The following is a 57671-nucleotide window of genomic DNA, read 5'->3' as shown; positions in this document are numbered from 1 at the left end:
AAAGAGTAAAGTCCGCATCAAAACCAACCCGACTTGAACTTACTACAAGTGTCAGGGCTGTCAGGCCGGTAAAAAAGAAGCTGGTAGCTATACTTCCGGCAAAAGAGATGAAAACCTTCTCCCCCTTCCCTTCCGCAATGGCCACTTTCCTTGCCACCTGTTTGCTGGCACCCGGATCAAGCAGTTGGCGCACCATCATGGCCACCAGGGCAAAGAGAACAAGTACACCGGCGTGAATACCGTAAACCGTCAAGAGATCGCTCTGCAGTGCGTTGAAAAATCCCTGGCCCAGCTTTGCCGAGGCAAGACGGAGCATGAAGATCGATGTCCAGTAAAACAGGGAACCCCAGAGCAGCGTTACCAAAACCCAGGTTGCCACACCGGGAGGAGCAGGAGTTTTTTTTATCGGTGATGCCATGAGAAAAAAGTGTGATTAATAAAAAAACAATATAACAGCTTTTGCGCCCTCTTTATTGGGCAAGTTTTACAATAGTATAGCCTGCCTCCTTGAGCAAAAGGGGAATATTTTCTGAAACCAGAGCCCGATCCTTATCCTTTACCTCTTTTGAGAGTTGCTCCCAGTCGACAAGCAGTGCATGGAGCTTTTTCTCTTTATTGGTTTCAGGGGCATATTTCCACCCGTCGGCAAGTTTGGATTCCATCCACCGCTCGTGCTCAAGTTTGGCCATCTCTTTCAATTCGGGTATCGGAATTTCAACGGCCTGTTCGTTGTTGCGCATGGGAACAATGGCGTAGCCAAAAGCAGCGAGTTTGTTGGGAATATCCCGGACTGCTGCACGATTCTTCTCCTGATTATGCGCAGATAAAGCAGCAAAGCTGACAAGCAGGCTGTGCGTTTTCGGGTTTGATTTTTCATTGTTCACCTTTCCCCAAACGTATCCCTGGCTTTTCAGGTTGTCATACAACAATTTATGGTTAAGACGCGCCAATTTTTCGAGCAGCTCTTCGCGGAGTTCCAGATGATGCACCAACGCGGTAAATGAGAGCGGATCCACATGCAAACCCAACTGTTCTTCTGGCGGCAGATAGGAACGGTTGAAATGGGTTGCGGTGCCAAGCCTGCTCATGGCGACAATCGCCTCCATCGAGCGCGATCCATGTCGATAGGAGTCGACCCGGAGAAATGCCCGCATGATGCCGATATCAATACGAAGAAAGTGATTTCTGTCGAACAGCTGAGGGGTCAGTCGCTCGAAGAGTGAGCGAAGGAGAATCGCCCGGCGCACAATGAAATAGGGGTCATCGCGTCCCTCGGAGAGTTGCGGATTCGGACCGAGCACATTGAGAAACCCTTTAAGCCGGCTCAGGAAGTCCGGTGTTTTGGCTTCAACAAGCTCTTTCTGTTTTCTGGATTTTGTAAACTCGTTCAGACTCGAAGATGTACCGCCCGCAAAGACAAAAATAGCTTTTCCAATCGGGTGGGTTAACTGTCCCTGCTGAAATTCACCATCCTGCATCGGCGCCAGAAAAAACCGCAGCCAGCCGAGTTTTTTACCATCAAGCGAGGTGTCAAATTCATCCCAGAATGCGAGTGGTATTTTACCGGATAACGCGACATCACGAATCTGATGAAAGGCATCAATCAGATCTGCCGGACTTTTAAACTGGGAGAGATTGAAGGTGAGGGTTTTCTCCGCGATTTTTTTCCCCGGACTGGCCGCCCTGGCGATCTGCTTGACGGCAAACGATTTTCCTGAACCGGGAGGGCCGAAAACAGCTATCGAAACCGGACGCTCTTCCTGCTGACTGCAATACTCTGAAATAAGACTGTGAATGCTCCGGAGCGATTCAATCTCCTGACGGTCCACCGTGACCAGCTCTCCGAATACCCCGATCGGAATATTTTTCAGGGCCGCTGTTGCGCCCTCAAGAACGATCCGCTGACTTAACTCTTCAAGATCATCATAATAACGATCCCTGAGAATTGTCCAGGATAATGGCTGTGCATGCTGTTCATCATCAATAATCGGGCAATCGGCCATGGCCAGCGGCGGCTCATCACTCTTCAGATGTTTAATAACACCATCAATCGGAAAACGCAGGCGGGGTGAAGAGTCAGTCCCTCCATCGTAGCCGGCTTTGTGAAGGTAACGCATCGCGGCGATACCGGACTGGATCCCTTTGGTCAGGTCCGGATTCTCTTTGGCCATCATAATTTCACGAACAATACCGGCGACCAAAACCGATGTTTTGCCGATAATCGTCCCTTTCCCTGCCGGCCATTCGCGCTCCATGTAGAGGGGGTCAAAGAGCAGCTTGGGCGATTCATGTTTTGAAATCCCCGGCAGAAGCAACGCACCGGTCGGGCCGAATGAAACAACCGTATAGGCAGAATGGGTCAGCCTGTTGATCATGGGATTATGGGTGAGTTCCCAGACCAGTTCCAGAGCTGTTTTTTCCCAGGATATCTGGGCGCTGACCTGAATGGCCGACTGGCGCAGATCGTTAATGCTCAGCACAACAATAAGACGATCTGAAAAATGTGCCAGCAAATGCTCCCATAAGGCCCCCTCGGCCATCGGTTGGGACATTTTCACAATAATCCAGGGCATATGTTTACCACTCCCCGGCTCTTTTATGGCAACAGGCCAGTGATCCGGCTGATCTCTGAATCCGAGGTTGCTGTCATCGATGACGATAATGTCGGCATGTTCCGGGCCGGCGGTAACGCCATTGGATTTATGTTGTTCCGGTTCAATTTTTGAGGAGCGGTCAAGACCGAGGAAGCGCTCAACCCGCCACACAATGGTGTCGGGTGCTCCCTTGTCGCGATATGGCGCCCATACCGAATAACAGTGGTAGTAGCAGGTGTCGTAGGGATCGATGGTCGATGCCGGTGTAGTATGAGTACTCGTAACGTCAACGGTATAAGGCAGATACACCTTCAGTTGATTCGTCATCGAAGTAATGAGGTCGGAAAGAAGAACAGCACTGCCGAACTGCCAGCTCATTCTGCAACTCTCGGCACCGGTCCAGGCGGAGGGATCATGTGATTCACGGGAGATATGAGCAATATTCCAGTCAATGGTAACATCACCGGTAACAAAGAGAGAAAGCTTATCTTTTTTTTTCCGCATCAGCAGTGATCTTGGGATTTGATTAACCGGAGTGATTTCCTGCATGTATCCGGGAACCTAAAATGCAGAGAGAAGAGTCCGGATCAGCAGTGAATATGCCGGGGCGAACATCGAGTTAATCCAGCCCGGATAGGCAGCCTTGATATAAAAAGAAGAATGAATCGGCCCTATAAGTTCCCCCGGCTGCCGTGCAGGCAGATCCATTCGATCTGATTTTCGGAGGTAACCGGTAGATGACCAAAACAAATGCAACCCGGTATCAGCCACAGGATCAGACACCAGCCGAAGCCGACGCATCGAAAAATCCGTCAGCATATTCGCATAACACTTCGAACAGAAAGAGAATCGGAACGAGAATACATCAACAGGAACTGATGCAACGATTATTTTCAGTTTTCCGTTTGAATATTGATCTTCATTTGCCATTATTAGGACTCTGAGGTGCTTATCCTAACTTTAACATACTTTTGCTTATGTGTGGAGTTTTCGGCGTTTTTAATTCAAAAACTCCCGCGGAAGACACTTTCTATGGACTGTACTCACTTCAGCACAGAGGACAGGAAGCCGCAGGTATCGTGGTTGCAGACTACAACAAGATCAAAAAGAAAACCCTCTTCAAGCAGCACAAGGGCATGGGTCTTGTTTCCGAAGTTTTCAGGGATGAAACCATCTTCGACAAACTGGGCGGCTATGCCGCTATCGGCCACAACCGATACTCAACCACCGGTTCATCAGCTTCAATCAACAATATTCAGCCGTTTTCACTGACCTACCGCTCGGGAAGCCTTGCTGTAGCTCATAACGGTAATCTGACAAACGCCCGAACCCTTCGGCGTCAACTGACTGAGGACGGCGTGATTTTCCAGGCATCCTCTGATACCGAAATCATTCCCCACCTTGCTGCACGCAGCCGGGAAAAAGAGCCCATACAGCAAATCTATAATGCCTTAAGCCAGGTTGAGGGTGCCTATTCAATGGTCATTCTGGCCAATAACCAGATGATTGCAGCAAGAGATCCCTACGGATTCCGACCCCTTGCTCTCGGCAAAAAGGTGGATCCTCTGACCGGAGAGCTTGCTTATATCGTTGCCAGCGAAACCTGCGCATTCGATATCATCCAGGCCGAGTACATCCGCGATATTGAACCGGGAGAGATACTGCTGATCGACCACCTTGCGGTAACAAACGAGAAGCCTACCTCACTCTTTCTTCCCTCCTCTGATCGTAAAGCGCGCTGCATATTCGAATATGTCTATTTTGCCCGCCCTGACAGCTTTATTTTCAAGCACTCCGTTGACAAGGTCCGCAGGAACCTCGGTAAAAATCTCGCACGGGAGTCGGAAATCGAGCAGCAGCCGGGAGAGAAGGAGCTGACCGTCGTAAGCGTCCCCGACTCATCCAATACCGCAGCACTCGGCTTTGTAAGGGAGAGCAATAAAATGGAAAAGGCTGCACGCTTTGAGCACGGCCTTATCCGTAATCACTATGTAGGAAGAACCTTTATCCAGCCGGGAATTCACAGCCGCGACATCAAGGTCCGTTCCAAATACAACATTGTGCGCGGTGTACTCATGGAGAGACCGATCATCCTCATTGACGACTCGATTGTCCGTGGCACTACCGCCAAAATGCTGATCAAGTTGATCCGTGAAGCCGATCCCAAGGCCATCCATCTCCACATCAGCTCTCCGCCTATAACCAACCCCTGCTTTTACGGGATGGATTTCCCGACCAAACGCCAGCTGTTGACCCATATGTTCGACACGCTGGAGAATGAGGAGGAGGAGATCGAAAAGATCAGGGAGTATATCGGTGTTGATTCATTGAAATACCTCTCCATGCAGGGACTCATGAACAGCGTCCCCTCATTTGAAAATGAAACATGCAGCTACTGCACGGCCTGTTTCAGCGGAGATTATCCCATCGAGGTCAACGAGGCCACCACCGACAAAGAGGAGAACGACTGAAGAGATTCTGAATTCAGAATTTGGGATTAAAAACATAAAAGGGAAAGGGCGCACAAACTGTACGCCCTTTCCCTTTTGTACGTCGATGAAATGAAAACCTGCTGCGGCCTACTTTTTTCCCTGCTTGAACTCGATTCTCACCGAGGTGTGCGGCACAGCCTCAAGCCTTTTTTTCGGGATGGGTTTGCCGGACTTGATACAGATTCCGTAGGTTTTGTTTCTAATGCGGTCAAGAGCCTGATCAATGTAACCGATATATTTCTCGTCACGGGCAATAAACATGAAGCGCTGCTCACGATCCATGGTCTCGGTGCCGTGATCAGCCATATGCATGGAGTAGTTCGAATTTATTGAATCTTCCACGTTTTCATCGGAAAGTGATGAGCGCAGAATATCCAGATCACGAAGCACCTCTTCGCGCCGCTTGAGCAAAAGCTGACGGAAATGCTCCAGCTCTTCATCGGTCAGGTAGGTTTTAGTAAGAACCGGTTCCTCGATAACCTCATTTTCCTTTTTGGAAGCACTGCTGCTTTTTTTCGCCATAATACATCGTATTTGCTGATTCTAACCAAAAGCTGTAAAAACAGAGAGTGAAATAATACGATTAACTAACATATTTTTCAAGTGATAACCGGCAGAATTCACCGTTTACCGGGTCATTCTTCCCTATTGCGGCAGACAACGGATCACCGAGAGTAGCCACAAGAACTGTGGCGAGCGTTTCAGCTTTAATATACGCATCATTTCTCTGCACCGCATCCAGAAGTTTTTCCGACCCTTCGATAGCAAGCGAAATCCTGTCGGTAATATCAAGGCCGCTCTCCTTGCGGAGCGACTGGATTCGGCTGACCAGTTCACGCGAAAGCCCCAGCATTTCAAGCTCCTCGGTCATCTCGGTATCAAGGGCAACCATAATGCCGTGAGCTTCATCGGATGCCACCAGCCACCCTTCGATATCCTCATGCATGATCTCAACATCCTCACGCAAGAGTTCAAAGAGCTTGCCGTCAAGCTCAAAGGAGAGCCGTCCCTCTTTTTCAAGCAGGGCAATCTGCTTGTGGCTCATGATCCTTATCGACTCGGCAAGCGACTTCATCTCCTTGCCGTATCGCGGGCCGAGGGTTTTGAAATTCGGTTTCACCTTCTTGCTGATGACCGAGCCGTCCTCTTCGATATACTCAATCTTCTGAACGTTGACCTCTTCAAGAATGATATCTGCCACAAGGGAGTACTCCTCCCGGTCAGCACCATTGTCAACGGCGAGGAGAATACGTTTCAGCGGCTGGCGAACCTTGAGCGAAGCCTTCTCGCGCATGGTACGCACCAGGGATGTAATAATCTGGGCCTTTTTCATGCGCTGTTCCAGCGGCCGGTCAATAGCCGAAGAGTCGAGCAGGGGGAACGCTGCCAGGTGAACGGATTCAAAGGGTTCAAGCCCGCTGATGGCGTTCAGATTCAGGTAAATCCGGTCGGCAATAAAGGGGGTAAACGGCGCAAGCAGTTTGGCCAGCGTCATAAGTGCCGTATAGAGTGACTGATAGGCAGCAATCTTGTCGGGCCCCATGTCACTTTTCCAGAACCGTTTGCGGGAACGGCGGATATACCAGTTGGAGAGATCATCAACAATAAAATCATTGATAAGGCGGACTGCACCGGTCAGATCATACTGCTCCATACGCATATGGACACCGTCAACCAGGGTGTTCAGTGAGGAGAGCACCCAGCGGTCAAGCTCGGAACGCTCCTGGAGGGGAATGGAAGGTTCCAAGAAGCGGAATCCGTCAACATTGGCGTAGAGCACAAAGAAATTATAGCTGTTGATGAACGCCCTGAAAAACTTGCGCTGCTCCTCTTCAATCTCCTCCGCATTGAACGACTTCGGCCTCCAGGGGGGGCTGGTTACCATCAGGTACCAGCGGAGCGCATCGGCTCCGTAACGGCCCATGGTTTCAAAGGGATCCACCACGTTGCCTTTTGATTTCGACATCTTCTGACCGTTTTTGTCGAGAATATGACCGTTTACAATCAGATTTCTGTACGCAGGCTTGTCGAAAATGAGGGTAGCAATGGCATGAAGGGTGTAGAACCATCCTCTGGTCTGGTCAACCCCCTCGGCAATAAAATCTGCCGGAAAGGTGCGATCAAACTGTTCACGGTTCTCGAACGGGTAGTGGAGCTGGGCGAAGGGCATGGAGCCGCTGTCAAACCAGACGTCAACCAGTTCGGGTGTGCGGTTGAAGCGCTTGCCGTCCCTGATAAAATAGATCCTGTCAACAAAGGGCTTGTGCAGATCGAGCTCAACGAGACCCCTGTCGAGAGCATCCCCGAGGAGATAGCGTTCGGTATCTATATCGATGAAGCCTTCCCGCAGCTCAGCAATGGATCCGACGGCAAAAAGTCTGCCCGAATCGGCACCATCCCCGATAGCGAAATCCTCCGCAACCCAGAGAGGCAGGGGTGAACCCCAGAAGCGTTCGCGTGACAGCGCCCAGTCCTTGTTCTCCTCAAGCCAGTTTCCGAAACGTCCGGCTCCGATCTCGGGAGGGCACCAGTTGATGGTTTTGTTCAGCTCCACCATCCGCTCGGCAATAGCTGTAGTCCGGATATACCAGGACTCCCTTGCATAGTAGATCACCGGCACATCGTAACGCCAGGAGTAGGGGTAGGTGTGGGTGATGGTCTCCTTGCGGTAGAGTTTTCCTTCTTCCTTGAGCTGACGGATAATGAGCGGATCGGTATCCTTGAAAAACATACCGTCATAGTCGCTGACTTCGGCCGTGAAACAGCCGTTACGGGCCACCGGCTGGAGCATCGGGAGATCATATTTTTTGGCAATCTCATAGTCATCGGCACCGAAAGCCGGAGCGATGTGAACAATTCCGGTACCGTCCCCGGTGGAGACAAATGATCCGGCGGTGACATACCAGCACTTTTTCTCGGGCTGGATATAGCTGAAAAGCGGCTCATAATCAAGCCCTTCAAGATCGCGTCCTTTCAGTTCAGCAATAACCTGCCAGAGTGACTCCCCCTCTTCGTTTTTCTCAAGAAGCACCTGAAGACAGGAGTGGGCAAGAATCAATACCTCACCGCTCTCTCTGTTCCGAACTTTCACATAATCAATATCGCTGCCTACACAGAGCGCCACATTTGAAATCAATGTCCAGGGTGTCGTTGTCCAGACCAGAAAAGACTCTTCCGAACCCTTCAGACGAAATCGTACATAGACACTCGGGTCTTTCACCTCCCGGTAACCGAGGGCAAGCTCGTGAGAGCTGAGCACCGTCTCGGATTTCGGGTCCTGCGGGACAATTTTGTAATCCTTGTAGATAAGCCCCTTGTCGAAAATGGTCTTCAAAGCCCACCAGACCGACTCGATATAGTTATTGGTACAGGTAATATAGGGGTGGTCCATATCGACCCAGTAGCCCATCTGCTCGGTCAGCTTTCCCCATCCCTCGCGATTATCGTCGATGTGATGGTAGACAAGCGCCCTTGCTTCAGCATTGAAATCCCCTTCACCATACTCCACAACCTGGGACTTGTTCTTCAGACCCAGCTTTTTCTCTACTGAAATCTCCACCGGCAATCCATGAGTATCCCATCCTGCCATTCTCGGCACCCGGTAACCCTGCATGGTCTTGTACCGGCACACCACATCCTTGATGGTTCGGCTGAACACATGATGTACACCCGGCTTGCCATTGACCGTCGGTGGTCCTTCGTAAAACGAGTAGACCCTCTCCGCCGGTCTCTCCTCAAGACTCTTCTGAAAAATTCCCTTTTCATTCCAGTATGCAAGAACTTCCGCCTCTACTGTACTATAGGGCACATTTGAGGGATACTCCCTGAATTTATCGTCCATAATGCTTATAGGTCATTCAATCAACAGCAGGCAACCGGCCTGCAATTATAAAAAAAGTCAATATACAAGAATCCGGTATGAAACAGCACAGGCAAGCCTTTCATACACAGAAAAGCTTGCCTGAAACCTTGTATGGGCACTGTTTTGTATCTGAAGCGGCAACAGATAACCGGAAAAATTCCGATTCTTACTTTTTACCGCCGAGAGTCGAATTTACGCCGTCAAGAATCTGTTTTGCTACCACCGTCAGGGAATCAAGCGTCTGGGCAACGATCTTGCTCAGGGGGGTCAGCGTACTGTCAAGTAAAGTGCCAACACCGACCAGAATTGTCGAAAAATCACCTTTGACAACATCACCCTGGCGCTGCTGAGCCTGTCCGGAAGATTTGATTTCTTCAGCCATATTAAAGGGATATTTAGATTTAACAGGTTTAACGCCAACTAAACAATAACCTTAAAATGTACTATTTTTAATCATCCCGTCAAAGAAATTCAAAACAAAGGAGCCTGCCCTGTTTTACCGCCGACCGTAACGATCCTCCACACGAACAATATCGTCCTCTCCAAGGTACCCGCCAGTCTGTACCTCAATCAGCTCAAGAGGCACCTGAGCAGGATTCTCAAGACGATGGAAGGAGCCTACAGGAATATAGGTGGACTGATCCTCATGGAGCTCGATTGTTCGATCCTCTACAGTCACCAGAGCTCTTCCTTTGACGACAATCCAGTGTTCGGCACGAAGCTGATGCTTTTGAAGCGAAAGCGCCGCACCGGGGTTCACCGTAATGCGTTTGACCTTGAAGCGGCCCGATACATCGACCGTTTCATAGGAACCCCATGGACGGTAGACCCTGCGGTGCATAACCGCTTCATCACGCTCTTTGCGGTTAAGCTGTTCAACCAGCAACTGAACATCCTGAACCCGATCCTTCGCCGCTACAAGCACCGCATCAGCGGTCTCTATAATTATGTGGTCCTCAAGACCAACTGCGGCAACAAGACGGCTGGTTGCATGAATATAGCTGTTGCGGACATCATGCAGCAGCACATCGCCCTTCTTCACATTGCCCGCTTCGTCCCGCTCATGCACATCCCAGAGCGCTGACCATGCACCGATATCACTCCATCCTGCATCAAGGGGAACGAGTAGTGCCCGTCCGGTTTTTTCCATCACGGCATAGTCAATGGAATCAGAGGGGGAGGATTGAAATGCTTCCGCATCCAGCCTCAAAAAATCGAGATCTTCAACAGCTTGCTCTATAGCCTTGCTGCATGCACCGAGTATCGAAGGGGCATACGCTTCGAGCTCCTGCAGATAGCTTTCGGCCCTGAAGAGAAAAATGCCGCTGTTCCAGAAGTAGTCGCCCGAAGCAAAAAAGCGTTCTGCGGTTTCCTGGCAGGGTTTCTCGACAAATTCAAGAACAGGATAAGCCCCGTTATACGCTTCACCCTTAAGCGATGCACGGATATAGCCGTAACCGGTTTCCGCAGAGAGCGGAACAACACCGAAAGTGACCAGCGCACCCTCCCGGGCGGCAGCACTTCCGGAAAAGATCGCCTCACTGAATGCCTGCGGATCCAGAATGACGTGATCAGCAGGCAAAACAAGCATCAGGGCACCGGGATGCTTCCTTGCAATAAGAAGAGCCGCTGCCGCAGATGCCGGAGCCGTATTGCGCCCCGTCTGTTCAAGAATGATTTCGCCGATTTCAGCCTCTATCTCCCGGAGCTGCTCGGCGACAAGAAATCGATGGCTTTCATTACAGACAGTATAAACAGGTCCCAGGTCATCAAGCAGGGAAAGGCGTAACACGGTATCCTGCAGCATGGTCTTTTCTCCGATGATCGAGAGAAACTGCTTGGGATACAACGCCCTGGAAAGTGGCCAGAGTCTTGTGCCGGAACCGCCGCTGAGAATCACAGGAATAATCATGGATAGAGCGCGAATAGCTTAATGGCGGGCAAATTTCTCATACATTCTCCAGGTCGAGGAGACAAGGGTATCAACATCACTGTACTTCGGCACCCACCCGAGCAGCTCCCCGGCCTTTGCTGCGGATGCCACCAGTTCTGCCGGATCGCCGGCTCTCCTGCCGGCAATCTCTGAAGGAACAGCCTTTCCGGTAATTGCGCGAACCCGCTCCAGCATTTCAAGGACACTGACACCCTTCTGGCTTCCGAGATTGACTGTAATGCTCCGGTCATGCTTCCGGATATATTCAAAAGCCGTGACATGCGCTTCCGCCAGATCACTGACATGAACATAATCCCGTATGCAGCTTCCGTCCCTGGTCGGATAATCGTCACCGTAAACGGAGAGTTTGGGACGGATGCCTGCCGCGGTTTCCATCACGATCGGCAGCAGATTTTCAGGATTCAGCTCAAGCCCCCTGACCCGTCCCTGAACATCATAACCTGCCGCATTGAAATAGCGGATCGCCGCATAGCGCAGACCTTTCAGCCGGTCATACCAGCCAAGCATCCGCTCGATTTCGAGCTTGGTATAGCCGTAAAAATTTTCCGGCTCCTTCGGGTGCTCTTCATCCATAGGCAGATATTGAGGCACGCCATAGACCGCTGCCGAAGAGGAGAAGATAATCGGAGAGAGGGATGCGGCAGTCGCCTCATTAAGGATGTTGATCGTACCGGCAATATTTGCCTCGGCATAGCGTTCCGGATGGAGCATAGACTGACCGGCAGCTTTCAGGGCCGCGAGGTGTATACAGCCGTCAAATCCTCCTCCAGTCATAACCGCGCGCAGCTGCGCGGGATGCATGATGTCTCCATGCACAAACTGAGCCTCTTCAAAGAGATTCTCCCTCAAACCGGTCTGAAGATTATCAAAAACCGTAACACGGTATCCACGATCAAGAAAAGCTCTTGTAACATGACTGCCGATATAACCTGCACCGCCGATAACCAGAATTCGCATAGGAAAAGCTGTTCACTGTTTGTTTTAATTCTGTCACTTTACGCCATACATCTTCTCGTAATAGTGCTGATAACTGCCGGAGGTCACATTGTCAAGCCACTCCTGATTTGCAAGATACCACTCTACGGTCAGCTCAAGCCCTTTTTCAAAGGAGATCGAAGGAATCCAGCCGAGTTCCCGCTGCAGCTTCGACGAGTCAATAGCATAACGAAGGTCATGCCCTGCCCGGTCGGTAACGTAGGTAATGAGTTTTTCTGACTCCCCCGCCCCGCGGCCAAGCTTCCGGTCCATAATCCGGCAGAGCTGCCTGATCAGGTCAATGTTTGTCCACTCATTATGACCGCCGATATTATAGGTCTCGCCGCTCCTTCCCCGATGATAAATAACATCGATTGCCGCGGCATGGTCAACCACCCAGAGCCAGTCCCGCACGTTCTCCCCCTTTCCATAGACCGGAAGCGGCTTGTTGTTGCGAATATTGTTGATAAACAGCGGAATGAGTTTTTCGGGGAACTGGAAGGATCCGTAGTTGTTTGAACAGTTGCTGATCACTACCGGAAGGCCGTAGGTATCATGATAGGCCCTGACAAAGTGATCCGAAGCGGCTTTGGATGCCGAGTAGGGACTGTGGGGGTCGTAAGCGGTTTCTTCCGTAAAGAGTCCCTCAGCTCCAAGGGAGCCGTATACCTCATCGGTTGAAATATGGTAGAATCGTTTTCCCTCCATCTCACTCTGCCACGAGGCCTTTGCGGCATTGAGCAGATTGACCGTGCCAAGAACATTGGTCACCACAAACTCCGTCGGATTGGCAATCGAACGATCAACATGCGACTCGGCCGCCAGATGAATCACTCCGTCAAACCGCTGCTCCTCAAAGAGTTTCAACAGGAAGGCGCCGTCGGTTATATCCCCTTTTATAAAACGGTAGTTCGGCAGAGCATCCACATCCGAAAGGTTGGCAAGATTTCCGGCATAGGTAAGGCTGTCAAGGTTGGTGACCGTGTATGAGGGGTAGCACTTCAGAAAGTGCCTGACGACATGTGAACCTATGAATCCGGCTCCTCCGGTGATCAGTATATGCATTGTTTCCTGGTATAAAGATTACTCGTTCATGTTGCTTCCCGCTGCATCTCCCTGAGCATGGTTGCCAGTGAGCTGCGCCAGTGAGGAATTTCCACTCCCCATGATTTTTTTATAGCCGACTTGTTCAGTACGCTGTAGCCCGGCCTCCTTGCAAGAGTCGGGTACTCGCTGCTCTCTACCGGCAAAACGCGGCAGGAGAGTCCAGCAAGCTCCATAATGGCTTCAGCAAAATCATACCACGAGCATACCCCTTCGTTGGAGTAATGATAGGTCTCGCCGTAGCAATGCGAAAGGTCACAGCGATCCAGAATCGAGGCAATTGCCGAGGCGAGATCAGCTGCACAGGTCGGCGTGCCGATCTGGTCAAACACCACAGTAAGCGAGGACTTTTCTGCACCGAGCCGAAGCATGGTTTTGACAAAGTTACTGCCGTAAGGGGAGTAGAGCCAGGATGTTCTGATAATCAGGTGTGATGAGCCGATCCTGCGAACAGCCTCCTCCCCTTCCCATTTGGAAAGGCCGTAAACACTTGCCGGCGAAACCCGATCACTTTCCCGGTAGGGCGAGTTTGACTCACCGTTAAAGACATAGTCGGTCGAAATATGTACTAACAGGGCATTTCGATCTTTGGCACACCGGGCAAGGACGGCGGGACCATCCCTGTTCACCAGAAAAGCCGATGCGGAATCCGACTCAGCCTTGTCTACGGCCGTATAGGCCGCACAATTGACAATCGCCTGAATCGAGTGAAGCCGGCAGATCTCTTCCACCTGAGCGGCATTCGTAATATCGAGATCGGGAAGATCATAAAAAAAAGAGTGATGGCTGCCGGTCAGCCCCGAAACCCTTTCCAGTTCTGAACCAAGCTGACCTCTGCTGCCGGTAACAAGAATATTCATGCACAAATACAATCAAAAATTACAATCGGACGCAACGGCCCTGAAAAAGTTATTCAGCCAGTTCAGCAATCTCGGTACTCACTCGCATGCATTTGCGGGCAGCTTCGATTGCCGCCACACCTTTCTCTGCATCAAAGATCTTCCAGGGAAGCCGGAACTCCGCCTCATCACCATATTTCGCCAGCATTTTCAGATGTGAATCATATTTCTGCAAATCCGGAAGTATCTCTTCAATCAGTGCTGCTATCTCTTCCGAAACCGTTCCTTCGGAAATAAGCCGGGAGAGATGCAGCCCCGGTTTATGCGTAAGGGCGGAGACACCAAAGAGCATCAGAACGGCAAGCCCGGTATTTTCAATGACCAGTATGGAGTGCGAAACACAGGTACGCCAGCGTTTGAGGGAATAATCCAGTTCAGCCTCTTCAAGAAAACCGCGGGCGAGTTCGAAACGGTATCCTACTTCCTTTCCTGATTCCATGATAACTCCTCCGTTAACTATACCAGCATATTGATAAAAAAAGCCATAAAAATCTCCGGAACACCTACCAACCAGAAACAACCCGATCGAAAATCCCGTCAACAATCTGACCGAGGCAGAAACGGATGGCCTCCTCTCTTGCAACGTAATTACCAACCGGATAATCTGCAAATCCTGTAAAGGATTGATTAAAAAGTGTTTTTTTGTCGATTCGATTGCTCATGCTTACCTGCACGGTTAGCACAAGACGGTTCGTTATCGCCCGCTCCGTCCGGCTGGAGAGCTGACCGGGATAATCGGAAAAAGAGGTAATAACCCCATCAAGCAGAGCATCTGCCCCGGCAATGGATGGAATGACCTGAAAGCTGCTCTGAGCTTCCAGCCTGTCAGCAAGAGCTCTTGAGAGTTCTCCCCTGAACTGCGCAATACCGGCCCCGGACCGATCATCAAACACCGGAACGGCTATGGTTTTCATGTTCGGAGCAAGTGATCCGCCGGTAAAGCTGTAGCAACCCTGCAGGGTAACCATAACAAGAAAGAGCACGATTACCGGGGTACCTCTTTTCAGCATGACAATCCTCTGTTTACCAGGTTCGACAATCTATTCTGTGCAGTATTTTACGGAAGGGATAGGTCAGGAGCAACCATTTTTTTCTGCGCCCGTCAAGAGCCGAGAGATAGATCCCTGTTTTTGAGTCGCTCCACGCTGAAGCAAGCTTCACGGCAAGCTTTGCGGCAACCGACGGCGGCTGGGCAAAAATATCAAGAATGGTTTTGAAGGTCGCAAGCTGCCGCAGAAGTTCAGGCGTAGGATTTTCTGCACTGACCATTCCGGTACGAACCAGGCCCGGATGGAGCAGCATCACCGCAATGCCGGTATGCCGGTACTCTTCTGCCGCGGCATAGGTAAATCGGGCGATGGCAGCTTTTGTTGAGCCGTAGGCACTGATCCAGGGCGTATTGGAGCTCCGGTCGGTACCGGAACCGGCCATATTGATAACCTTTCCTTTCCGGTTCTCCCTGAGAAAATATCCGATTGCCGCACGGGTTCCGTTATAGGTCCCTTTAAGGTTGGTATCAACAACCCTGCCCCACACTTCAGGGTCACTGTCAGTGATACTTCCGAATGGGTCCGAGATGCCTGCATTGTTGATAAAACAGTCTACTCTTCCGAAGCGCTCAACCGCCGCGTTGAGCAGATGCTCCATATCGGAGAGGGAAACAACATTGCAGACACAGCCATAGGCACTATCTTTCGGAAATTCGGCAACAGCAGCATCAATATTGGCTTTTGATGCAGAGGTTATAACCACCTTTGCCCCCTCGCGTACAAACTCATGGGCGATAGCTTTACCGATCCCTCTGGTAGAACCGGTAATAACGGCAACCCTCTCGTCGAGCAGACCCATAAGCAGACCTCCGCCTTTGCTCCTTATTTTTTCCCCTGCGCCCCGTCGATCATGGCCTGAAGCTCAGGATGACCGGCAGCATAACGCTCAAGCGAAATACCCTCCTTTATGGCGCTCCATGCCTGTCGGATACTTGCTGCTCCCGCCTTTGGTCCCATGGGATGGCCGAAAACGCCCCGGCCGGGCACAAAGCCGAAATCAACACTGCCAACCTTGCGGTAAACCGTTTCAAGCGTCAGCGCAGAATCGCTGCCGCCGGGAACAGGAAGGGAACGACGGATATGACCGAAATCCTGAAGACACTCGGCAATATTCTCCTGCACCTCCTCTTCGGGGGTCATCATCCTGCTGCCGAATCCGGGCATAATAATCGAGTCAAGACCGGCAAGACGCTGCAGTTTGGTCATCACCTTTGAGTGAATGCCATATTTTTCCATCCGGCTGAATGCGGCAATAAACGGGAAGTGACCGATAAGAGGGACTTTAGTATGGCGGGCAAGCATTCTGACAGCGCTGAGCCCGACAGGGAGCGCATTGATAAGAAGGGCATTGGCGCCGTTACTGACCGCTATATCATGCTGCTCAATCAGACGGTCAACCTCATCGGTAATATTGGCAAGATATATTTTCGGCTCTCCGGTCTGCTTTTCTGCCCTGCGCCTGGCATCACCAAGCACTCGGGAACGCTCCATGAGTGTTGACCAGTCAACATCAGCAAGCATCTCGTCATCCTTTGCTATATCAAGACCGCCAAGCCAGCTCTGGAAGGCTATTTCAGCAAAATCATCAGGACTGAGACCGATGTTCGGCTTCACCACACCGAAAAAAATCGGACGGTCATAGGCCTGCAGAAGATCACGGATACCCTCGACACCGAATTTCGGCCCGTCAAACGCCTGAAGATAGGAGTCAGGAAAACCGATATCAAGCAGTTTGACGACAGGCACTCCCGGAGTAAAAAAGACCCCTTCGCCACACACTGCGGAGAGCAGGTTTGGCAGTTTCGGGCCGAAATTGCGGTGTGGATGAGCAATGGTGACACGACAGGCATGTATTGGACCGGTCTCGGAGTGCTTGACCGGATAGCTCAGCTCCTGTAGTTCGCCCTCCACCGTCAGGTTGATGACTTTGGCCGCATACCTCGGGCGGAAATCCTCATCATAATCAACACGCTTCCACTGTGCAGTCGATTGCTCACTGCAAAAATGCGCAAGCGCTGTCTCGATATCACCCACGCACTCAAGATAGTAATCGAGCGTCAGATAGTCAGCCATGTCAAGCTGCTCTCTGGAGGTAAAAAATCCCTTGATATCATCAATATTCATAAAAATACGTCATACGCCCCGACTACACGCTGCACACAATTGATACGGGGGTTCCATTAAAAAAATAAAACGGTGAAAAAATGCCGCGACAGAGCACTCCACTCTGCCGCAGCACCGGAGCACTCTTTAGGTTATCCTTCCGACTTGATGTCATTGAAATAGGCAAACGCATCTTCAGGCGCCAGTTGCTCATGAACAACCTTGTTTACGGCTTTCATCATGGCCAGTGGAGCGTCACTCTGGAAAATATTGCGGCCCATATCGACACCGGCAGCACCCTCCTGGATGGCATGTGAACACATGGTAAGCGCTTCGAGTTCGGAAATTTTCTTGCCTCCGGCCATGACAATCGGAACCGGACATGAAGCCACCACGGTTTCAAACTCTTCGGGCACATAGTAGGTCTTGACAATCTGCGCACCGAGCTCTGCCGAAATCCTGCAGGCAAGCCTGAAATATTTGGCATCACGAACCATATCCTTGCCGACAGCCGTCACGGCCATGGTGGGAATCCCGTAACGCAGGCCCATATCAACAAGTCTGGTCATGTTGCGCACTGACCGGGTTTCGAACTCACCGCCAATAAAAACCTGGAGCGTTATGGCGGCAACATTCATGCGAATGGCATCTTCAATATCAACGGCAAGCTCTTCGTCCGAGAGCTCCTTGAGAATGCTCGGCCCGCCGCTGCAGCGCATCACGATAGCCTTGTTCAGTGTCGGAGGGACAGTCGTGCGAAGAATGCCTCTTGTCAGCATGATGGCATCAGCATGCGGCATGAGCGGCACAATATTGACGTCCGGCCGTTCAAGACCGGTGGTCGGGCCCTGAAAGTAACCATGATCAATAGCAAACATGACTGTTTTGCCGGTATCGGGCCGGAAAATCCTCGAAAGCCGGTTTTTCATCCCCCAGTCAACCGAGTGGGCACCTTTGAGGAAAAAGCCGTAGTTGTTAACCGGGATATCGGTATAGTACTCTTTTGCCTGTTTGTCCTTGTCGTATTCCGCCATGATGAAGGGTCTCCTCTGTTCAGTTGTAGTTGTTGATAGTGAACCTGTTCTCTCTTTCAGCGAAGGGCCGCTGCAATATTGCCGCCATCGACTGTTGTGATTGAGCCTGTTGTTCTGGTTTCCAGAGCCAGATGCACAAATGCCTCTGCAACATCCTCAGCGGTAACCTCAAGCTGCAGGAGGTTTCCTGCCATATACTCCTTCTCACTCAGACCGCGGGCAGTTGAGCGGGCCTTGATCATCTCTTCGGTAAGCAGACCGCTGCGAATTCTGTCGGCATTGATGCCGTTTGAACGGATACCGTCACGACCGTGATCCAGGGCATATTGACGGACGAGAAACATCGTTGCCGCCTTCGGCAGTCCGTAAGGGCCGAAATCGGGGCCGGGATTGACCGCCTGTTTTGATACGTTGAAAAGCAGAACACCGCCGGTACCCTGAAGTTTCATCACCCGTACGGCCTCCTGGGCAATGGACTGGTGGGAAAAAAAGTTGAGTTCAAAACTTTTGCGAAGTACCTCATCAGCCACTTCACCGATGCGCCCCTGAAGCGCAGCCCCGACGTTGGAAACTATAATATCAATCCCGCCAAACCGGCGGCACGCTTCATCGAAAGCCGATCGGATCTCTTTGCGTGAGGTGACATCACAGGTCTTCAGAAGCACATTGCCGCCGATAGACTCAGCAGCCCGTTCAAGCGCTTCAAGAGTAAGATCAAGCAGCACCAGTTCGGCGCCTCGCTGACGGAAGGCTTTGGCCGTTGCAAGGCCGATACCGCTGGCGGCACCGGTTACCATCACGACTTTTCCCGCAAAAACATCATGATGAACCTTGTTCACCTTCTCCTGCTCCATATCCCAGTACTCAATCTCGAACGCCTCCCGGTCACTGATGGATTCAAACGTCCCGATTGATTCCGCGTCAAGTATGGCTGCGGCGGTACTTGTTGCTATATCGGCGTTGACTGCTGCAGAGCGGGCGGTTTTACCAAGACCGAAAAGTCCGAGGCCGGGCACAAGCACCACTCCCGGAAGCGGGTCAAGCATGCTGACCTTCATGCCTGAAGCACGTTTCTCTGCTTCAAAGTATGCGGTATATGCTTCACGATAGTGCTGCACAGCATCCACTACGGCCGCCTTGAACCCCGCAAGGTCGGCAGCATCAGGTGCCGGAACCACAAGCGGCTTGTTTTTGGTGCGGACAATAAAGTCAGGGGTCATTGCCCCCTTCTGACTCATCCCGATAAGATCCCGGGTGTTGACATAGTCAAGAATTTCCGGCGAGGTGCGGAAATCAAGAATAAACTGATGGAACTCCCTGGTTCCCGGTGACTTCTCCTCAACGCAGGCGCCCCTGATGATCGGCGCGGCCTCTTCTACAGATGCAACAGCTGACGGAAGGGTTACCTTCGGGAAGGCTTTTCTGCCTGTTGCTGCAATCCGTTTTTCAAGCCTGCTGACGGCATCAATCATGCGGGTGTAAGCCTCTTTGGCGGTAGTGCCAAAGGTAACCAGACCATGTTTCTGCAGAACCAGCCCCTCGATCTCCGGATTTGCCTCATAAACAACTGCCGCAGCACGGGCAAGTCCCATTCCCGGCTTGATATAGTCAACCGAACCGAAACTCTCACCAAGCACTTCACTGCAGAGCGCTTCACCATTCGGCTGATTGCTGAGCGTAAGCAGGGCAAAGGAGTGCGTGTGTAAAATGTATCGGTGCGGAAGAAATGCATGCAGCAGCGTCTCTATGGAAGGAGTCAGCCGATGCTGTGCCATATGGTCGGTAAGGCTGAAAAGGTTCAGAAGCAGAAGGTGCTTGAACTCCTTGGTTGAAAAACGCTGCAGCTCCTCCTCGCTTATGCGGTCATTTTGGTTAAAAAGCTGACCGAGTTTACGGAGGGGACGCAGTTTGACCGGAGTATAATCATGGGGGGTAACCTGGCTGAGATCAACTCCGCTGGCTTTTATCAGGAGCACTTCCGCCCTGTTGCCGACCATATCAACCAGTTCACATTTGACAGAGGTGTTCCCTCCGCCATGAATCACCAGCGAACTTTCACTGCCAAGGAGGCGGGATGCATAGACCAGCCCGGCCAGTTCATTGGGCATCTCGGAAATTCCTTCATGCTCTCTGAGAGAGCGTTGAAGATCAGCATCATTCCAGAGGTTCTGCATAGGATATTCATACTTCTCACACCGTCAGGCGCCGATGTGTATTGTTGAAAAATTACGACAGGCGGGAACGGGACTCCCTCTTCAGGAGCGCTTTGCCTGTTTCTTGTTATGCCACTCTTCAATAAAAAAACCGGCTCCGTAAATGAGCAGAAAACCAGGAATCACCACACTGAGAAAGGTGATTTTGTCTCCGATGGTCTGCAGCTGACCCGATGACCAGATCATCCAGACAAGCACATACCATGCAGGTCCGACAAAGAGAAAGGTTGTATTCCAGAGTCTTTTAAAACTGTATTTCATAACATATCGGGCATCGTGGAACAAAGAAAGTGCACAAAGAGTCAGATCCGGCCATCAATCCGGAGTTTGCGCTCATTGAGTTTTTCAAGAATAATCCTGACAAGGTACTGCAATGCATTGAGTACATAGGTGAAATAGGCCAGAAAAGCGTCCCAGATAAGGACTTCCTGGGAATAACCAAGCCAGGCCAGAAAAAAGTAAAGGAGATGAAAAAAAGCAGCAACGGTACTGCCGATATCTTCCCAGAGAAACTCCTTGGAGTAGACCCATTGATCGAAAATCTCTTTTTCAAAAAACATCCCGGTAATGAACAGGAGCGCAAAAAAGAGTGTCTTGAAAAGAATGGCTATGCTGACCCAGTAAAAACCGGTAACAAACAGACCGTTGGCATAGAGTGCTGTTGTAGCAAGACCCGCAATAAAAAAGAGAAACTGTATCGGTGCAAGGATGATCTGTATATCGGTCCAGATTGAAGCGTTTCGTTTGGCAAGCTGTTCAGGGGTATAGCGAGGCATCTCTCTTTTACACTTGACGATAGTTGAAGAGCGATCGCACAGGTAACGATCTGTATGAAACTTAAAGCATTGAATATAGCAAAATTGAAGAGAGAGAAAAAGCCGGAACTCTTGCGCCCGTCTCTCAATATGGGTCAAAACGCTCAGCAACAGATGACCGCTCACGCCCTATTATGAATAGTTGCTTGACAGCACCCTTTCCGGGTGTAAAGGGCGAGCTGAAAACGAGCAGCGCTTTACGAAAGCGAATTGGTGCTTTACAGGAATCACGCTTCATCGTACATTCAAGGGAGGTGGAGCAGAAGCTCTGGCTTGAACAGGCTCTCTCAACAGATCAATTCAGAAAGAGAAACCATATGACCGATAGAGACAAAGAGGGTGCGATGCTCTTCGCAGTTAAACTGCTTGGACTGCGCAGTCATAGCCGGGATGAGCTTGAGCGCAAACTCCGGAAAAAAGGGTATGAAGTGAGCTGTATCGAAAAGGTAATGGAGAAGCTGACCCTTCAGGGCCTGATTGATGACCGGGTGTTCGGTGAGGAGTTTATCCAGAGCCGGTCAAGGAGGAAACCTGCGGGAAAGCTGAGAATGAGAAGCGAACTGAGAAAGAAAGGGGTTTCCGATACCATTATCACTACCCTCGTGAGTGCGATGGACTCAAGGGAACTCTGCCTGAAAGCGGCGGAGAAAAAAATCAGATCACTGCATGCACGGTCCGGAGCCGACAAAAAAAAGCGGCTTGAGCAGTTCCTGCACAACAGGGGATTTGAATGGCAGGATATACAACCGGTAGTCAAGTCTTTGCTTGAGGCCGGCGGAGCCGGCCCCGACGATCAGGAGCTCTATCAGCAGGAATCACCGTGAACCAGTGAACCAACCTTTTCACCTTTAAGCAGCCTTGTGAAGTTCCCTTTCTCATTCATGTTCAGCACCACAATGGGCAGCACATTTTCACGGCAGAGCGTAATTGCCGTCATATCCATAACCTTGAGGTTTTTACGGATCACATCGAGATAGGATATGTTCGAAAAGAACTCGGCATTCGGATTTTTCTCGGGATCCGAATCGTAGATGCCGTCCACCCGGGTACCCTTGACAATAACATCAGCCTCTATTTCAATCGCACGAAGTGACGCTGCCGTATCGGTTGTAAAGTAGGGATTTCCTGTTCCGGCACCGAAAATAACCACTCTTCCCTTTTCAAGATGCCTCACCGCCCTGCGCCGGATAAAGGGTTCAGCCATCTGCTCCATCTTTATTGCTGTCTGCAGCCGGGTAAAGACACCTTTGCGCTCAAGTACATCCTGAAAGGCGAGAGAGTTTATCACGGTGGCGAGCATACCCATATAGTCCGCCTGTACACGGTCCATCTTTGCAGCGGCCTCTGAAACGCCGCGAAAGATGTTTCCGCCCCCTATGACCAGGGCAATTTCAGCTCCCATATCCCTTGCCTCCCTGATCTCCTCGGCATAACGTTCAAGCATCTCGGCATTGAGACCGTAACCGTCTGCCCCTGCAAGTGCTTCACCACTTAATTTGAGCAAGATGCGCTTGTATTGCAGCATGTCCCTCTCCTCCTGAACAAAAGGTTAATAAATCAAAAGAAAGATAAATACCGGGCAAAAAAAAAGCCTCGAAAAACGAGGCTTCTTTTTTTATTCTCCTATCTGACAGCGAACAAAATCGATAACATCGACCTTCGCCTGATGCTTCTTCCTGAACTCGCTGAGCACATCAGCAACCTTGGTGTTGTTGTCCTTGATAAAGGATTGCTCGGTCAGCACTACCTCCTGATAATACTTTTCAAGCCTTCCGGTAACAATCTTGTCAACGAACTCCTCTTTCTTTCCCTGTCCAAGTGCCTGCTGGCGAAAGATCTCCGACTCTCTGGCAATATAATCAGCAGGAACCTTCGACCGGTCGGTAACAATCGGAGCTGCTGCAGCAACCTGCATGGCAAGATCTTTTGCCAGCTCCCTGAGCAGTTCAGGCTTGTCGGTAGCAACATGAATAATCGCTCCAAGCCGGGATCCGGGATGGATATAGGCCTCAACCAGTCCGTCATGGGCATCGCAGGAAACAAGACGCTTGAGAGCAATCTTCTCACCGAGCTTGCCGGTCATGGTCTTTATTGCTCCATCAACTGTTTCACCACCATAGGTTTCACCAAGAGTGAGCGCAAGCAAATCTTCAGGAGAAGCGGCTCCGCTCGAAAGAGCAAGGTCGGCAAGCGCGGCAGCAAAAGAGGTGAAAACCTCACCGCGGGCAACAAAGTCGGTCTCGCAGTTAAGTTCAAGAATAACACCACTCTTGCGGTCATCACCTATTTTAACCGTTACCATTCCCTCGTTGGCTTCCCTGTCCGCCCGTTTGGCGGCAAGAGCTGCACCCTTCTTGCGAAGATAATCGATAGCTTTCTCTATGTCCCCTGCGGTTTCATCAAGGGCTTTTTTGCAGTCCATCATCCCTGCACCGGTAATATCACGAAGACTTTTTACGTCTTTTGCTGAAATCTGGCTCATTGAAATATCACTCTTTTATATTATAAACTGGGCTTATTCGCTGATCTCTTCCTCTTCGCCGTCCTCTTCCTCTTCATCAAGATCGGCAAGAACCTCCTGCTCAACCTTCAGCTCTCTTGCTTTGAGGATCGTATCGGCAACGGCCTTGACCATAAGCTGTATCGAACGGATTGCATCATCGTTGGCAGGAATGACAAAATCAACCTGCTCCGGGTCACAGTTGGTATCGACCATGGCGATGATCGGGATACCGAGTGAACGGGCTTCCTTGATGGCGATGTGCTCTTTCTTGATATCAACGATAAAGAGTGCTGCCGGAAGGCGCGTCATGGTAGCGATACCGCCGAGAATCCTCATCAGCTTCTCCTTTTCACGGCCAAGCATGAGACGCTCTTTTTTGGTAATCATATCGAAGGTACCGTCAGTCTCCATTCTGTCAATGGAGTTCATCCGTCTGATACTCTGGCGGATGGTAGAGAAATTGGTAAGCATACCGCCAAGCCAGCGCTCGCAGACATAGGGCATCCCTGCGCGTTCGGCTTCTGCGGCAATAATCTGTTTGGCCTGCTTTTTTGTACCGACAAACATGATCTCCCTGCCTGTCTGCGCAACAGCCTCAAGAGCCTTCAGCGCTTCGTCGGCAAGAACAACCGTTTTCTGCAGATCAATAATGTGAACACCGTTCTTTTCCATGAAAATATACGGCTTCATTTTCGGACACCAACGGCGTGCAAGGTGACCGAAGTGTACTCCTGCGCGGAGCATCTCTTCAAGCTGGAAATGCGACATCTCTTCTCTTCCTGTGGTTTAGTTATTCCTCTACCGTGCATCTACTGACCGGTATCCGGCGCCGGAGCGCCGGACACTTCCGGTAAGCTTCATCCCGATTGCGTCGGAATGAGCACGATATGTGAAGTTGTTTACTGAAATACAAAAGCAAGTACGGATAGCCGGGATTAACGCTTCGAGAACTGGAAACGTTTGCGGGCTTTTTTGCGACCGAATTTTTTCCGTTCTACCATACGCGGATCTCTGGTCAGAAGCTTCTCGGTTTTAAGGACAACACGGGCAGTTTCATCAAACTCGGTAAGAGCGCGGGCAATGGCAAGACTGACTGCTCCGGACTGGCCGCTTACACCGCCGCCCTGAACGTTGATCTTGATATCAAAATCCTCTGTTTTTTCTGTAAGCACAAGCGGACGGAGAGCCTGCTGACGCTTGAACTCATCCTTGAAATACTCTTCAACCGGCAGTTTGTTGATGATGATCCGACCTTTACCCGGGCTCAGAAATGCTCTTGCCACGGAGGTTTTACGGCGTCCTACTGTATCGATAACCTCTTTCATTACCTATTCTTTATGGTTTATTTTATTTTCATTTCAACAGGTACCTGCGCAGCATGCGGATGCTCGGGGCCTGCATAGACCTTGAGTTTCCTGAAAAGCTGGCGGCCGAGATTATTGTGCGGCAGCATTCCCCAGACGGCATGCTCGATAACCTTCTCGGGCTTTTTCTTCAAAACATCCTTGACATGATCAATCTTGACGCCACCGGGATAGTGCGAATGCGAAAAGTAGGATTTCTGATCCTCTTTTTTACCCGTCAGGGCAACTTTTGCCGCATTGGTCACAACAATAAAATCACCGGTATCAATATGCGGCGTAAACTGCGCCTTATGCTTGCCCCGAAGGACCTTTGCGATTTCAGAAGCCATTCTGCCAAGGACCTGACCTTCGGCATCAATGATATACCACTTCCGCTCGACTTCAACAGGCTTGGCCGAATATGTTTTGAAACTTAACGTCTTGCTCATGCTGTACTATAGGATTAACTGGACTTTTCCGAAAAATAAAGTTCATCAATGTAAATTATTTCACTTAATTCTACAAATTATACCTTATATCTAAAAAGGAATTCCAGGGGAGCCCGGACCAACTTTTTTTACCAAGACTGCATCTGCTGTTATGAAGCCTTTAATCGCACTGGTGGGCCGACCCAATGTCGGCAAATCGACCCTCTTCAACAGAATCCTGCGCCAGCGAAGCGCCATTGTTGACAGTACGCCCGGCGTGACAAGGGACCGCCACATCGCGGATGGAGAATGGCAGGGAAAACAGTTTCTCCTGATGGATACCGGCGGCTACAACGCCGAGAGCGACCTCATAAGCAAGGCGATGCTTGAGCAGACCCTGATGGCCATTCGCGATGCCGATATTATTGTTTTCGTCACCGATGCCCGTGCCGGACTCTCCTACGAGGATCTCGAACTCGGCAAGCTTCTGAAACGCAACTTCCAGAACAAGCAGCTCTTCTTTGCGGTCAACAAGGTCGAATCCCCCCAGCTCATTATCGAGGCTGAATCCTTTATCAGTACCGGATTCACCAAGCCATACTTCATCTCGGCAAAAGATGGCAGCGGTGTTGCGGATATGCTCGACGATATCCTTGAAACATTCCCCGAACTTGAAGATGTTCCTGATGAAGAGGACTCAGCCATAAGCCTTGCCATCGTCGGCAGGCCGAATGTAGGCAAATCAAGCTTTGTCAATGCGCTGCTCAATTCAAACCGCCATATCGTATCAAGCATAGCAGGCACAACCCGAGACGCCATTGACAGCCGGTTTACCCGCAAAAAGCAGGAGTTCGTTCTGATTGATACCGCAGGATTGAGAAAACGCACCAAAATCGACCGGGGAATTGAATATTACAGTTCGCTCCGGACAGAAAAAGCACTTGAGCGCTGCGATGTTGCTCTCGTCATGCTTGATGCCACACCCGGCATCGAAAAGCAGGATCTGAAAATCATCAATATGGCGGTCGAGAAGAAAAAAGGCGCACTCCTTCTCGTCAATAAATGGGACCTGATTGAAAAGGATTCAAAGACCAGCAAAATCTACGAGGATAACCTTCGCTCCAGCATGGGCAACCTCGGCTACATACCGGTTCTGTTTATTTCAGCGCTGACCAAAAAGAATCTCTACCGCGCCATTGATACCGCACAGCAGATCAGTGAAAGCCGCTCCCGTAAAATAAGCACCAGTGCTCTCAACCGCTTCCTTGAAGAGACTCTACAGCAAAAGCACCCGTCAAGCAGAACCGGCAAGGAGCTGAAAATCAAGTATATGACCCAGATCGAATCCCACTGGCCGATATTTGCATTTTTCTGCAATGATCCGGAACTTGTGCAGACCAATTTCATCAAGTTTCTTGAAAAAAAGCTGCGTGAAACATTCTCGCTTGAAGGGGTACCGATTTCGCTTCGCTTCATGCAGAAATAAGGCGCAGTCACTCTCTGAAAGCTGATCATCTGTTTCTACGAGCACCGCTCTTAACCATTAATCGCCACAGTCGTATGTCCATCATAACAGAAGCGCAAATTATCGCAGCGCTCAGTACCGTCAATGACCCTGACCTGAACAGGGATCTCGTTACACTCAACATGATATCCGATGTCCGGATTGAGAGCGGAAACAGGGTCTCGTTTACGGTAACGCTTACCACACCGGCATGCCCGCTCAAAGAGCAGATCAAGCAATCCTGTATAGCGGCAGTAAACGCACAGGTACCGGGAGTTTCTGCCATTGAGGTAACCATGAGCTCGAAAGTCACCTCCTCCTGCGGCCATCACGGCCACCAGCATGGAGAGCACCATCACGAAGGGCAACACACCTGCTGCAGCGAAAAACCGCTGAAAAATGTCAAAAACATCATTGCCGTAGCATCCGGAAAAGGCGGTGTCGGAAAATCAACCTTTGCCGTAAACCTTGCGGTCTCGCTTGCCGGAACAGGAGCAAAAGTCGGCCTGATTGATGCCGATCTCTACGGGCCGAGTATTCCGACGATGTTCGGACTCCTTGATGCTAAACCGGAAGTGGTGAACAAGAATCTGGTTCCCCTTGAGAAATATGGCGTGAAACTGATGTCGATCGGCTTTCTGGTTGACACTGATACCGCAGTTGTCTGGCGGGGCCCCATGGCGTCAAGTGCCATCAAACAGTTCATCAATGAGGTGGATTGGAATGAGCTTGATTACCTGATTTTCGATATGCCTCCCGGTACCGGTGATATTCAGATCACCCTTGTCCAGACCATTCCGCTGAGCGGCGCGGTTATCGTTACGACACCACAGGATGTTGCCCTTGCCGATGTATCAAAGGCAGTCAGCATGTTCCGCAAGGTGAATGTACCTATTCTCGGGCTGGTTGAAAATATGAGCTACTACGAACTTCCGGATGGCACCAAAGACTACATTTTCGGCCACCATGGAGGAGAGAACTTCGCCAGAACCCACGGGCTTGAATTCCTCGGCTCAATCCCTATTGACCGTGAAGTTCGCGAAGACGGCGACAACGGCACTCCCTATGTTCTTGGCCATTCAGGCTCGGCAACATCCGAAGCGGTCAACCGTGCAGCGATGGAGGTAGCCCGCAGGGTTTCTATAACCAATGCCGAATGCGCCGCAGCGAAATAAGGTTATTCCGGAAATTAAAAGCGCTCCCTTGTTGTTTTTTTGCGGCGGAGGTTTAATATTAATGCTATGAATCTCAGGCCGGAAACACTATTAATCATTACAAAACTATTCAGATCATGAGCACCAGCAAGGATTATCTTCCAAACAGTGATGCAATTTACGACCGGGTCATAGCTGCACTTGAAACCGTACGTCCCTACCTTCAGGTTGACGGCGGCGACTGCCAGCTTGTAGGGATTTCAAAGGATATGGTTGTTGATGTCAAGCTGCTCGGTGCATGCGGCTCATGCCCCATGAGCACACTCACCCTGCGTGCAGGTGTTGAGCAGGCAATCAAAAAGGCTAATCCCGAGATTGTCCGCGTAGAATCCGTCTGAAATTCCCTTACCCGTCCAGATTTCTCAACAGTAGTTCCAGGGAGTCCTCGTTATTGATGAGGACTTCCCTTGCTCTACTGCCGTCAGCTTCACTGACAATCCCGCTGAACTCAAGCTGGTCCATCACTCTTCCCGCACGACTGAACCCGAGCCTCAAACGACGCTGCAGAAGCGAAACACTGGCCTGCTGATGCATAACCACAAGACGTGCCGCCTCCTCAAACATGCTGTCCCTCCCATCCTTCTCCGTACTTCCGGATGACTGGGATCCGTTGCCTTTCTGGGAATCGGGAGCCGGAAGCACACAGAGATTCTTGAGCGCATGCTGGGAACCGATAAAGGAGGTAATTGCCTCCACCTCTCCCGAGGAGACATAGGGCCCCTGAATACGCATCGCCTTTGGCTGGTCGGAAGGCTGAAAGAGCATATCACCGTTTCCAAGAAGCTGATCGGCACCCGAGCTGTCGAGAATGGTGCGGGAATCAACCCTGCTTGCCACCTGAAAAGCAATTCGTGAAGGGAAGTTAGCCTTGATAATACCGGTTATGACATCAACCGAAGGGCGCTGGGTGGCAACAATGAGGTGAATACCGACAGCACGGGCAAGCTGGGCAATCCTGATGATCGGCTCTTCAACCTCACGTCCGGCCGTAATCATGAGATCGGCAAGCTCATCAATGACCACAACAATATAGGGCAGCGCCTCTTCAGGGAAACGGCGGTTAAGGTCACCGATATTGCGCACACCCGCCTTTTCAAGGGTCTCATAACGCAGCTCCATCTCCTTGACCACACACTTCAGGGCATAGACCGCCTTCTGTGGATCGGTTATGATCTGCTCCTCAATACCGGGAAAACGCATGAGAAAATGGTTCTTCAGATGCTGGTACTGAAAGAGTTCAACCCGTTTCGGATCAACCATCACAAATTTGACCTTGTCTGGGCTGCATGCATAGAGCAGGCTTGATATGATAACATTGATACAGACCGACTTTCCGGCACCGGTTGCACCGGCTATCAACAGATGCGGCATGGTCGCCAGATCAGCAATGTAGACCTCATTGGCAATGGTTTTGCCGAGTACAATCGGCAGAACCATCTTGCTGTTTTTGAACTTTTCAACCTGAAGCACCGAGCGAAGCCAGACCGTTTTCGGCTTTCCGTTGGGAATCTCGACTCCGACCGCATTTTTACCGGGAATAGGAGCAATGATCCTGATTCCGCGGGCGGAAAGAGCCATGGCAAGATCATTCTCAAGGGATTTAACCCGGCTCACCTTGACATCCGGCGCCAGCTCCAGTTCAAACAGGGTCACACGGGGGCCTACCGTTGTTGATATTCTCTTGACCTCAATCTTGTAGATCGCAAGCTTCTCAAGCAGCTTCCGCTTGCTTTCGGCGAGGTGATGCTCATCGATATGGTCATTATCCTCAGGTACCTTTTCCAGCAGGTCAATCGAGGGAAACCGGTAAGCTTCACGGTCCCTGGTCTGTACTTTCAGACGACGCTCATCAAGATCGGCCTCTTTTTCCCGAACGGTTTGATGAATAATCATCTCAGGCTCACCGGGAACCTGGGAGATCAACTGCTGCAGGGTGGTAGATGCAGCCGGAGTTGCGTCCGCCGGCAGAGCAGGTTCATCATAAGTGAGCGGAACTGCCTGACGATGCTCTTCCTTCGGTTGCATAACCGGTGCCGGAACAGATCGCATCTGCTCCTCCTTTTTCCGCAAGGCCTCTTCCTGTTTTACTCTTCTCTTTTCGGCCCTTTTTTCCTGACGCTCTTCATTCCACGACCTGATGGCTTCAGCCGGGACGCTGGCCGCTCTCATGACCGTAACAACAATTCGTGAGAGTGCCGCAAACACACTTTTGCCCATATAGAAGGTGAGCACTACGGCAATCACACCGAGCAAAACCCATGCGCCGGTAAATCCTATGACCGTTGAAAGCAGTGCGGCAAGCATACGCCCGATTGTTCCGGCCATGACATCACTGAATGGTGCTGACGTGAGTCCGAACATGGAAGCCGCAACAATGGAGATAACCACACTGTAAAGAAAAAAGAAGAGCGCTGGTTTGAGACTTTTTGCCCGAAGCAGTGACCATCCCCAGAAAAACATGGATAGCACAGGCAGAATAACCGGATAACCAAGAAAGGAGTTGATAAAGAACGCCGAAAGCCGCGCACCAAGGAGGCCGAAAGGGTTATGGATACTCTCGGCAACATCACTGGCGGCTTTGCCGAATATATCATACCAGCGAAGAGCCGCAAAGCTCGCTTCATCATCGGGATGAAAACTCAGGATGGCACAGATCAAATAGAGAGAGCCCAGCATAAAAGCAATGCCGATGATCTCCTTTTTGAGCATCGTCCTGTCCGGTGCACTCCCTTTGGCTGCTTTTTTCTCTCTTTTCATTTTCACGGTGCACTCACTCCTTGATAACTTGTACCGTCAACCCAGAGAGGTTGTAACAAACGGCAGACTCCTGATCACACCGCTGTGGAAACCACCACGAACTTCCACAAAAATCGGTGTTCCCGGTTTTATATACTGGCGAACAATATTGCAGGTACCTACCGGCTCCTGCAGCGTCGGTGACTGGGTGCCACTGCATACCCAGCCAATCTCCTGGCGGTCACGGTTATAGACCTTGAAATGCTGGCGGGGAAGCACCCGACCTTCAAGCGAGAATCCGGCAACACCCCTCTGGAGGTTACTTTCAACCTGCTGGCAGGCCTCCTTACCGATAAAATGCCCCTTCTCCATCTTGACCACCCACTTCAGACGGGCTTCAAGCGGATTGGTATCCTGATCAATCTCATGGCCATAAAGTGAATAACCCATCTCAAGGCGAAGCGTATCACGGGCACCCAGACCGATTGGCTGAATACCATCCTCTTTTCCCGCCTCCATGAGCGCTTCCCATAACGGTTGCGCCTGTTCATTCGAAAGACAGATCTCAACACCCTGCTCTCCGGTATAACCGGTTCGTGCTATGATCGCCTCCGAACCATTGAACAGCGCACTGCAGAAGTGAAATGATCCAAGCGAGTTGACTTCTGTCGAAGGAAATACTCTCGAAAGAATATTCAGCGCCAGCGGCCCCTGCAGGGCAATCAGCGAGAGACGATCGGTATGATCTTCAAGCACAACTCCCTCAAAAGCGCCGATATGCTCCTGCAGCCAGGCATAATCCTTCGGAGCATTGCTTGCGTTGACAATGAGAAAAAAGGTTTCGCTGTCAATACGATAGATAATCAGGTCGTCCACAATACCCCCGTTCGGATAGAGCATGAGATTGTACTGTGCCTGACCGTCTGCGGCTTTGGAGATGTCATTGGTCGTCATGGATTGAAGGAACTCCAGTGCTCTTTTGCCCCTGACATAAAAGTTGCCCATGTGGGAGACATCAAAAAGCCCCGCAGCACTCCGCACTGCCCTATGCTCGGCAATAATGCCCGCATACTGAACCGGCATCAGATAGCCGCCAAAATCGATAATTTTTGCTCCGGCCTTTTCATGCCAGTCGTACAATGCGGTTTTTTTCATAACTACCCTATACTAAAGTTGTTGAGCGATATTGCCGCTGAGCGTAAAAAAACATCCTTAAAGAGAAAAATACGTTTTTTCCCGTGATCCAGGACAAACTGTTCATGGTAAAACAAGGTAAACCATGCAAGTAAAGCCAATATACGAATCCTGATTTCCTGCAAAACAGAGCGGCGAAATATTTTCATTGAAGAAGTGATCAAAAGGGGTGAACAGGATGCGGATGAAAACAAGTTTTTACTCGTCGCTTTGCCGCCCGCACTTCCAGCATGAACTGAACTGCCCTTCAATCGCTTCGCCGCAATCCGGGCTAACCCATTGGGGATGCGTTTCAAGCAGTGAGCTCCGCCATGCCGCCTTCAACTCGCAGGCACGGGGATAGTCGGAGTCATGCATAATCCAGAGTGCCGGAAGGCACTCCTGGGGCGCAAGCTCACCTGAAGCAATGGAGAGATGTTCGTTGCGGATGGTGCATGCAATCTCCTCCCTGTCAAGCAGCTCCCTGAGCAGGTAGACCTCGCCTGACTGGCTCATGGTGTTTGGAGTAAAGAGGTGTTTCATAGCGGTGCCCTATTTTCCTGCGCCGATAATAACCTCGTCGGAAAGCTCATTGCGGTCACCGGCTTTGAGCGGAAAATGAGTGGAGAGGATATCTGCACAACGATCAACCGCTGTAGCAATTGCTGCGGCCTGTGTTTTGGCATGGATGCCGCCGACAATGGTCGTAACAATCTCCTGCCAGGCATCCTTGTTCACCCTGTCATTGATACCTTTGTCGGCAATAACACGCACGTGGTGCTCGAAGAGGGAGATGTAGATGAGAATGCCGGTATGGTCAACCGTCTGGTTGAGATCCCGGTAATAAAAGGTTTGAATAGCCGCCTCCTCAACCTCCTCTCTCATGTCGGAACGGGTAACAAAAATGCGTTTGAGCAGAGGCACCCGCCTGATCACTTCGTGAACAAAAATGAACACTATACTGAAAAGAGCAGGAAAGAACCACATACTCTCCTTGCCGATAAATTGCTCATAGAGAAAGGTCACGGCAATGGAGATAATCATCGCTGTCAGGAGACTGCCGAGCATTGAGGCAAGCGGATAGTGATAACTGGAGGGAACCACCATAACCACGATCTCTCCGGCGGTGCGCTTTTCCGCCTCCGCAACCCGCGCCTCAATATGCTGCCGTTCAGCAGCTGTAAGGAATTTTTCCGCCGGATCTTTCATAATATCACCAATCTTTATGTGTTCATAGAAGCGATATACATCGTCGTGAGCGATTTGATGTTCAAGCCCCATCGGGGCGAAATATCGGTAGCGCCCACCTACCAGTCCCCTGACGCTCCTCCCCCGCCAAAACCACCTCCGCCTCCGCTGAAGCCGCCTCCGCCACCACCGCCAAAGCTTCCTCCTCCACCGTAAAATCCGCCGCCAGGGCCGCCGATCATCGGTCCGCCTCCCCGGTGACCCCGGGAGAGCTGGCTGATAAAATAGATCACCAGTAGAATAATGAACAAAAGAGGAATGGAGGGCTTGCCGTTGCTCCCTTTTGCCTGTGGTTTCGCCTGGTACTCTCCATGAACCGCCGCAATGATGGCATCAACCCCTTTGGTGAATCCGGCATCAAACCGGCCCGATTTAAAATCCGGAACGATCTCGTCATTGATAATACGACCGGAGAGAAGATCGGTAAGCCGCCCCTCAAGGCCGTAACCAACCTCAATACGCACCTTGTGATCATCGCGGGAAACAATCAGCAGCACGCCGTTGTCACTCCCTTTATGACCTATTTTCCACGATTCGGCAACCCGTATTGAGAAATCCTCAATCGGGTCGCCCTCAAGCGAAGGAACCGTGAGAATGACGATCTGAGTCGATTCGGCCGTCTCAAACTGCTGAAGTTTCGCCTCGATTTCCGCCTTTGCCGCAGGAGAGATCATGGCCGCATAATCGTTAACCCGCCCTGTAAGAGCGGGCACACCGACAGCCATGAGGCTGTTTGATGGCATAAACTGGAGCAGGGTCGCCAGCAAAATAAGAGCAACCCGCACTCCCGTTGTTGTCAATCGCTTCATATAGCACTGCAAAATCAGAATTTCACCGCCGGTACCGCTTTTGCTGCTTCATCAGCCTTGAAATATGACTTGGCCTGCAACTTCAGAAGAAGGGTGTTGGTAAGGGAGTTCGGGAACTTCCTGATTGAGAAATTAAAAACCTCAACGGCACCGTTATAGCGCTGACGGGCCACACTGATCCGGTTTTCTGTGCCTTCAAGCTGAATCTGGAGATCCCGGAAATTCTGGTTGGCCTTGAGCTCCGGATAGCGCTCTACCGCAATCAGCAGACGCGATAGGGATGACGAGAGATTTCCCTGGGCACTCTGGAACTTTGCCATGGCCGCCGGGTCACTGAGCATCGCAGGCGTAAGCTGAATGGAGGTCGCTTTCGCTCTCGCTTCAATAACCGCGGTAAGGGTCTCCTTTTCAAAATTGGCCGCCCCCTTGACCGTGGCAACAAGATTCGGCACCAGATCGGCTCTCCGCTGCAACTGCGACTCAAGATCACCCCATGAACGGTTCACCGCCTCTTCATTCTGCTGGATGCTGTTGTAACCGCACCCGGAAAGGGTGCTGAATAAAAGAAAAAAAGCAAGCAATTTTGCCATAGACCATTTCATATCTCTCTCCTGTCTCATGTTTATATTTGGTTTAATTGAATGATAACAATCTCTTCATTATCGGGTTCATATCTTTTCCCCCAGGGTTGAAACCCTGGGCTATCAATATGTCGCTCCTCCGGAGCTTAAACACTCTGCATTTTCCATAACTCCTTGCCCTCTTCAGCTGATCAGACGCTCAACCGTAAAGATTCCCTGCACCTTTTTCAGCTTGTCCATAAGGGTATTGAGCTTTTCAGCGTTTCGGACATAGATCATCAGGGTTCCCACAAACATCCCGTCACGGGCGTGAAGCGAAATGCTACGGATATTGGTATCGAATTTGGAGATGACGGTGGTCAGCTGGTTTGAAATACCGAGACGATCTTCACCGACAATCCTGATACCGGCAAGAAAGTCGGTCTCGACTTTCCTGTTCCAGGAAACCGATACAACCCGTTCGCTTTTCAGCAGATTCTCGTTACTGACATTGAGGCAGTTCTTGCGGTGAATCTTCACCACCCCTTCACTGGTAACAAACCCGAGCACATCATCACCGGGTACCGGCTGGCAGCACTTTGCATAGGAGTAGGCAATATTGCTCATTCCGGCAATGGTCACCTCATCCTTTTTCGAAGCCGGACGATCCAGATCCTGATCGTGACGGGCAATCTGCAGGTAATCCTCAACCTGACGCGCCTCATCGGCAACGGTTTTCGAGGCCGGTTCATCCTTGCGGGGGTTGGTCACCCGCTCCATGACCTCTTCACCGTTGATCTGCTGGTTTGCCAGTGCGCTGAAAAAATCAGACGGAGTCTTGATCCCGTAGCGTTTGGCCTGCGTGACAATATCGTTATCCGTAAAGAGCTTTTTGGTGCCGCTCACCATTTTCTCCCACATGCCGCGCCCCTTCTCAATCTGCAGGCGCCGCTCCTCATTGATGGCCGAACGTATTTTCAGCTTGGCACGCTGGGTCACCACAATTTTCAGCCAGTCAGCCTTGGGCTTCTGGTTTTTGGAGGTGATGATCTCAAGACGGTCGCCGGACTTCAACTGCGCATTCAGACGGACAATCTTGCCGTTGACCTTCGCTCCGATACAGCCGTTACCTACCTCGGTGTGGATGGCATAGGCAAAATCTATCGGTGTTGCACCGGCAGGCATGGTCTTCATGTCTCCCTTCGGCGTAAAGACGTATATCTCGTCGTGATAGAGGTTGAGCTTGAACCCCTCCATAAAGGCCGCAGCAGAGTCGGCATCCTTGATCAGCTCCCTTGCCCAGCGGAGAAAAGAGTCGATATGGGCGTCATCCCTCGATATTTTCTCCTTGTACCGCCAGTGGGCCGCAACACCGAGCTCGGCAAACTCATGCATCCGCTTGGTGCGGATCTGCAGCTCGATCATGTTCCCTTTCGGGCCGATGATGGCCGAATGCAGCGACTGATAGCCGTTATGCTTGGGTATGGAGATGTAGTCCTTGAAGTGCTGCGGAATCGGAGGGTACTTCTGCGTAATGAAACCGTAGACCGCAAAACAGTCGGCAATTCGCTCCGTATCAACAATCACCCTCAGACCGTAGAGATCATGAATATCCTCAAAGTCCTTGTTCTTGTTGCGCATTTTGTTGTAGATGGAGAAGAGATGCTTGGCCCGTCCCTGCACCTCCACCTTGAACCCCTGCTTTTCCAGATCGGCCGTGATCGGATCAATCATCTTGTTCAGGTAGTTGATCCTCTCTCCCCTGCTCAGTCGAACCTTCTGCTGGAGAAACTCATACATCTCCGGATCGATATACTTGAGCGCAAGGTTTTCAAACTCAACCTTCATTTTTCCAAGACCGAACCGGTGAGCCAGAGGTGCATAGATATCCCTGGTCTCAAGCGCGATCTTCAGCCGGCGATGCTCCGGAAGCGACTCAAGCGTTCTCATGTTGTGCAGCCGGTCGCAGAACTTGATCAGAATGACCCTGATATCCTTGACCATCGACAGGAGCATCTTGCGAAACCCTTCCGCCTGCGTTGTCTCCCGGTTGATCATGATACCGGAGATCTTGGTCAGCCCTTCGACAATATCGGCTACCTCAACGCCAAGTTCGGCAACGATGTCCTCATAGGTATATCCGCTGTCCTCAATAACGTCGTGCAGCAGCGCTGCCGCCACAGAGACTCCGTCAAGGGGAAGCTCATTGAGCAGAATGGTGGCCACTTCAACCGGATGATAAAAAAAAGGCTCTCCTGAAGCCCTTTTTTCACCCTCATGTGCCCGATAGCACATAAAAAATGCCCGCTGAATCAGCGATTCATCAAAGTTTTTAAGATTCCTGCGCGAAAGCCGGAGAATCTCGTTCAGTTTATTGTAATGGTTTTTCTCTATCTGGGCTAACATCGTAACATCAACTCCGGTGAACAACGCATTAAAATGGAAACAAAGGAAAAACGGGAGAAAACTCCCTTTTATTATATAACGTTAATTCCAAACAAGAAAACAAACCGCCGAAAAAATCCGTTTTCGGAACACAGCATATCAATATGTCGAGGGGCACCGCTATAAATCGTCGTGAGCGATTTGAGTGCAAGGCGGCCGGAGCGCAGAAACCGGAATGTACACGAAGTACATGAGGATTTTGAGCACCGCCCAACGAAGCAATCGAAACGCGGAACAGATGTATAGCGGTGCACATCACTCCGAGGGCTGACGGGCTGTCATCACCTGCTCCAGCTTTGCAATCTCATCGCGCAGATAAGCCGCTTTTTCATACTCCATATGCACAGCCGCCTCCTGCATTTCAAGACGGAGCTCGGCAGCCATGGCATACCCCTCGGCCGGAGTCATGGATTCAAGCAGACCGGCAAGCATCCGTTCCGGTTTGGGCTCAAGGCCGAACCGCTTCCTGCGGTATCGCTCTTCGGCATCTGCTACCCCGGTTGTATCGAGAATCTGGTCAACCGATTTAATGATTGAGCGGGGCACAATGCCGTGCTCTTCATTGTAGCGCTGCTGGATAGTGCGGCGGCGGGCTGTTTCGTCAAGCACCTCGCGGATTGAACGGGTCACGACATCGGCATAGAGCACAACAAACCCCTCAACATTACGGGCCGCCCTTCCGGCAATCTGCATAAGCGAGCGGGTGTTGCGCAGAAAGCCCTCCTTGTCGGCGTCAAGAATCGCTACAAGTGAAACCTCGGGAAGATCAAGCCCTTCCCGCAGAAGATTGACACCGACAAGCACATCAATATCGCCAACCCTGAGCTCCCGGAGAATCTGTATGCGCTCAAGGCTCTTGATCTCCGAATGCAGATAACGCGACTTTATACCGGTTTTTCTGAAGAAATCGTGCAGATCCTCGGCCATTCTCTTGGTCAGGGTCATCACCAGCGCCTTGTTCCCCTTTGCGGTGTGCAGACGGATCTCGGCCAGCAGATTGTCGATCTGACCTTTGACCGGACGCACCTCTACCGGAGGATCGAGCAGACCGGTGGGACGCACAAGCTGCTCAACCACCACACCGCCGGAGCGGGTCAGTTCATGCTCGCTCGGAGTGGCACTTACGCAAATAACCTGCGGCGCCATCTCCTCAAACTCCTCAAAGCGGAGCGGCCGGTTGTCGAGCGCCGAAGGGAGCCTGAATCCGTGCTCGACAAGAATTGTTTTCCGGGAACGGTCGCCTCCGTACATACCGCGTATCTGCGGCAGGGTAACATGCGACTCATCTATGACAACGAGGTACTCCTCAGGGAAATAGTCGAGCAGGCAGTAGGGACGTTCACCGGCGTTGCGTCCGGAAAGATGACGCGAGTAGTTCTCGATTCCGGAACAGTAGCCAAGCTCCTTCATCATTTCAAGGTCATAGCGGGTCCGCTCCTCAAGGCGACGGGCCTCAAGCAGACGATTTTCCGCGCGGAACCAGTTGAGCTGACCGGCCAGCTCATTTTCAATACTGAGCATGGCCTCCTTAAGCTTCGCCTCTTCGGCCACAAACTGCCGGGCCGGATAGATAAAGGCATACGTATCAACACCGAGCACCTCGCCGCTGTGAATATCAAAGGTCTGAAGGCTCTCGATCTCGTTGCCGAAAAACTCCACCCTCAGCGCCAGCTCCTCATGCGCCGGAACCAGATCGATAATATCCCCCCTGACACGGAACTTTCCCGGTGCCGGATCGATATCGTCACGAACATAGTGCAGGGCAATCAGCTCCTTGAGAAAGAGGTCCCGATCCTTCTCCATCCCCGACCGCAGCTCGATAATCTGGGCTTTCCAGTCTTCCGGTGAACCGAGGCCGTAAATGCAGCTGACCGAACTGACCACAATCACATCCTTGCGGCCGCTGAGCAGGGAGCTGGTTGCCCGGAGCCTCAGACGCTCAATCTCGTCGTTGATGCGAAGGTCCTTGGCTATATACTTGTCAAGAGCGGGCAGGTAGGCCTCCGGCTGGTAAAAATCGTAGTAGCTGATGAAATACTCGACCGCATTATCAGGAAAAAACTGTTTAAGCTCTCCGTAAAGCTGGGCGGCAAGGGTCTTGTTGTGACTCATCACCAGAACGGGCTTGTTGACCCGGGCTATGACATTGGAGATGGTAAAGGTTTTTCCCGAACCGGTCACGCCGAGCAGGGTCTGATAGGGATTTCCCGACAGTACGCCTTCACTCAAAGCCTCAATGGCTTTCGGCTGGTCTCCTGTCGGACTGTATGGACTCACAAGCCTGTATAGATCACTCCCCTGCATAAACACTCACTTTTCTTGATATTGGAACTCCTCTTTTCTCTTTCGGTGCCTACAAGAACTATTAATACTGTTTGTTAGTTCTTCCAGAATCTTGTATAACAAAGTACCGGCTTCGATTGCTTTCCATAAACTCCGCATGCAAAAAGGCCCTCCCGAAAACGGACATCCGCTTTCCGGAACAGAGCATCACCGGCATGGCAATTTTCGTGCACGCACAGTGAATCCGGTTGCAATTATGCACATTTAATCCCATTATTATAATCTTTTCATGCCGGAAAATTTTCAAGCGTTCATGAACAGTCGCATCCCGATATTTGCCATCGGAATACTTTTTTTGCATTTAATTTCCTGTAAACCCATGATAAAAGAAGAGAAGCAGTATCCATACACAACAACACAGGGCGACTCCCTCCATACAAGAATCTATACACTGAAAAACGGCCTGACGGTCTTCATGAGCCCCTACAGGGACGAGCCGAGAATCTATACCTCCATTGCCGTACGTGCCGGAAGCAAGAACGACCCGGCAGAGACGACCGGCCTTGCACACTATCTCGAACACATGCTCTTCAAGGGTACCGATGCCATCGGCTCTCTTGACTATGAAAAGGAGCGCACCGAGCTCGACAAGATCACGGCACTCTATGAAGAGTACCGTTCAACCTCCGACCTTGACAAACGGGCGGCAATATACCGTGATATCGACAGCATATCCAATGTAGCGGCCAGCTTCACCGTCCCCAACGAGTACGACAAGCTGCTCAACTCCATCGGCGCACAGGGCACCAATGCCTACACCTGGGTCGAGCAGACGGTCTACGTCAATGATATCCCGTCAAACAAGTTTGACCAGTGGCTTACAATCGAAGCCGAACGGTTCCGCAATCCGGTCATGCGGCTCTTTCACACCGAGCTTGAAACGGTCTATGAAGAGAAAAATATGACCATGGACAGCGACAGCCGCAAAATATGGGAGAATCTCTTTGCCGGTCTCTTCAAAAAACACACCTACGGAACCCAGACCACCATCGGCAAGGCGGAGCATCTGAAAAATCCATCGATAAAAAATGTCATCGACTACTACCGCACCTACTATGTGCCGAACAACATGGCACTCTGTATCGCGGGTGACTTCGATCCGGATGAAACCATAAAAGTGATTGACCGGAAGTTTTCGGTACTCCAGCCAAAAGAGATCCCCCATTTCACTCCGGCAGTGGAAGAGGAGATCAAAAAGCCCACCGTCATCAAGGCCAAAGGGCCTGAGGCTGAAGAGCTGGTCATCGGATACCGCTTCAATGGCATCAACAGCAGTGACGCCGACTATCTGACCCTGCTCGACAAAATACTCTACAACCAGACCGCAGGCCTCATCGATCTCAACCTGAACCAGCAGCAGAAGGTGCTTGATGCCGGCTCCATGCTCGTGATGATGAAAGATTACTCCGCGCACATCCTGAGCGGTAAACCAAGGGAGGAGCAGAGCCTCGACCAGGTACGGGCACTGCTGCTTGAGCAGATTGAGCTGCTCAAAGAGGGGAAATTTCCCGACTGGATGCTTGAGGCGGCCATCAACGACCTTAAACTCGAACACCTTAAACTCTACGAAAGCAACCGGGGCAGGGTTGAAGCCTATGTAGACACCTTCATCTGGGGCATGCCATGGCAGGAGCACGTCAGCCAATTCGATCGTCTGGAGAAGATTACAAAGGCCGATATTGTTGCGTTTGCAAATAAACACTACGGCGATAACTATGTCACGGTCTACAAGGAGCACGGCAAGGCAAAAAGCGAAAAGAAGATCCAGAAACCGCCGATCACCCCGCTCAAGGTAAACCGCGACACCTCGTCGCCATTTGCCGAAAAGCTGCTGGCAGAGAAATCAACGAAAACCGAACCGGTCTTTCTCGACTACCGGAAGGATATCACCTTTGAGGATGTCAACCCCTCTATCAAGCTGCACTACCTGCAAAACCTTGAGAACGAGCTCTTCTCGCTCTATTATGTGTTTGATGTCGGCAAAAACCACAGCCGCAAAATCAACCTTGCGCTCGACTATCTCTCCTATCTCGGCACCTCCACGCTCACTCCGAGAGCCTTCAGCCAGGAGCTCTATAAAATCGGAGCAAGCTTCACAGCCTTCACGGCCGACAACTATGTCTACCTGAAACTCTCCGGACTGGGCAAGAATGCTCCGGCGGCTATCCGGCTGCTTGAAACGCTGCTGGTGGATGCCAAGCCCGACGAAGAAGCGCTTGAGAACCTCAAGGCCGGTGAGCTGAAAGAGCGCGCAGACGACAAGCTTTCGAAGAAAAAAATACTCTTCGAAGCCATGACCAACTACGGGAAATATGGAAAAACCTCTCCCTTCACCAATGTGCTGAGTGATGAGGAGCTTGGCAAGGTAACATCCACTGAACTGCTCTCGGAGCTGCACGATCTGCTGCAGTATCAGCACAGGGTGCTCTACTACGGCCCGGCCAGGGCGCAGGATGTGCTCGCGGAACTTCGTTCGGTACGCCACTACCCCGAGTCATTCAAAACGCCTCCGGTATCCGATCCCTACCCGGAGCTGGAACAGCAGGATAACCAGGTCTATGTGGTCGATTATGATATGACCCAGGCCGAGGTGATCATGCTGACGCGCGATGAGCTCTACGATCCATTGCAGGTTCCCCTGGCGACCTTCTTCAACGAGTATTACGGCGGAGGGATGTCGTCGGTGGTCTTTCAGGAGCTGCGCGAGGCCAAGGCCCTTGCCTACTCCGTCTTTTCGGTCTACAGGGCTCCGAAGCAGAAAGAGAAACACAACTACATGGTAAGCTATATCGGCACACAGGCCGACAAGCTGCCGGAAGCGCTTGAAGGGATCAGCCATCTGATGAACGACCTGCCGAAATCGCCCGAGCTCTTCGCGTCCGCCCAGAACGGCATTCTGCAGAAAATCTCGACCGAGCGCCTTACCAGAACCGAAGTGCTCTTCAACTATGAAGATGCGGTCAGAATGGGCCACAGCCATGATATCAGAAAAGATATCTATCGCGAAGCGGCAACCATAACGCTCAAGGATATCGAAGCCTTCCACAAAAAGCATCTGCGAAACAGAAACCATGTCATGCTGGTGCTCGGCAAAAAAGGGAACCTCGACATGGCAACCCTGAAAAAGTATGGCACGGTTAAGGAGCTTACGTTGAAGGATATTTTCGGATACTAACAGATTGCACCGCTCATGACGATTTATAGCGATACAGAGGCAGAGTTAGTTCATTTTCGATATAAGGGCGCCTCTATGTATTGTCATGAGAAGCCCGAGGACAAGGCGGATGGAGCACAGAAACCGGAGTGAACACGCAGTACATGAGGATTTCGAGCACCACCCAACGCAGTAATCGGGTTTCGGAATAAATAAATAGAGGTGCCCATAACGCATGAAAATTCTTGACCGCTACATATTCAGGCAGTTTGCAAAGGCGTTTATCTTTACCTCCACCACCTTTGTCTTCCTGTTCATCCTTATCACCATGGTCGAACACCTTGATGATATGATGGGCAGGAATCTCTCCATTTTTCAGATTATCGGCTACTACCTGCTCTCCATTCCCTCCACCGTTCTGGTAACCGCTCCGGTCAGCTCGCTGCTTGCTTCCATTCTGGTGGCAGGCCGCCTCTCGGCTTCAAGCGAACTCTCGGCAATCCGTTCTGCCGGTGTCAGTATGCGCCAGCTTCTCTACCCCTTTCTTGCCGGGGCTTCGTTCATCGCCGCCGTGAACCTGGTCAATTCCTGCTGGATAGCCCCTTCAGCATTTGCCGGTATAGCCCGCTTTGAACGGGAGCATCTCTCCAAAGAGCCCGGAAAGCTCCCTGAAAACCGGAACATGCACCTGATCGAGCAGGGGAACCGGATTGTCTCGATCGGAAGTATGGGGAGTGATGAATCAACGGCCAAAGCCGTCTCAATAGAGGAGTTCAGCGGCGCACACCTCATCTCACGAATCGATGCCGCATCCATGAGCTACAACCCGAAGAGCCGGGAGTGGATGCTTGAGAATGCTGCAATCCGCTCGTTCACCGGCGGAAGCGAGCAGTACAGCTTCACCGGCCGCAAACCGGTCAAACTCTCCATCTCACCCCGCTCACTGCTTGAGTTCAACCTGCAGCCGGATGAGATGAACGTCAGCCGCCACTACCGCTACCTCACGGAAAAACGGCAGGCAGGTATTTCCGGTCTGGATCGCTCAGCTGTCAAGTTCTACACCAAGCTCTCCCTCCCCTTCGCCTCACTCATCGTCATGCTGATCGGCGTACCGCTCTCGGCCAAGAAAAAAAGGGGCGGACTGGCCTCTGAAATCACCATTGCCCTCTTCTTCGGCTTTCTCTTTATCGGATTGCAGAAAACCGTCGCAATTGCCGGATACCAGGGCGCCATGAATCCCGCACTTGCTGCATGGCTGCCGAACATCATCTTTCTCATTGTCGGATACCTCATCTATAAAACCGCAATCGATTGAGCCGTATGCCTGTACCCGCCCATCCTGTTATCGTGCTGATGACCGATTTCGGCATCACGGACAGCTATGTCGGCCAGATGAAGGGGGTCATCCTCTCCATCGCTCCCGAAGCGAGGATCATCGACCTGACGCACGCCATTACACCCCAGAACATCGCTCACGGTGCCTTCATCCTCACAAAATCAGCCGATTTTTTCCCCGAAGGCTCCATATTTATCTCGGTGGTTGACCCCGGTGTCGGCACCTCACGAAACGCGATTGCGGTCCGTACAGAGCGGGCACTCTTTCTTGCACCCGATAACGGTCTGCTCACCTCAATTCTGCAGACCAGAAGCGTAACTGAGGCTGTTACCATCACCGATAGCCGCTACCTGCTTCCGGTTCGCAGCTCAACCTTTCACGGCAGGGATGTTTTTTCTCCCGCCGCAGCGCACCTTGCATCCGGCGTTCCGATACAGAATCTGGGCAAATCTATCGATCCGGCAACGTGCACAAGAATCCCGATGCCGGAGTGCCATACCCTCGATAACGGCAAAACATGGGAGGGAAGCATCATCTACACCGACCACTTCGGCAATCTGGTCACCTCACTTGACGCCCGACTCCTTGACCGGTCGAAAAAGTGGCATGTTCATGCAGGCAAACACCGCCATCCGGTCTCCCGCACCTACGGCGATGCCGCCGACCAGAAGCCGCTCGCCTACACCGGCAGCTTCGGAACCATTGAAATCGCCGTAAGAAACGGCAACGCCCGCGAAACCCTGGGGCTAAAGGATGGAGACCCGGTCAGAGCCGAAAGCACTCCGGTAGCTCCAGAAAAACCATAAGCTCTCAACAACTATTGACTATGCGGCACCGCTATAAATCGTAGTGAGTGGCTTGATGTTCAAGCCCCGGAGGGGCGAAACATTGGTAGCACTAAAGCTGATTGCGGTCAATCTCCATCCACGCAACTCCGGGATTCTTCTCTACCGTGATAACTTTCCCGTCCAGACGATAGGTCAGATTGCTGTGATGGCGAGGGTTGGAGAGAACTCCGGGATTCAGAATCGCATAGTTCAATCCCCGCTTGTGCCGGGCAGAGAGGGTAAGCAGACCGGGATGGCCTTCACGATGGATGCGTGCCCCGACAGCATGCGTAAAGCTGTAGTCGGAGATATGCAACAGATCAGGATACTCCTGAACAACCTGACGAAAGTCAAGCAGCAGCGCATCGCATGCCACGCTGTAGAGTTTGCGCTCTATGACGACAGCTTCATTTTCAAATCTCGCATCGCAGAGCAGCCCCCGAAACCAGTGACAGGCTGATTCATAAACGGTGGTTTCAACCCTGTCGCTGCCAGACCAGACACCAAATGAGCCGTCAGAAAAACGGCTTGCCTGCCAGTTTTTAAAAGGCCAGGCTATCGCGTTGAACCATACCGCATCTTCAAAGGGGCGGTGGATTTCCGGCAGATTTGACCGGCAGGGGTGAGGCTTGGCATCCAGCTCAACCTGCTGCGCCATTTGCCACTCCTCCGGAGTGTCGCTCAAATCATCAAACAGATCCTCCGACTCCCTGAGCGAAACCACATTACGGATCAGATCCCGATGTGTATCGGCTAAAGTAAGCTTTGAAAAGAGTGTATCCATCACCGGGTATCGCTATGTATTGTCGTGAGCGCTTTGATGTTCAAGCCCCGGAGGGGCGAAATATTGGTAGGCCCGTCACGTCAAATCCCTCTCGCCCTGTCCAGATAAGCTCTAACCATCAAAAGACCGGCAAACCCCCACTCCCTGATCACCTCAACCGGGGTAAGGTTATCAAAGGCCCTGTTGCGTGTGCTGATCCAGTGGTAGGCAAGATCACGGTTTTTCGGAAAGAGGAGACGAAGGTTTTTATGGATTGCAAGCAGATGGCCAACCCGCTCATACTGGTCACGGCTGGTGCCTATCGGCTCCCCCTTGCGGTAACGGGCCAGCGCTGCACGGTTGGAAGAAGCAAGCCCCAGAAGCACAACCTGCTCCTCCGTACTCAGCTTCCAGTGGTCAAACAGCGTCATCACCATTTTGGCCAAAGCCCCCCGGTCTGCCGATCCGCTAACCTGTCGCTCAGTTGCACTGCCCATTGCTATCCCCCATCTTTGAATTGCTCCATTTGATGAAACATAGCCAATTGTTACTATTAATACAATTTCTGTTTTTTTTATACCCAAAGAATTATACGTATCATGAACAGATTACTACAGGCGATTGCAGGTGAAGCTGTTTTCAGGATTGAACCGTAAAACACAGATGGATACGATCATAAAGGCAGTTCCCTTGAATAACTACAAGGTCGATATTGTTACCAGTAGCGGTATTTCCGGAATTTTTAATGTAAAGCCCTGCATGGGTGGCAGTGCTTTTAAAGAACTTGAGGATGAATCGTATTTTCGCCTCGTCAGGCCTGCTCACCATGGTATTATGTGGCCTCACGAACAGGATTTCAGCGCCGATACGATTGTATGGGATATTCAGCATGCTCAATCATGCTCATAAACATATAGACAGATGGGCACCTCTATTAATTGTCGTGAGCGGTTTGAGTGCGAGGCGGACGGAGCGCAGAAACCGGAATGTACACGGAGTACATGAGGATTTTGAGCACCGCCCAACAAAGCAATCGAATCGCGGAACAAATTAATAGAGGTGCCCAGATGAAAAAGGAAAAGGAGATAAAACTTGAAGCTACAGGCTGGAAAATCGGGGGCATTGCTGAATTCCTGGCACTCAGCCCGGAGGAAGCCGAATACATAGAGAATAGAACTAATGATCGTCTCAAGGGTTCCGGGAACGCGGCTGATGATGAATGTTCAGGGGAAAGTATGCCAGAGGGTATGAATTGACTTTTTTTAAGACTTACCGATTATAGTCGGAAATTAGCAATCACCCAGGCAACGGTATTAAACAACTTCCTTTCCCTGAGCCGCGCCAGTATCCACTTCGTGATGAAGATTACTGCCCGTAAACCCTTTTCAGTTCTCCGAATCGATGAGCACATCCTCCCCCATCTTTCCGACACGTTCGTATGAGGTCTTGTTGGGTGAAAGAGGCGAACGGAGTACACGGACGGGGCGGGCTTTGGCTCCGATGGCGGCATCCATGTCCGAATCGGCATCACCGTAATAGATCGTCACCTGTTTGGCCGATATGAATGCTGTTTTCGGCTTATCGCAGGTAAACACAACATCCGGTTTTGCTATACGGAAGCTCTGCATCAGAATCCTTGGCACAATGGAAACCTTCGAACTGTCGCGGGCTGTGATGAAGACGATTTTATCTCCTCTTCTGGAGTGCATGGCAATCAACTCGTAGCCGGATCTTTTGGGAAGGCTGAAGTTGTCGAACTGACCGTTCATGTCGCTCCAGAACAGCGGGGAGGTCAACGGACTCGCTCCGTATTTGTTGTTACCATTTGGCCCGTCCTTGTTGGTCATGCCGTAGTAAAAGCCGGGGCTGGAAAAAAGAACGGTGTCGTCAATGTCGAATCCTGCAACGACCGGAGTTGCGGGAAGGGATGCCTGAATCTCGGCAACGGTCACATATTTGATTGATTCCTTGCTCGTGCAAGCCGTTCCGGCAGTGAGGAAGAGCAGGATAAACGCTGCTCTGAAGTGTCTGGTCATGATGTGCATCTCCATGTTTTAGCCGCCCCGCTGTTCCTGAAGGGGAGAGATATGAGAGCCGTTCTTTTCTACTGCTATTTATCGATTCTACGCCGGTTTTACAAGATCAACAAAATCGTTGCCAGCGGTTTTTATCGGAGAGTTCAGGGCCAGGAGGGGGAAGGTTTTCGGGCCCACACCCAGGCGATGAAGTCGGTCATGGGCGGATCGATACCGAGTTCACGAAGGCGGGAGTTAACCTGACCGCGGTGATATGAGCTGTGGGCGGTTACCTGCATGAGGGTTTGACCGAGCGTCGGGTTGGCAACCTCGAACCCAAGCGAGCGGCTTATCATGCCTGCCCATGGCAGTAGCATGATCCGGTCGAGATCATCCTGCGAAAGTGTATTTTGGAACTCCTGAATCTCCCTATGCAGTGACTTGGCAAATGCTGACAATTCGGACACATTCATCGCGTCGGTTGAATGCGGGTTGACGGGCTGATTCTTCCAGACATCAAAAAAGGCCTTCTGAACCAGATGAATATGCCGGAGCTTCTTCAATAACACCTCATCCCCTTCCGCCTGCACATTCCCCAGAATCGCCGAAAAAACCACACCATCCGCCCACTCCATTTGCTGGATAAGTTCCCCGATGATTGCCGTTGCTTCCATGATGAACTCCCATGATATTTAAAACAACATTAGGTGCATCAGCTATTCGAGGAAAGGGCAGACTGAACAACCGATGCTACTGACTCTCGGTTAATACCACGATCCATGCAATACCTTGATTCAAGCCATGCAACAAGGCTTTTGGCTCCTTTGCTTGCATTACATCCAATGCAGCATAAGGCTATGTTCTCTCGTGTGATGATGCGTTCATCGTTTATGATATGCTCCCATGACGGTCTTTTTCGACGAATCACGCTTTCCTCTGAGAACTTTAATCCGCAATAGACACAATAACGGTCACGCGCAATGACCTCTTGTTCCAACCATTCAGGGATGTTCCATCGGTTCATAGCACTATAATTCAAATGATAGATGGGGATACCTTACACATACGGATATTCTTTATCTAAAATATCCAACAGTGCAGTACCAACCTGAGTTGTCAGTCTACGAAGATCGAAATACTCCAAAATCGCGCGTAGATGCTCATCAGAACCTTGCTTCAATCCATCAATTGATACCAATTTTTTTGCCACAGTTAGAAGCTCACTGGGAGGAATCTCAGAAAAATCCCTAGGGCCTCTGCTGCGAACCACAACTGCCACGGTGCCCTTTGGGCGGACAATAGTGTACATCAAGCCTCCCTTTCCAAGCTCATCCTCCTTTATAACACATCCATCATTGATAAGAAATTGTAACGCTTTGTTCATTGTTTTACGGAGCTCTCCTCCCATGCGATGTATTCCACAACTACGTAAATAAATGTCATAGGCTCGTTTTGCGAATATGGGGGCTTCAATTTCGATAATTCGTAGCAGTTCTTCCGCTATCCTTGCTATACTGACCTGCACGCTACGAGGATCTACGCTTATTATCCCTTGGAACTCAACATAGATTAACCGACCAACCTTCTCATCTGACGGCATCCTTCCATAATGAAGCTGATCCTGTTGTGTCCCAGCATCTTCAGGAAAAAGAATGATTTCTTCTTCATCCTCCTTATCAACAGCTATATCAAGATGATCTGCAGATAGAATTTCGATACCAAACTCATCACACTCTTCATGAAATTCTATCGCTTTGAGTGGCTCATCCAATGTGATAGCCTTGCATGCGCTATCACTTAATACTCTCGGTTCGTTATCCACTACATTTATCAAAGCCATGCCCTTCTCTGCTGCACTGAATTCAATCGGCGCTGGCGGTGCTGAAGCAGAAGAATCCACTCCGCCGGGATAGATACCTAACCTATCAAGCTCATTCCAAACTGGCAGCATAGCAGATTCCGCTTCCCTATAAAAATCACCACCACGAATACGAACAAACTGCCAACCTGCCCGCTCAAGGTCACGCTGTCGCGCCATATCGTGTTCATAGCGATCGGGGCCATGCCAATGATCACCATCACATTCAACTGCAAGCCTACCCTGCATTCCTTCAACCACCATATCAATCCTGTAACGATGGTTTACCGGATCACCAATACAAACCTGAGATCTGACAAAGAATCCACGATCACTGATACGCTGATATACGGCTCTCTCAAATTCAGAATCAAATATTTGTTCGTCTTCAACGGAAGATTCCCTCTTTGGCTCCAGCATGTATTTCAGTAAGCGATAACGCATACAAAGATCACTGAGTACATCTAACTTTGCCGTATGGAATAGCCACAACTGATCCTGTGCACGGCTGACAGCTACATTAAAGCGTTGACGGGCTGAATCTCCCGTCAGGGCAGCGATGCGTGTTTCTCCTGGAGCTGCCACCATGCTCAGAAAAATAATATGTCTTTCGTCGCCCTGAAACGCATAGGCGTCGCCACAGATCAACTGCCGATCCTCTATAATTTCAGGATCCAGCTGTTCCAGTAGCTTTTTTTCTATCAGTTTTGCTTGCGCTTCTCCCTGCAAACTTATGACGCCCATGGTTTTTCCCTTGTAGCGATGATCAGCAATACAACCTGCAATCTGAGCAACAATCGCATCCGCTTCGGGAATATTCTGGGCGTACTGACTACTCCCTGTTCGATAGCCATCGAGAACATGCCTGAGCACCAATGGCTGCAAACGGTTTGCCTGATAAGATCTAAGTGGATCAAGAGGGGTGCCGTTGCTGGCATAACAAAGGTCATTAGAAAACTGGATAATCTCCGGCATGCAACGGAAATGCTCACGCAACACAACATTCTGGCTGAAGCGAATTTTGGCATTGCCATACAAGCTGCTTTGTGGAGACAATGCGTGTCGGTGTGGAATGCCTTCGAGGTAATGTTCCTGTAATCCTGCGACCGCTTCATCGGAAATACCTATACCGTAGGGGCTTATCTGCTGATCGTCACCGACCACTACAATTTTATTGGCGATATAAAAAAGAAAAAGGCTGTCAATACCGAGCTGACTGGCCTCATCAACAATAACAAGATCATATCGCCCCGGCGCTGGATCAATCATTTCCGCCACCAAATAACGGGGCATGACCCAAATAGGAATAGCATCGCGACAGGCATCCATATACTGGCGAGCCTCTTGGCGTAACCGCGCCAGCTTGGCCGACTTGCCAGTTCCCTTGCCCATTGCTTTAACTGCTTCACGCCAACTCTTCAGTGCTGCAGATTCCCGTGCCGAAAGGCGTTTAAAAAAATACGTCCAAGCACGAAGCGATGCTGTTTCTGCAACCAAACGACAAATCATTGCATCTATTTCATGACGTCGCTTCCACAAATTTTGCTGATATGAAAAGTCAGTACGCTTTTCCAACCAGTTATCTGCTACTGCCCAATGCCAAGCTTCTTCCCAAGCGCAAAAACGCTCATACCAGTAAGCTTCTTTGATGCGTCCAGACATCTCGAAAAGCAATTGCGAAACGTTGGCTTTAAGTCGGGTTTCAACATCGGCCCGACGTAACTGCACTGCACGTATTTCTTCAATTATGATCAGATCGGCATAACATCGGCTATACTCATTAATATTTCTCTGATCCAATGCTGAAACTATCTTCGCTACCAGCGAGTGCGCATCATGTAACCCGACGACACGATCCGCCGCAGTAGCACATCGATTCACTATATCACTTGCGACGTGATAGTTATCTTCTTTTTCAGCGACTTCAAGCAGCTCAATCCATTGTGCAATTTCTCCACTCAACCAATCAGGTTCAGGGACCGCAGGCGAGAAAGTTGACAAGGTTTTGCCGACTACAAGACAAGCGTCAGTATAAGCCACAAAGCGAGCAAGATCTGCTCGTTGTTCCTGCAAGTCAGCTAACATCAAGCGCCGATTTCCTCCCGGAATGGTTGCTCCAACAGCCGACCATATCGATACAAGTTCTTCTAACACAAGACTTAACGACAACTCATCACATACAGACTGTAACTGTTCTGGCGTTGTCGCTCCCACACCGTCTACCAATACCTCATCCTTGAGGTAAGTTTTGCCTTTCAATTCCGTAGGGGTGAACATACCCATACGCTTCCAAGTACCCCCTTCGTTCAAAAACGTAATGGCTGCTTGAGCATCGGTGCGTACTTTTCTGCGATCCTGATTTTTAGGCAGGCTGACAGCACTATTTCTAAGCCTAGCGATCAAGCCCTCTGCCTCGGTTATAAGCTCCTGACTGCTAATTAAGACTGTGTCCCATCGAGCATGTTTGCCTGCAATCAAATCGCGTAAGGCGTCCAATGACCAGTCTCGGGTTATGCGAGCAATGGCGAGACGTTGCTCTTCAAGCTTTCGCAGATTTTGACCAAGTGTGATGCGTTGTTCAGTTGCCAATGCATAAAGAACCCCGTATGCTCGATGTTGGCGGAAGACTTCCAATTGCAGTAAACCCTCTCTGGCAGCAGTTTCTTTAGCCACCGCCTTAGCAAAAACTTGTGGTTCAACCAGTTCAGCACTTGCAGGAAGTTTTAATTGGGCTTCGGCAATTTGTCCATCTGAATAACGGCTGTAAATAGCCAACAATTCCAACATCTCCTCACTGCTGGTCGGGGGCTGAGAAGGGGCATCATAAGGTAGCTTCAACCATTCATAAGCTATCCGTTTATCCGCCACTTTCGCGGCAATCGATGATGCTGTGCCGGTATAAGCACCATCTGCAATCTGATGCGGACAGGTTTCTTCTTCGCGCAAAGAACGAATTTCGTTATCGATTTCAGCGAGCTTTCGACGGTTAAGATCCAGTTCAGCGTCAATCTCAGCAATACGCGGTTCGTAAGCCCCCGGTGTATAAGATGCCTGCCGAGTGGTAATCCCCTGCACTGCCATATTTAGTTCAGCAAAGGCATCGCCACCTTGTCCAAGCAAACTAACACATAATGGCTGAATCTCTTTCGGCAGTTTTTCTTTGAGCACTTGTAAGGCTCGTCCGGTTTCCGCCGTGATCAATACCCGCTTGTCAGTAGCAAGCAGATGGCAAATCAAGTTAGCAATGGTATGACTTTTGCCAGTGCCAGGTGGGCCCTGCACTAACACGCCGCGCTGGCGATCAATCGCCTCGACAATGCGGCGCTGTTCCTTGTTGGCTGGAAGCGGAAAGTAGATTTCCTGCTGACCATGTTCGTCGCAGATTACTTGCTGAGCCTCACCATTATCGGTTCGGCCGTCACTAAGCTGATCGTCAAGATCATCGATCAGCCCCCCCCAGCCTTGCGGCACCTCGGCAGATTCATTGCTAAGCTGATCAATGATAGCATCATAAATACGCACCATGCCTGACTGGGTGCGCTTGCGTAGAATTAGAGCCGGAGCAAAACTTACCACTGGTTTTTTCGCTTCAGAGACATGCTTGCGCAAATCCGATGACCAAAGCGAATCCGCATTCAAAGCACCAGCCCAGTGTTTCAGAGCTGTCTGCATCAGTGCTTTATCCCAGATATCATCACCAATGTACTCAAGTTGTATTTGCACTTCCTGATATTGGCTCCGAACCGGTCGCAGTTCGGCCTCCAGCATGTCATCTTCAATGCGAAGGCGCGCTCCATCTCCCGGCGGTTCCAGCCGGATTACCCCTTTACTTGGCTCAAATACCAGTTCTGCACGCGCAATAACTAAATGACGCCTGATATGACCACCAACCGGCGCTTGCCAGTCGAGTAGGCCCAGACCCAGCACCAATTCTAGTAATTCCCCTTGTTTGCGTAACTGGGTGTGCAAAGCGAACAGTCGAGCGTACAAGTCCTGAATTTTCTGGCGACGCCGGTATTCATCTGACCATGCTTGCCAACGCGGTCGATAGCGGTCATAGGTCGTCTGCACCTCGGGAAATTCACTCAACACAGTCTCGATCAACTGTACCGATTCACCCTCTGCAATTTCCGTCTCTCCATCGGGTACTAGGATACTGGTTTTAAGTAAAGGAATCTGCTCACTGGCTTGATTCAGTGCTTTTTCATCAATCCAAAGCTGAATATTTTCCGGCACCTCCGGCATAGCATCGAATTGCTGCTTTTTCACCTCTAACCAAGGATCATCAAGTTCGCAGCCATCCACCCAAGCAGGGCTGAAGCAATCATTATCCTGCGGCATGTCACCAAACCACATCACAGTATCGTACTTGGTAACATCGCGCACGGTTGAAGTGCGTAAGCCAACAAATTCCTTGAGGTACTGCGCAAGACGCAGTGGTGCATCGGCAGTTTGGATATCAGGCATAATCACCTTTGACTCTGTTTCCCTGTGGATTTTTGAATTGCAACTCATAGTAGACACCGACTACGAATTAAATAAAATACTGTTAATCGATTAAAATAAGAGCGATTAAACCTTGCATTTCGTTGTATTCAACCTCGTATCAGGATGAGTTTAGAACTGTTGGTTACGAGGCGTCAACAGGGATTCATCTGTTGAAACGAGCAGTTCCCGATCTAAATGTGCATAACATTATATACCATCGCATCTTTTGTAATAGTACCGAAAATCTCAGCAAAAAAGAATGCATTGCTCCCTAACAAAACTTCACAATTACAGTTCAGCTATTGTTTTATGGGCACCATGTCAGGCGTTACAACAAACTGGCGATTTGAAGGCGGGAGAGAGTTTTGTAGATTTGGGGAGTTTTGTTTTTAACTCCTCATGCGGGCAAATCAGGGTTGGATTATGATGACAAAGGGCTTTATTCGGGCAAGGAGATTCTCGCTTTTTCTGCTGGTATCGATCCTCTTTTCTGCCGGTGCTGTAGCGCGGCCTTCGCTTTCTCAGGCGGATTTGCAGAAGAGGTATCAGAGTGCCGTGATTGATGCTGCAACCGCTGAGCCATCCGAGATTTCGAAAAACCTTGTGGCGATTGTCCCCTCAAATCCACAATTGATATGGAAGAACAAGGGCGATACCGAAAATGCACGCATACTCGTTGTCACCTGGACGAGCTATAATGGATACGACGACAAAATCGGTCAGCCTGTTCGGCTTTCAAGAGAGGTGTGGGTAACAACCGCGCCGGAGATCAAAAACTTCTGCAAAACCCTGAAGAAAGATCGATCACTACGCCTTGAGCAGCTTCTCGGGCTGCCGCCGAATGCAGGAAAAACCAAGTTTGTCGAGATGTGGGTCAGGCCAGGGGACCTCTTCAGACCGAGCGCAGATCCGGAGATCAGCGACAATGAAGCCGAAACACAGTTCCGGACAGCGAACAGGTTCGTAACGGTGAGCGCCGACTATATCAAGTGGTACACCGACCTGCAGCAGCAGTCCTACGGAGCAAACGGATATCCCTGGACCCGCCTCGGCTACACCTACGACTGGGGAAACAAACGCCGCCACGTCGGCCTCAGCGAATTCGTCATCATCCCCGGCTCCACCGTCGAAATCAACTCCATCTCCCCCACCCCCAACTACTAACCCGACCCACACACAGCGTCCCCCCACAACTCGGGGACGTTCATAACAGCTTCAACTAAAAAGCCACAAAGCATGACAATCACCTCACCACTCTCGGCCTGGGGCTGAACTCAATTACATCCGCCACTGAAACCCCCTACCTCCTCAACATCTCCAGTTTGGGGACGTTCATAACAGTTTCAACTTAAAATCAACCCCGCCGAACAATCATATTCACGGCTGCCGCAGATATCCCAAGCAGACGCGCCGCTCCTGCATAGCTCATCCCAAGCTCCCGCACATACTCCAAAGCAAGCTTTTTCCGCAACTCCGCACACTCCCGCATACGGCTCCCTCCCTGCAATGCCTGCACCTTGATACCCGACTCTTCACAAGCTCGCTGTAACCGTTCTTCGGCATCCACGTCTATGGAAACCGCCGGAAGTCGTTCTTTTACTGACTCTTCAGCATCATCAAGAATCTCACGAACAAAATCTCCGCTTCCCAAAATTCGCTCATCACTAAACTGCTTCTCCCCCCGCTTCCTAAGCGACTTAACCTCCGACCATCCACCTATCGATCGGATCAGCCCTCCCCCGGTCAACTCCGCTTGCTGTCCAAGCCCGCTCTCGGATGAAACAAACTCCAGGTACGCTTTCCGAGCTGATGATTCTCGCTCTCCGAAATACTCGAGTACATACGCTATATCCTGCCACTCATAACGGATCCTGCTCATCACTGCTGCATGACCGCTCCACCGATAACGCTCAAGCTCTTCAAAAGAGCCAACAAGTCCTGCTCGCAAAGGGTTGAGGTGAATGTAGCTGACCAGCTTGAGAAAGTAGGGCTCTTCTTCGCAGACAATCGATTTATACCTGTTCTGGAAAAGATGACCATGCCTCTTGTGCCTGCGGTTGTACCCTGTGGCATAACCGGTTAAAAGCTTGCGCATAAAGGTGGACAGACCCGCGTCTCCGCTTCTCATCAGTATATGCGCATGATTGGTCATCAGCGCCCATGCGTATATTTTAGTTTTGGTTGCGGCAGCAACTTTCCCCATCCGGGAAACAAAAAAGGCTCTATCTGCATCATCGGAAACAATACTGTTCCCTTCAATCCCACGCACCATAACATGATGTAGTGTGCCCGGTGCATCCAGTCTCGCTCCTCTCGGCATGGAAGTAATGATCAGGATTCATAAGATATGCAGTATCAAAATATTACTCTATAAATACAAAAGAAAATTATAAAGTATAGTTAGTTATGAACGTCCCCCTCGCTTTGAAAAGAACAAAAAAAAAGGCACCGGGGTTGATTCCGATGCCTTTTTGATAGACCGAGGGCAATGTGTGCCCTGAGTCAGATTCTTTGTTAGCTCCTCAGCTGCCGATATACTCTTTCAGTACCTTGCTGTATGCCGACTGGCGGAGTCTGCGGATCGCTTTCTCCTTGATCTGGCGGACGCGCTCGCGGGTGAGCTTGAACTTTTCGCCGATCTCTTCGAGCGTGAGCGGGTTATCCATGCCGATTCCGAAGTAGGAGCGGATGACATCAGCTTCGCGGGGCGCAAGCACCGAGAGCGAACGCTCGACCTCAAGGGTCAGTGAGTCGCGATTCAGGCCGTAGTCGGGCAGATGGCCGTCATTCTGGAGAACGTCAAGCAGACGGTTGTCGTCACCCTGAGCAAACGGGGCGTCAACCGAGACATGCCGTCCGGCAATTTTAAGGGTATCGGCCACATCCTGCGAATCCATATCGAGAAGGGTGGCAAGCTCGCGGGTGTTGGGGTCGCGCTCAAACTCCTGTTCGAGCTGGCTGTATGCCTTGCTGATCTTGTTCAGGGTACCGACCCTGTTGAGCGGAAGACGGACAATTCTTGACTGTTCGGCAAGTGCCTGCAGAATGGACTGGCGAATCCACCATACTGCATAGGAGATAAACTTGAAACCACGGGTTTCATCAAAGCGCTTTGCGGCCTTGATAAGACCGAGATTACCCTCGTTGATGAGGTCACCAAGGGTCAGCCCCTGGTTCTGGTACTGTTTGGCCACCGAAACAACAAATCGAAGGTTACCCTTGATGAGTTTGTCGAGTGCCCGTTTTGCCCTTTTATATTCCGTCGTATCAACCGGCATATCAAAGCCATCCTTGATTGCCTTTGTAAGCTTCACCTCGTCTTCAGCGGTCAATAAATCGTATTTTCCTATCTCCTGCAGGTAACGATCCAGAGAGAGACTCTCGCGATTCGTTATCTGTTTACTTATTTTAAGCTGCCTCATGTATCTCGTCTCCTTGCGAACTTCAACGATTTAAACCTGAACAGCCGGGTTACCAAAAGATAAAACCGGCAAAACTGCAAAATATCATTTACGATTGATTATTCTAAATAATCCTCGTTTTTCTTCTCTCGCCAAACAAGCTTACTCGAGGCTCTATTTATTGTCGTGAGTAAAAAAAATCCATCAATCACTGAGAACTTCCAGATTACTCTTCAGCTTCTCCAGATTATCCCCAGCATCCTTCAGCTTCTGCTGCTCCAACTCAACAACTTCTTTGGGCGCATGATCGGCAAAACCGGAATTCGAGAGCTTTTTGGTCAGCGCACCAACATAGTTTGAAACATTGGCAATCTCCTTCTGCAGACGCGCCCGCTCCTTTTCAAACGATATCAACCCCTCAAGCAGCAC

The 57671-nt window shown here is 50.7% G+C and carries 50 protein-coding genes (2 of these 50 running past the window's edge); 11 read left to right on the top strand and 39 right to left on the bottom strand.

What is annotated here, in order from left to right; genetic code table 11:
* The 3 genes in view from G9409_RS05720 to G9409_RS05710 are tightly spaced (at most 57 nt apart) and all read right to left on the bottom strand, a layout consistent with a single transcriptional unit that may run on beyond the window.
* Positions 1-418: the 5' portion of a hypothetical protein gene (locus G9409_RS05720; protein ID WP_166807840.1), read on the bottom strand. It extends 107 nt beyond the left edge of the window; 418 of the gene's 525 nt are visible here — the first part of the coding sequence; the start codon lies at positions 416-418; the stop codon falls past the left edge of the window.
* Between the two features lie 52 nt (positions 419-470).
* Positions 471-3098 (bottom strand): RyR domain-containing protein, encoded by a 2628-nt coding sequence (locus G9409_RS05715; RefSeq protein WP_235923240.1) that lies wholly within the window; start codon positions 3096-3098, stop codon positions 471-473.
* Between the two features lie 57 nt (positions 3099-3155).
* Entirely contained in the window at positions 3156-3524 is a 369-nt protein-coding gene (locus G9409_RS05710; protein WP_166807838.1) for a hypothetical protein, read from the bottom strand.
* 47 nt (positions 3525-3571) lie between these two features.
* Between G9409_RS05710 and purF the strand changes: the two genes are divergently transcribed.
* Complete coding sequence (gene purF / locus G9409_RS05705) at positions 3572-5065, top strand: amidophosphoribosyltransferase (RefSeq protein WP_166807837.1); 1494 nt, start codon at positions 3572-3574, stop codon at positions 5063-5065.
* Positions 5066-5173: 108 nt separating this feature from the next.
* On the opposite strand, the gene G9409_RS05700 is transcribed toward purF, so the two are convergent.
* The 15 genes from G9409_RS05700 to bchF form a co-directional block, all read right to left on the bottom strand.
* A complete protein-coding gene (locus G9409_RS05700; protein WP_006365290.1) occupies positions 5174-5608 on the bottom strand; it encodes a TraR/DksA family transcriptional regulator in 435 nt (144 codons plus the stop codon).
* 61 nt (positions 5609-5669) lie between these two features.
* Positions 5670-8927 (bottom strand): isoleucine--tRNA ligase, encoded by a 3258-nt coding sequence (gene ileS, locus G9409_RS05695; protein ID WP_166807836.1) that lies wholly within the window; start codon positions 8925-8927, stop codon positions 5670-5672.
* 187 nt (positions 8928-9114) lie between these two features.
* Positions 9115-9330 (bottom strand): hypothetical protein, encoded by a 216-nt coding sequence (locus G9409_RS05690; RefSeq protein ID WP_006365292.1) that lies wholly within the window; start codon positions 9328-9330, stop codon positions 9115-9117.
* A gap of 114 nt (positions 9331-9444) precedes the next feature.
* A complete protein-coding gene (locus tag G9409_RS05685; RefSeq protein ID WP_166807835.1) occupies positions 9445-10860 on the bottom strand; it encodes a mannose-1-phosphate guanylyltransferase/mannose-6-phosphate isomerase in 1416 nt (471 codons plus the stop codon).
* Positions 10861-10878: 18 nt separating this feature from the next.
* Entirely contained in the window at positions 10879-11859 is a 981-nt protein-coding gene (galE, locus tag G9409_RS05680; RefSeq protein WP_166807834.1) for a UDP-glucose 4-epimerase GalE, read from the bottom strand.
* A 33-nt stretch (positions 11860-11892) separates the two neighbouring features.
* The gene (gene rfbB / locus G9409_RS05675; protein WP_166807833.1) at positions 11893-12942 is read right to left on the bottom strand and encodes a dTDP-glucose 4,6-dehydratase; all 1050 of its coding nucleotides are present in this window, start codon (positions 12940-12942) and stop codon (positions 11893-11895) included.
* 26 nt (positions 12943-12968) lie between these two features.
* Positions 12969-13841, bottom strand: coding sequence for a dTDP-4-dehydrorhamnose reductase (rfbD, locus tag G9409_RS05670; protein WP_166807832.1), 873 nt, complete (start codon positions 13839-13841; stop codon positions 12969-12971).
* 49 nt (positions 13842-13890) lie between these two features.
* Positions 13891-14319 carry a HEPN domain-containing protein gene (locus tag G9409_RS05665; protein WP_166807831.1) on the bottom strand — a complete coding sequence of 143 codons (429 nt, stop codon included), beginning with the start codon at positions 14317-14319 and terminating at the stop codon, positions 13891-13893.
* Positions 14320-14383: 64 nt separating this feature from the next.
* Complete coding sequence (locus G9409_RS05660; RefSeq protein WP_166807830.1) at positions 14384-14890, bottom strand: LptE family protein; 507 nt, start codon at positions 14888-14890, stop codon at positions 14384-14386.
* A gap of 13 nt (positions 14891-14903) precedes the next feature.
* Positions 14904-15728 carry an SDR family NAD(P)-dependent oxidoreductase gene (locus G9409_RS05655; RefSeq protein WP_166807829.1) on the bottom strand — a complete coding sequence of 275 codons (825 nt, stop codon included), beginning with the start codon at positions 15726-15728 and terminating at the stop codon, positions 14904-14906.
* Between the two features lie 23 nt (positions 15729-15751).
* Positions 15752-17053 (bottom strand): RuBisCO large subunit C-terminal-like domain-containing protein, encoded by a 1302-nt coding sequence (locus tag G9409_RS05650; RefSeq protein ID WP_166807828.1) that lies wholly within the window; start codon positions 17051-17053, stop codon positions 15752-15754.
* 131 nt (positions 17054-17184) lie between these two features.
* Positions 17185-18066, bottom strand: a complete 882-nt coding sequence (gene lsrF, locus G9409_RS05645) for a 3-hydroxy-5-phosphonooxypentane-2,4-dione thiolase (RefSeq protein WP_006365302.1) — start codon at positions 18064-18066, stop codon at positions 17185-17187.
* Between the two features lie 56 nt (positions 18067-18122).
* Positions 18123-20240, bottom strand: coding sequence for a bifunctional aldolase/short-chain dehydrogenase (locus G9409_RS05640; protein WP_166807827.1), 2118 nt, complete (start codon positions 20238-20240; stop codon positions 18123-18125).
* Between the two features lie 81 nt (positions 20241-20321).
* Complete coding sequence (locus G9409_RS05635; protein ID WP_166807826.1) at positions 20322-20540, bottom strand: hypothetical protein; 219 nt, start codon at positions 20538-20540, stop codon at positions 20322-20324.
* Positions 20541-20581: 41 nt separating this feature from the next.
* A complete protein-coding gene (gene bchF / locus G9409_RS05630) occupies positions 20582-21055 on the bottom strand; it encodes a 2-vinyl bacteriochlorophyllide hydratase (protein WP_166807825.1) in 474 nt (157 codons plus the stop codon).
* A gap of 356 nt (positions 21056-21411) precedes the next feature.
* On the opposite strand from bchF, the gene recX reads away from it, so the two are divergent.
* Complete coding sequence (recX, locus tag G9409_RS05625) at positions 21412-21918, top strand: recombination regulator RecX (protein WP_166807824.1); 507 nt, start codon at positions 21412-21414, stop codon at positions 21916-21918.
* Here recX and pyrH read toward each other — a convergent pair.
* The 5 genes from pyrH to rplM all read right to left on the bottom strand — a co-directional run bounded on the left by pyrH (position 21900) and on the right by rplM (position 25389).
* The gene (gene pyrH / locus G9409_RS05620; protein ID WP_166807823.1) at positions 21900-22619 is read right to left on the bottom strand and encodes a UMP kinase; all 720 of its coding nucleotides are present in this window, start codon (positions 22617-22619) and stop codon (positions 21900-21902) included. The genes recX and pyrH overlap by 19 nt on opposite strands.
* Positions 22620-22709: 90 nt before the next feature.
* On the bottom strand, positions 22710-23576 hold the full coding sequence (gene tsf, locus G9409_RS05615; RefSeq protein WP_166807822.1) for a translation elongation factor Ts: 867 nt from the start codon (positions 23574-23576) through the stop codon (positions 22710-22712).
* Between the two features lie 33 nt (positions 23577-23609).
* The gene (rpsB, locus tag G9409_RS05610) at positions 23610-24365 is read right to left on the bottom strand and encodes a 30S ribosomal protein S2 (protein ID WP_166807821.1); all 756 of its coding nucleotides are present in this window, start codon (positions 24363-24365) and stop codon (positions 23610-23612) included.
* A gap of 167 nt (positions 24366-24532) precedes the next feature.
* Complete coding sequence (gene rpsI, locus G9409_RS05605) at positions 24533-24922, bottom strand: 30S ribosomal protein S9 (RefSeq protein WP_006365310.1); 390 nt, start codon at positions 24920-24922, stop codon at positions 24533-24535.
* 17 nt (positions 24923-24939) lie between these two features.
* Positions 24940-25389 (bottom strand): 50S ribosomal protein L13, encoded by a 450-nt coding sequence (rplM, locus tag G9409_RS05600; RefSeq protein ID WP_006365311.1) that lies wholly within the window; start codon positions 25387-25389, stop codon positions 24940-24942.
* Between the two features lie 151 nt (positions 25390-25540).
* Between rplM and der the strand changes: the two genes are divergently transcribed.
* The 3 genes from der (at position 25541) to G9409_RS05585 (ending at position 28424) form a co-directional block, all read left to right on the top strand.
* Positions 25541-26854, top strand: a complete 1314-nt coding sequence (gene der / locus G9409_RS05595; protein WP_166807820.1) for a ribosome biogenesis GTPase Der — start codon at positions 25541-25543, stop codon at positions 26852-26854.
* A 74-nt stretch (positions 26855-26928) separates the two neighbouring features.
* Positions 26929-28047 carry an Mrp/NBP35 family ATP-binding protein gene (locus tag G9409_RS05590; RefSeq protein ID WP_166807819.1) on the top strand — a complete coding sequence of 373 codons (1119 nt, stop codon included), beginning with the start codon at positions 26929-26931 and terminating at the stop codon, positions 28045-28047.
* A gap of 116 nt (positions 28048-28163) precedes the next feature.
* Positions 28164-28424, top strand: coding sequence for a NifU family protein (locus G9409_RS05585; RefSeq protein ID WP_006365316.1), 261 nt, complete (start codon positions 28164-28166; stop codon positions 28422-28424).
* 7 nt (positions 28425-28431) lie between these two features.
* On the opposite strand, the gene G9409_RS05580 is transcribed toward G9409_RS05585, so the two are convergent.
* The 8 genes from G9409_RS05580 to uvrB all read right to left on the bottom strand — a co-directional run bounded on the left by G9409_RS05580 (position 28432) and on the right by uvrB (position 39361).
* Positions 28432-30843, bottom strand: a complete 2412-nt coding sequence (locus tag G9409_RS05580) for a DNA translocase FtsK (protein ID WP_166808035.1) — start codon at positions 30841-30843, stop codon at positions 28432-28434.
* A 36-nt stretch (positions 30844-30879) separates the two neighbouring features.
* On the bottom strand, positions 30880-31977 hold the full coding sequence (gene gcvT / locus G9409_RS05575) for a glycine cleavage system aminomethyltransferase GcvT (RefSeq protein WP_166807818.1): 1098 nt from the start codon (positions 31975-31977) through the stop codon (positions 30880-30882).
* 237 nt (positions 31978-32214) lie between these two features.
* On the bottom strand, positions 32215-32538 hold the full coding sequence (locus G9409_RS05570) for a putative signal transducing protein (protein ID WP_166807817.1): 324 nt from the start codon (positions 32536-32538) through the stop codon (positions 32215-32217).
* Positions 32539-32547: 9 nt separating this feature from the next.
* Positions 32548-33204, bottom strand: a complete 657-nt coding sequence (locus G9409_RS05565) for a TPM domain-containing protein (RefSeq protein WP_166807816.1) — start codon at positions 33202-33204, stop codon at positions 32548-32550.
* 98 nt (positions 33205-33302) lie between these two features.
* A complete protein-coding gene (locus G9409_RS05560) occupies positions 33303-34052 on the bottom strand; it encodes a TPM domain-containing protein (protein WP_166807815.1) in 750 nt (249 codons plus the stop codon).
* 14 nt (positions 34053-34066) lie between these two features.
* Positions 34067-34654 carry a LemA family protein gene (locus tag G9409_RS05555; protein WP_166807814.1) on the bottom strand — a complete coding sequence of 196 codons (588 nt, stop codon included), beginning with the start codon at positions 34652-34654 and terminating at the stop codon, positions 34067-34069.
* A gap of 162 nt (positions 34655-34816) precedes the next feature.
* Entirely contained in the window at positions 34817-37018 is a 2202-nt protein-coding gene (locus G9409_RS05550) for a RelA/SpoT family protein (protein WP_006365323.1), read from the bottom strand.
* Between the two features lie 294 nt (positions 37019-37312).
* Complete coding sequence (gene uvrB, locus G9409_RS05545; RefSeq protein WP_166807813.1) at positions 37313-39361, bottom strand: excinuclease ABC subunit UvrB; 2049 nt, start codon at positions 39359-39361, stop codon at positions 37313-37315.
* Positions 39362-39629: 268 nt separating this feature from the next.
* On the opposite strand from uvrB, the gene G9409_RS05540 reads away from it, so the two are divergent.
* From G9409_RS05540 to G9409_RS05530, 3 genes are all read left to right on the top strand, one after another.
* Positions 39630-42575: a M16 family metallopeptidase gene (locus tag G9409_RS05540; protein ID WP_166807812.1), complete on the top strand. Its 2946-nt coding sequence runs from the start codon at positions 39630-39632 to the stop codon at positions 42573-42575.
* Between the two features lie 214 nt (positions 42576-42789).
* Positions 42790-43869 carry an LPS export ABC transporter permease LptG gene (lptG, locus tag G9409_RS05535; protein WP_166807811.1) on the top strand — a complete coding sequence of 360 codons (1080 nt, stop codon included), beginning with the start codon at positions 42790-42792 and terminating at the stop codon, positions 43867-43869.
* 5 nt (positions 43870-43874) lie between these two features.
* Positions 43875-44696 carry an SAM hydrolase/SAM-dependent halogenase family protein gene (locus G9409_RS05530; RefSeq protein ID WP_166807810.1) on the top strand — a complete coding sequence of 274 codons (822 nt, stop codon included), beginning with the start codon at positions 43875-43877 and terminating at the stop codon, positions 44694-44696.
* Between the two features lie 91 nt (positions 44697-44787).
* Here G9409_RS05530 and G9409_RS05525 read toward each other — a convergent pair whose 3' ends face one another.
* Together G9409_RS05525 and G9409_RS05520 are read right to left on the bottom strand one after the other, a co-directional pair.
* Positions 44788-45501 (bottom strand): RES family NAD+ phosphorylase, encoded by a 714-nt coding sequence (locus G9409_RS05525; RefSeq protein WP_166807809.1) that lies wholly within the window; start codon positions 45499-45501, stop codon positions 44788-44790.
* 80 nt (positions 45502-45581) lie between these two features.
* Positions 45582-45977 carry an MbcA/ParS/Xre antitoxin family protein gene (locus tag G9409_RS05520; protein WP_166807808.1) on the bottom strand — a complete coding sequence of 132 codons (396 nt, stop codon included), beginning with the start codon at positions 45975-45977 and terminating at the stop codon, positions 45582-45584.
* Positions 45978-46143: 166 nt separating this feature from the next.
* On the opposite strand from G9409_RS05520, the gene G9409_RS05515 reads away from it, so the two are divergent.
* Positions 46144-46389: a DUF2442 domain-containing protein gene (locus G9409_RS05515; protein ID WP_166807807.1), complete on the top strand. Its 246-nt coding sequence runs from the start codon at positions 46144-46146 to the stop codon at positions 46387-46389.
* 158 nt (positions 46390-46547) lie between these two features.
* The gene (locus G9409_RS05510; RefSeq protein WP_166807806.1) at positions 46548-46736 is read left to right on the top strand and encodes a hypothetical protein; all 189 of its coding nucleotides are present in this window, start codon (positions 46548-46550) and stop codon (positions 46734-46736) included.
* A 129-nt stretch (positions 46737-46865) separates the two neighbouring features.
* On the opposite strand, the gene G9409_RS05505 is transcribed toward G9409_RS05510, so the two are convergent.
* From G9409_RS05505 to G9409_RS05495, 3 genes are all read right to left on the bottom strand, one after another.
* Entirely contained in the window at positions 46866-47516 is a 651-nt protein-coding gene (locus G9409_RS05505) for an HAD family acid phosphatase (RefSeq protein ID WP_166807805.1), read from the bottom strand.
* 143 nt (positions 47517-47659) lie between these two features.
* Positions 47660-48169, bottom strand: coding sequence for a DinB family protein (locus G9409_RS05500; protein ID WP_166807804.1), 510 nt, complete (start codon positions 48167-48169; stop codon positions 47660-47662).
* Between the two features lie 383 nt (positions 48170-48552).
* Positions 48553-53820: an AAA domain-containing protein gene (locus G9409_RS05495; protein ID WP_166807803.1), complete on the bottom strand. Its 5268-nt coding sequence runs from the start codon at positions 53818-53820 to the stop codon at positions 48553-48555.
* Between the two features lie 444 nt (positions 53821-54264).
* Between G9409_RS05495 and G9409_RS05490 the strand changes: the two genes are divergently transcribed.
* Positions 54265-55005 (top strand): hypothetical protein, encoded by a 741-nt coding sequence (locus tag G9409_RS05490; RefSeq protein WP_235923238.1) that lies wholly within the window; start codon positions 54265-54267, stop codon positions 55003-55005.
* Between the two features lie 190 nt (positions 55006-55195).
* Here the strand turns inward: G9409_RS05490 and G9409_RS05485 are convergent, their stop codons facing one another.
* From G9409_RS05485 to G9409_RS05475, 3 genes are all read right to left on the bottom strand, one after another.
* Positions 55196-56161 (bottom strand): transposase, encoded by a 966-nt coding sequence (locus G9409_RS05485; RefSeq protein ID WP_166807801.1) that lies wholly within the window; start codon positions 56159-56161, stop codon positions 55196-55198.
* Between the two features lie 202 nt (positions 56162-56363).
* Positions 56364-57263 (bottom strand): sigma-70 family RNA polymerase sigma factor, encoded by a 900-nt coding sequence (locus tag G9409_RS05480; protein ID WP_006365336.1) that lies wholly within the window; start codon positions 57261-57263, stop codon positions 56364-56366.
* A gap of 183 nt (positions 57264-57446) precedes the next feature.
* A protein-coding gene (locus G9409_RS05475; protein WP_166807800.1) for a valine--tRNA ligase crosses the window boundary here: on the bottom strand, positions 57447-57671 show its end. It continues 2487 nt past the right edge of the window; the window shows 225 of its 2712 coding nt (coding positions 2488-2712); its start codon lies off the right edge, out of view — the gene reads right to left on this strand; it ends in the stop codon at positions 57447-57449.

The organism is Candidatus Chlorobium masyuteum (assembly GCF_011601315.1).
GTDB classification, from domain to species: Bacteria; Bacteroidota; Chlorobiia; order Chlorobiales; family Chlorobiaceae; genus Chlorobium; species Chlorobium masyuteum.
Note: the sequence above shows the minus strand (reverse complement) of the source record. Positions and strands in the feature narration are given on the sequence as shown.

Excerpts from the sequence above, each read along its gene's own strand:
- galE (WP_166807834.1), bottom strand. The coding sequence starts at position 11,859 with ATGCGAATTCTGGTTATCGGCGGTGCAGGTTATATCGGCAGTCATGTT.
- G9409_RS05555 (WP_166807814.1), bottom strand. The coding sequence starts at position 34,654 with ATGAAATGGTCTATGGCAAAATTGCTTGCTTTTTTTCTTTTATTCAGC.
- G9409_RS05710 (WP_166807838.1), bottom strand. The coding sequence starts at position 3,524 with ATGGCAAATGAAGATCAATATTCAAACGGAAAACTGAAAATAATCGTT.
- rpsI (WP_006365310.1), bottom strand. The coding sequence starts at position 24,922 with ATGAAAGAGGTTATCGATACAGTAGGACGCCGTAAAACCTCCGTGGCA.
- G9409_RS05665 (WP_166807831.1), bottom strand. The coding sequence starts at position 14,319 with ATGGAATCAGGAAAGGAAGTAGGATACCGTTTCGAACTCGCCCGCGGT.
- G9409_RS05540 (WP_166807812.1), top strand. The coding sequence starts at position 39,630 with ATGCCGGAAAATTTTCAAGCGTTCATGAACAGTCGCATCCCGATATTT.
- recX (WP_166807824.1), top strand. The coding sequence starts at position 21,412 with ATGACCGATAGAGACAAAGAGGGTGCGATGCTCTTCGCAGTTAAACTG.
- lsrF (WP_006365302.1), bottom strand. The coding sequence starts at position 18,066 with ATGGCGGAATACGACAAGGACAAACAGGCAAAAGAGTACTATACCGAT.
- G9409_RS05685 (WP_166807835.1), bottom strand. The coding sequence starts at position 10,860 with ATGATTATTCCTGTGATTCTCAGCGGCGGTTCCGGCACAAGACTCTGG.
- G9409_RS05700 (WP_006365290.1), bottom strand. The coding sequence starts at position 5,608 with ATGGCGAAAAAAAGCAGCAGTGCTTCCAAAAAGGAAAATGAGGTTATC.
- G9409_RS05655 (WP_166807829.1), bottom strand. The coding sequence starts at position 15,728 with ATGGGTCTGCTCGACGAGAGGGTTGCCGTTATTACCGGTTCTACCAGA.
- G9409_RS05520 (WP_166807808.1), bottom strand. The coding sequence starts at position 45,977 with ATGGGCAGTGCAACTGAGCGACAGGTTAGCGGATCGGCAGACCGGGGG.
- purF (WP_166807837.1), top strand. The coding sequence starts at position 3,572 with ATGTGTGGAGTTTTCGGCGTTTTTAATTCAAAAACTCCCGCGGAAGAC.
- G9409_RS05510 (WP_166807806.1), top strand. The coding sequence starts at position 46,548 with ATGAAAAAGGAAAAGGAGATAAAACTTGAAGCTACAGGCTGGAAAATC.
- G9409_RS05640 (WP_166807827.1), bottom strand. The coding sequence starts at position 20,240 with ATGCAGAACCTCTGGAATGATGCTGATCTTCAACGCTCTCTCAGAGAG.
- G9409_RS05560 (WP_166807815.1), bottom strand. The coding sequence starts at position 34,052 with ATGAAGCGATTGACAACAACGGGAGTGCGGGTTGCTCTTATTTTGCTG.
- G9409_RS05550 (WP_006365323.1), bottom strand. The coding sequence starts at position 37,018 with ATGTTAGCCCAGATAGAGAAAAACCATTACAATAAACTGAACGAGATT.
- G9409_RS05570 (WP_166807817.1), bottom strand. The coding sequence starts at position 32,538 with ATGAAACACCTCTTTACTCCAAACACCATGAGCCAGTCAGGCGAGGTC.
- rfbD (WP_166807832.1), bottom strand. The coding sequence starts at position 13,841 with ATGAATATTCTTGTTACCGGCAGCAGAGGTCAGCTTGGTTCAGAACTG.
- G9409_RS05515 (WP_166807807.1), top strand. The coding sequence starts at position 46,144 with ATGGATACGATCATAAAGGCAGTTCCCTTGAATAACTACAAGGTCGAT.
- der (WP_166807820.1), top strand. The coding sequence starts at position 25,541 with ATGAAGCCTTTAATCGCACTGGTGGGCCGACCCAATGTCGGCAAATCG.
- G9409_RS05580 (WP_166808035.1), bottom strand. The coding sequence starts at position 30,843 with ATGAAAAGAGAGAAAAAAGCAGCCAAAGGGAGTGCACCGGACAGGACG.
- G9409_RS05480 (WP_006365336.1), bottom strand. The coding sequence starts at position 57,263 with ATGAGGCAGCTTAAAATAAGTAAACAGATAACGAATCGCGAGAGTCTC.
- G9409_RS05715 (WP_235923240.1), bottom strand. The coding sequence starts at position 3,098 with ATGCGGAAAAAAAAAGATAAGCTTTCTCTCTTTGTTACCGGTGATGTT.
- bchF (WP_166807825.1), bottom strand. The coding sequence starts at position 21,055 with ATGCCTCGCTATACCCCTGAACAGCTTGCCAAACGAAACGCTTCAATC.
- G9409_RS05565 (WP_166807816.1), bottom strand. The coding sequence starts at position 33,204 with ATGAAAGATCCGGCGGAAAAATTCCTTACAGCTGCTGAACGGCAGCAT.
- pyrH (WP_166807823.1), bottom strand. The coding sequence starts at position 22,619 with ATGCTGCAATACAAGCGCATCTTGCTCAAATTAAGTGGTGAAGCACTT.
- G9409_RS05650 (WP_166807828.1), bottom strand. The coding sequence starts at position 17,053 with ATGAATATTGATGATATCAAGGGATTTTTTACCTCCAGAGAGCAGCTT.
- G9409_RS05635 (WP_166807826.1), bottom strand. The coding sequence starts at position 20,540 with ATGAAATACAGTTTTAAAAGACTCTGGAATACAACCTTTCTCTTTGTC.
- ileS (WP_166807836.1), bottom strand. The coding sequence starts at position 8,927 with ATGGACGATAAATTCAGGGAGTATCCCTCAAATGTGCCCTATAGTACA.
- lptG (WP_166807811.1), top strand. The coding sequence starts at position 42,790 with ATGAAAATTCTTGACCGCTACATATTCAGGCAGTTTGCAAAGGCGTTT.
- G9409_RS05660 (WP_166807830.1), bottom strand. The coding sequence starts at position 14,890 with ATGCTGAAAAGAGGTACCCCGGTAATCGTGCTCTTTCTTGTTATGGTT.
- G9409_RS05590 (WP_166807819.1), top strand. The coding sequence starts at position 26,929 with ATGTCCATCATAACAGAAGCGCAAATTATCGCAGCGCTCAGTACCGTC.
- G9409_RS05690 (WP_006365292.1), bottom strand. The coding sequence starts at position 9,330 with ATGGCTGAAGAAATCAAATCTTCCGGACAGGCTCAGCAGCGCCAGGGT.
- uvrB (WP_166807813.1), bottom strand. The coding sequence starts at position 39,361 with ATGCAGGGGAGTGATCTATACAGGCTTGTGAGTCCATACAGTCCGACA.
- rplM (WP_006365311.1), bottom strand. The coding sequence starts at position 25,389 with ATGAGCAAGACGTTAAGTTTCAAAACATATTCGGCCAAGCCTGTTGAA.
- G9409_RS05525 (WP_166807809.1), bottom strand. The coding sequence starts at position 45,501 with ATGGATACACTCTTTTCAAAGCTTACTTTAGCCGATACACATCGGGAT.
- G9409_RS05530 (WP_166807810.1), top strand. The coding sequence starts at position 43,875 with ATGCCTGTACCCGCCCATCCTGTTATCGTGCTGATGACCGATTTCGGC.
- G9409_RS05500 (WP_166807804.1), bottom strand. The coding sequence starts at position 48,169 with ATGGAAGCAACGGCAATCATCGGGGAACTTATCCAGCAAATGGAGTGG.
- G9409_RS05485 (WP_166807801.1), bottom strand. The coding sequence starts at position 56,161 with ATGCCGAGAGGAGCGAGACTGGATGCACCGGGCACACTACATCATGTT.
- G9409_RS05585 (WP_006365316.1), top strand. The coding sequence starts at position 28,164 with ATGAGCACCAGCAAGGATTATCTTCCAAACAGTGATGCAATTTACGAC.
- G9409_RS05490 (WP_235923238.1), top strand. The coding sequence starts at position 54,265 with ATGATGACAAAGGGCTTTATTCGGGCAAGGAGATTCTCGCTTTTTCTG.
- G9409_RS05495 (WP_166807803.1), bottom strand. The coding sequence starts at position 53,820 with ATGCCTGATATCCAAACTGCCGATGCACCACTGCGTCTTGCGCAGTAC.
- rfbB (WP_166807833.1), bottom strand. The coding sequence starts at position 12,942 with ATGCATATACTGATCACCGGAGGAGCCGGATTCATAGGTTCACATGTC.
- G9409_RS05505 (WP_166807805.1), bottom strand. The coding sequence starts at position 47,516 with ATGACCAGACACTTCAGAGCAGCGTTTATCCTGCTCTTCCTCACTGCC.
- rpsB (WP_166807821.1), bottom strand. The coding sequence starts at position 24,365 with ATGTCGCATTTCCAGCTTGAAGAGATGCTCCGCGCAGGAGTACACTTC.
- tsf (WP_166807822.1), bottom strand. The coding sequence starts at position 23,576 with ATGAGCCAGATTTCAGCAAAAGACGTAAAAAGTCTTCGTGATATTACC.
- gcvT (WP_166807818.1), bottom strand. The coding sequence starts at position 31,977 with ATGAAAAAAACCGCATTGTACGACTGGCATGAAAAGGCCGGAGCAAAA.